At 65.8% G+C, this 56,710-nt stretch carries 52 protein-coding genes (2 of these 52 only partly in view); 26 read left to right on the top strand and 26 right to left on the bottom strand.

Going from position 1 to position 56,710, the window contains the following annotated elements:
* The 5 genes in view from ACZYSP_RS29055 to ACZYSP_RS29035 are tightly spaced (at most 36 nt apart) and all read right to left on the bottom strand, a layout consistent with a single transcriptional unit that may run on beyond the window.
* Positions 1-372, bottom strand: partial view of a Bug family tripartite tricarboxylate transporter substrate binding protein gene (locus ACZYSP_RS29055; protein WP_093053207.1) — the beginning only. 630 nt of this gene lie to the left of the window's left edge; the window shows 372 of its 1,002 coding nt (coding positions 1-372); its start codon is at positions 370-372; its stop codon lies beyond the left edge, outside the window.
* A gap of 5 nt (positions 373-377) precedes the next feature.
* Positions 378-1,358 carry a Bug family tripartite tricarboxylate transporter substrate binding protein gene (locus ACZYSP_RS29050; RefSeq protein WP_177192881.1) on the bottom strand — a complete coding sequence of 327 codons (981 nt, stop codon included), beginning with the start codon at positions 1,356-1,358 and terminating at the stop codon, positions 378-380.
* 36 nt (positions 1,359-1,394) lie between these two features.
* Positions 1,395-2,681 carry a gallate dioxygenase gene (locus ACZYSP_RS29045; protein ID WP_093081622.1) on the bottom strand — a complete coding sequence of 429 codons (1,287 nt, stop codon included), beginning with the start codon at positions 2,679-2,681 and terminating at the stop codon, positions 1,395-1,397.
* A gap of 15 nt (positions 2,682-2,696) precedes the next feature.
* The gene (gene ligK / locus ACZYSP_RS29040) at positions 2,697-3,398 is read right to left on the bottom strand and encodes a 4-carboxy-4-hydroxy-2-oxoadipate aldolase/oxaloacetate decarboxylase (RefSeq protein ID WP_177142347.1); all 702 of its coding nucleotides are present in this window, start codon (positions 3,396-3,398) and stop codon (positions 2,697-2,699) included.
* Positions 3,399-3,400: 2 nt separating this feature from the next.
* Positions 3,401-4,429 (bottom strand): amidohydrolase family protein, encoded by a 1,029-nt coding sequence (locus ACZYSP_RS29035; RefSeq protein WP_093081617.1) that lies wholly within the window; start codon positions 4,427-4,429, stop codon positions 3,401-3,403.
* Between the two features lie 170 nt (positions 4,430-4,599).
* Between ACZYSP_RS29035 and ACZYSP_RS29030 the strand changes: the two genes are divergently transcribed.
* Positions 4,600-5,892 (top strand): LysR family transcriptional regulator, encoded by a 1,293-nt coding sequence (locus ACZYSP_RS29030; protein ID WP_093081614.1) that lies wholly within the window; start codon positions 4,600-4,602, stop codon positions 5,890-5,892.
* 18 nt (positions 5,893-5,910) lie between these two features.
* Here ACZYSP_RS29030 and ACZYSP_RS29025 read toward each other — a convergent pair whose 3' ends face one another.
* From ACZYSP_RS29025 to ACZYSP_RS28990, 8 genes are all read right to left on the bottom strand, one after another.
* Positions 5,911-6,468: a hypothetical protein gene (locus ACZYSP_RS29025; RefSeq protein ID WP_093081612.1), complete on the bottom strand. Its 558-nt coding sequence runs from the start codon at positions 6,466-6,468 to the stop codon at positions 5,911-5,913.
* A gap of 13 nt (positions 6,469-6,481) precedes the next feature.
* Positions 6,482-7,249: a DUF899 domain-containing protein gene (locus ACZYSP_RS29020; RefSeq protein WP_093081609.1), complete on the bottom strand. Its 768-nt coding sequence runs from the start codon at positions 7,247-7,249 to the stop codon at positions 6,482-6,484.
* Between the two features lies 1 nt (position 7,250).
* On the bottom strand, positions 7,251-7,937 hold the full coding sequence (locus ACZYSP_RS29015; RefSeq protein WP_093081607.1) for a Vgb family protein: 687 nt from the start codon (positions 7,935-7,937) through the stop codon (positions 7,251-7,253).
* A gap of 46 nt (positions 7,938-7,983) precedes the next feature.
* Positions 7,984-9,204, bottom strand: coding sequence for a helix-turn-helix domain-containing protein (locus ACZYSP_RS29010; protein WP_093081605.1), 1,221 nt, complete (start codon positions 9,202-9,204; stop codon positions 7,984-7,986).
* A 20-nt stretch (positions 9,205-9,224) separates the two neighbouring features.
* A complete protein-coding gene (locus ACZYSP_RS29005) occupies positions 9,225-10,058 on the bottom strand; it encodes an alpha/beta hydrolase (RefSeq protein ID WP_093052709.1) in 834 nt (277 codons plus the stop codon).
* Between the two features lie 83 nt (positions 10,059-10,141).
* Positions 10,142-11,782 (bottom strand): methyl-accepting chemotaxis protein, encoded by a 1,641-nt coding sequence (locus ACZYSP_RS29000; protein ID WP_093081603.1) that lies wholly within the window; start codon positions 11,780-11,782, stop codon positions 10,142-10,144.
* Between the two features lie 106 nt (positions 11,783-11,888).
* The gene (gene kdsA / locus ACZYSP_RS28995) at positions 11,889-12,734 is read right to left on the bottom strand and encodes a 3-deoxy-8-phosphooctulonate synthase (RefSeq protein WP_093052704.1); all 846 of its coding nucleotides are present in this window, start codon (positions 12,732-12,734) and stop codon (positions 11,889-11,891) included.
* A gap of 63 nt (positions 12,735-12,797) precedes the next feature.
* Positions 12,798-13,754: a S1C family serine protease gene (locus ACZYSP_RS28990; RefSeq protein WP_093081601.1), complete on the bottom strand. Its 957-nt coding sequence runs from the start codon at positions 13,752-13,754 to the stop codon at positions 12,798-12,800.
* Positions 13,755-13,955: 201 nt separating this feature from the next.
* Between ACZYSP_RS28990 and ACZYSP_RS28985 the strand changes: the two genes are divergently transcribed.
* Positions 13,956-14,144: a hypothetical protein gene (locus ACZYSP_RS28985; protein WP_093052698.1), complete on the top strand. Its 189-nt coding sequence runs from the start codon at positions 13,956-13,958 to the stop codon at positions 14,142-14,144.
* Positions 14,145-14,156: 12 nt separating this feature from the next.
* Here ACZYSP_RS28985 and ACZYSP_RS28980 read toward each other — a convergent pair whose 3' ends face one another.
* Positions 14,157-15,836, bottom strand: coding sequence for an alpha/beta fold hydrolase (locus tag ACZYSP_RS28980; protein WP_093081598.1), 1,680 nt, complete (start codon positions 15,834-15,836; stop codon positions 14,157-14,159).
* Between the two features lie 219 nt (positions 15,837-16,055).
* Between ACZYSP_RS28980 and ACZYSP_RS28975 the strand changes: the two genes are divergently transcribed.
* A complete protein-coding gene (locus ACZYSP_RS28975; protein ID WP_093052692.1) occupies positions 16,056-16,322 on the top strand; it encodes a hypothetical protein in 267 nt (88 codons plus the stop codon).
* Positions 16,323-16,357: 35 nt separating this feature from the next.
* On the opposite strand, the gene ACZYSP_RS28970 is transcribed toward ACZYSP_RS28975, so the two are convergent.
* Complete coding sequence (locus ACZYSP_RS28970; RefSeq protein ID WP_093052689.1) at positions 16,358-16,564, bottom strand: hypothetical protein; 207 nt, start codon at positions 16,562-16,564, stop codon at positions 16,358-16,360.
* A gap of 292 nt (positions 16,565-16,856) precedes the next feature.
* Between ACZYSP_RS28970 and ACZYSP_RS28965 the strand changes: the two genes are divergently transcribed.
* The 5 genes from ACZYSP_RS28965 to ACZYSP_RS28945 all read left to right on the top strand — a co-directional run bounded on the left by ACZYSP_RS28965 (position 16,857) and on the right by ACZYSP_RS28945 (position 30,135).
* A complete protein-coding gene (locus tag ACZYSP_RS28965; protein ID WP_489017927.1) occupies positions 16,857-25,916 on the top strand; it encodes a beta strand repeat-containing protein in 9,060 nt (3,019 codons plus the stop codon).
* Positions 25,917-25,925: 9 nt separating this feature from the next.
* Entirely contained in the window at positions 25,926-26,708 is a 783-nt protein-coding gene (locus ACZYSP_RS28960) for a hypothetical protein (protein ID WP_093080253.1), read from the top strand.
* 73 nt (positions 26,709-26,781) lie between these two features.
* Positions 26,782-27,501, top strand: coding sequence for a hypothetical protein (locus ACZYSP_RS28955; protein ID WP_256216935.1), 720 nt, complete (start codon positions 26,782-26,784; stop codon positions 27,499-27,501).
* A gap of 76 nt (positions 27,502-27,577) precedes the next feature.
* The gene (locus ACZYSP_RS28950; RefSeq protein ID WP_093080459.1) at positions 27,578-29,281 is read left to right on the top strand and encodes a ShlB/FhaC/HecB family hemolysin secretion/activation protein; all 1,704 of its coding nucleotides are present in this window, start codon (positions 27,578-27,580) and stop codon (positions 29,279-29,281) included.
* Positions 29,282-29,322: 41 nt separating this feature from the next.
* Positions 29,323-30,135, top strand: a complete 813-nt coding sequence (locus ACZYSP_RS28945) for a hypothetical protein (RefSeq protein ID WP_093080255.1) — start codon at positions 29,323-29,325, stop codon at positions 30,133-30,135.
* Positions 30,136-30,180: 45 nt separating this feature from the next.
* Here the strand turns inward: ACZYSP_RS28945 and ACZYSP_RS28940 are convergent, their stop codons facing one another.
* Together ACZYSP_RS28940 and alkB are read right to left on the bottom strand one after the other, a co-directional pair.
* On the bottom strand, positions 30,181-32,013 hold the full coding sequence (locus ACZYSP_RS28940; RefSeq protein WP_093080258.1) for an ABC transporter ATP-binding protein: 1,833 nt from the start codon (positions 32,011-32,013) through the stop codon (positions 30,181-30,183).
* 5 nt (positions 32,014-32,018) lie between these two features.
* The gene (gene alkB, locus ACZYSP_RS28935) at positions 32,019-32,711 is read right to left on the bottom strand and encodes a DNA oxidative demethylase AlkB (protein ID WP_093080260.1); all 693 of its coding nucleotides are present in this window, start codon (positions 32,709-32,711) and stop codon (positions 32,019-32,021) included.
* Between the two features lie 170 nt (positions 32,712-32,881).
* Here alkB and ACZYSP_RS28930 point away from each other — a divergent pair, with 170 nt between their 5' ends.
* From ACZYSP_RS28930 to ACZYSP_RS28920, 3 genes are all read left to right on the top strand, one after another.
* Positions 32,882-33,112 (top strand): hypothetical protein, encoded by a 231-nt coding sequence (locus ACZYSP_RS28930; RefSeq protein ID WP_093080462.1) that lies wholly within the window; start codon positions 32,882-32,884, stop codon positions 33,110-33,112.
* Between the two features lie 95 nt (positions 33,113-33,207).
* The gene (locus ACZYSP_RS28925; RefSeq protein ID WP_093080263.1) at positions 33,208-34,836 is read left to right on the top strand and encodes a phospholipase D family protein; all 1,629 of its coding nucleotides are present in this window, start codon (positions 33,208-33,210) and stop codon (positions 34,834-34,836) included.
* Positions 34,837-34,956: 120 nt separating this feature from the next.
* Positions 34,957-36,864, top strand: a complete 1,908-nt coding sequence (locus tag ACZYSP_RS28920) for a hypothetical protein (RefSeq protein ID WP_093080265.1) — start codon at positions 34,957-34,959, stop codon at positions 36,862-36,864.
* Positions 36,865-36,952: 88 nt separating this feature from the next.
* On the opposite strand, the gene ACZYSP_RS28915 is transcribed toward ACZYSP_RS28920, so the two are convergent.
* From ACZYSP_RS28915 to ACZYSP_RS28900, 4 genes are all read right to left on the bottom strand, one after another.
* Entirely contained in the window at positions 36,953-37,465 is a 513-nt protein-coding gene (locus ACZYSP_RS28915; protein ID WP_093080268.1) for a murein hydrolase activator EnvC family protein, read from the bottom strand.
* Positions 37,466-37,608: 143 nt separating this feature from the next.
* Complete coding sequence (locus ACZYSP_RS28910; protein ID WP_093052660.1) at positions 37,609-38,091, bottom strand: CreA family protein; 483 nt, start codon at positions 38,089-38,091, stop codon at positions 37,609-37,611.
* 17 nt (positions 38,092-38,108) lie between these two features.
* Positions 38,109-38,660, bottom strand: a complete 552-nt coding sequence (locus ACZYSP_RS28905; RefSeq protein WP_093052657.1) for an NUDIX hydrolase — start codon at positions 38,658-38,660, stop codon at positions 38,109-38,111.
* Positions 38,661-38,677: 17 nt separating this feature from the next.
* Positions 38,678-39,379: a fumarylacetoacetate hydrolase family protein gene (locus ACZYSP_RS28900; protein WP_093080270.1), complete on the bottom strand. Its 702-nt coding sequence runs from the start codon at positions 39,377-39,379 to the stop codon at positions 38,678-38,680.
* Between the two features lie 127 nt (positions 39,380-39,506).
* Here ACZYSP_RS28900 and ACZYSP_RS28895 point away from each other — a divergent pair, with 127 nt between their 5' ends.
* The 3 genes from ACZYSP_RS28895 to pgeF are packed head-to-tail and all read left to right on the top strand — an operon-like array spanning position 39,507 to position 41,859.
* A complete protein-coding gene (locus tag ACZYSP_RS28895; RefSeq protein ID WP_093052649.1) occupies positions 39,507-40,433 on the top strand; it encodes a tetratricopeptide repeat protein in 927 nt (308 codons plus the stop codon).
* A gap of 23 nt (positions 40,434-40,456) precedes the next feature.
* Positions 40,457-41,095 carry a maleylacetoacetate isomerase gene (gene maiA / locus ACZYSP_RS28890; RefSeq protein WP_093080273.1) on the top strand — a complete coding sequence of 213 codons (639 nt, stop codon included), beginning with the start codon at positions 40,457-40,459 and terminating at the stop codon, positions 41,093-41,095.
* A 5-nt stretch (positions 41,096-41,100) separates the two neighbouring features.
* Entirely contained in the window at positions 41,101-41,859 is a 759-nt protein-coding gene (gene pgeF / locus ACZYSP_RS28885; RefSeq protein WP_489017920.1) for a peptidoglycan editing factor PgeF, read from the top strand.
* Here the strand turns inward: pgeF and ACZYSP_RS28880 are convergent.
* Positions 41,791-42,114 (bottom strand): hypothetical protein, encoded by a 324-nt coding sequence (locus tag ACZYSP_RS28880; protein WP_093080278.1) that lies wholly within the window; start codon positions 42,112-42,114, stop codon positions 41,791-41,793. The genes pgeF and ACZYSP_RS28880 overlap by 69 nt on opposite strands.
* 113 nt (positions 42,115-42,227) lie before the next feature.
* Here ACZYSP_RS28880 and phaC point away from each other — a divergent pair, with 113 nt between their 5' ends.
* Together phaC and ACZYSP_RS28870 are read left to right on the top strand one after the other, a co-directional pair.
* The gene (gene phaC / locus ACZYSP_RS28875; RefSeq protein WP_093053196.1) at positions 42,228-43,991 is read left to right on the top strand and encodes a class I poly(R)-hydroxyalkanoic acid synthase; all 1,764 of its coding nucleotides are present in this window, start codon (positions 42,228-42,230) and stop codon (positions 43,989-43,991) included.
* Positions 43,992-44,040: 49 nt separating this feature from the next.
* A complete protein-coding gene (locus ACZYSP_RS28870) occupies positions 44,041-45,219 on the top strand; it encodes an acetyl-CoA C-acetyltransferase (RefSeq protein ID WP_093052636.1) in 1,179 nt (392 codons plus the stop codon).
* A 149-nt stretch (positions 45,220-45,368) separates the two neighbouring features.
* Here ACZYSP_RS28870 and ACZYSP_RS28865 read toward each other — a convergent pair whose 3' ends face one another.
* Positions 45,369-46,007, bottom strand: coding sequence for a glutathione S-transferase family protein (locus ACZYSP_RS28865; RefSeq protein WP_093080281.1), 639 nt, complete (start codon positions 46,005-46,007; stop codon positions 45,369-45,371).
* A 28-nt stretch (positions 46,008-46,035) separates the two neighbouring features.
* On the opposite strand from ACZYSP_RS28865, the gene yghU reads away from it, so the two are divergent.
* Genes yghU through ACZYSP_RS28850 form a run of 3 tightly spaced genes read left to right on the top strand, consistent with a single transcriptional unit; the run spans position 46,036 to position 47,935 of the window.
* Positions 46,036-46,914 (top strand): glutathione-dependent disulfide-bond oxidoreductase, encoded by an 879-nt coding sequence (gene yghU / locus ACZYSP_RS28860; protein WP_093052630.1) that lies wholly within the window; start codon positions 46,036-46,038, stop codon positions 46,912-46,914.
* 17 nt (positions 46,915-46,931) lie between these two features.
* The gene (locus ACZYSP_RS28855) at positions 46,932-47,522 is read left to right on the top strand and encodes an NADPH-dependent FMN reductase (RefSeq protein ID WP_093080283.1); all 591 of its coding nucleotides are present in this window, start codon (positions 46,932-46,934) and stop codon (positions 47,520-47,522) included.
* Positions 47,522-47,935 carry a hypothetical protein gene (locus tag ACZYSP_RS28850; RefSeq protein WP_093080286.1) on the top strand — a complete coding sequence of 138 codons (414 nt, stop codon included), beginning with the start codon at positions 47,522-47,524 and terminating at the stop codon, positions 47,933-47,935. Before ACZYSP_RS28855 ends, ACZYSP_RS28850 begins: the two co-directional genes overlap by 1 nt.
* A gap of 464 nt (positions 47,936-48,399) precedes the next feature.
* Here the strand turns inward: ACZYSP_RS28850 and ACZYSP_RS28845 are convergent, their stop codons facing one another.
* Positions 48,400-49,302: a LysR family transcriptional regulator gene (locus ACZYSP_RS28845; protein ID WP_489017915.1), complete on the bottom strand. Its 903-nt coding sequence runs from the start codon at positions 49,300-49,302 to the stop codon at positions 48,400-48,402.
* Positions 49,303-49,425: 123 nt separating this feature from the next.
* On the opposite strand from ACZYSP_RS28845, the gene ACZYSP_RS28840 reads away from it, so the two are divergent.
* Genes ACZYSP_RS28840 through ACZYSP_RS28820 form a run of 5 tightly spaced genes read left to right on the top strand, consistent with a single transcriptional unit; the run spans position 49,426 to position 54,417 of the window.
* Positions 49,426-50,409 carry a tripartite tricarboxylate transporter substrate binding protein gene (locus ACZYSP_RS28840; RefSeq protein ID WP_489017913.1) on the top strand — a complete coding sequence of 328 codons (984 nt, stop codon included), beginning with the start codon at positions 49,426-49,428 and terminating at the stop codon, positions 50,407-50,409.
* Positions 50,410-50,421: 12 nt separating this feature from the next.
* Positions 50,422-51,318 carry an HTD2 family dehydratase gene (locus tag ACZYSP_RS28835; RefSeq protein WP_093080464.1) on the top strand — a complete coding sequence of 299 codons (897 nt, stop codon included), beginning with the start codon at positions 50,422-50,424 and terminating at the stop codon, positions 51,316-51,318.
* Positions 51,319-51,333: 15 nt separating this feature from the next.
* Positions 51,334-52,515 carry a CaiB/BaiF CoA transferase family protein gene (locus ACZYSP_RS28830; protein ID WP_093080294.1) on the top strand — a complete coding sequence of 394 codons (1,182 nt, stop codon included), beginning with the start codon at positions 51,334-51,336 and terminating at the stop codon, positions 52,513-52,515.
* Positions 52,512-53,366 carry an HpcH/HpaI aldolase/citrate lyase family protein gene (locus ACZYSP_RS28825; protein WP_093052615.1) on the top strand — a complete coding sequence of 285 codons (855 nt, stop codon included), beginning with the start codon at positions 52,512-52,514 and terminating at the stop codon, positions 53,364-53,366. The genes ACZYSP_RS28830 and ACZYSP_RS28825 overlap by 4 nt, the downstream gene beginning before the upstream one ends.
* Positions 53,367-53,397: 31 nt before the next feature.
* Entirely contained in the window at positions 53,398-54,417 is a 1,020-nt protein-coding gene (locus tag ACZYSP_RS28820; protein ID WP_093080297.1) for a tripartite tricarboxylate transporter substrate binding protein BugD, read from the top strand.
* 4 nt (positions 54,418-54,421) lie between these two features.
* On the opposite strand, the gene ACZYSP_RS28815 is transcribed toward ACZYSP_RS28820, so the two are convergent.
* The gene (locus ACZYSP_RS28815; protein ID WP_093080299.1) at positions 54,422-54,943 is read right to left on the bottom strand and encodes a CinA family protein; all 522 of its coding nucleotides are present in this window, start codon (positions 54,941-54,943) and stop codon (positions 54,422-54,424) included.
* The gene (locus ACZYSP_RS28810) at positions 54,940-55,587 is read right to left on the bottom strand and encodes a DJ-1/PfpI family protein (RefSeq protein ID WP_093080302.1); all 648 of its coding nucleotides are present in this window, start codon (positions 55,585-55,587) and stop codon (positions 54,940-54,942) included. Before ACZYSP_RS28810 ends, ACZYSP_RS28815 begins: the two co-directional genes overlap by 4 nt.
* A 204-nt stretch (positions 55,588-55,791) precedes the next feature.
* Here ACZYSP_RS28810 and phbB point away from each other — a divergent pair, with 204 nt between their 5' ends.
* Positions 55,792-56,529, top strand: a complete 738-nt coding sequence (gene phbB, locus ACZYSP_RS28805) for an acetoacetyl-CoA reductase (protein WP_093052606.1) — start codon at positions 55,792-55,794, stop codon at positions 56,527-56,529.
* A gap of 126 nt (positions 56,530-56,655) precedes the next feature.
* Positions 56,656-56,710, top strand: the start of a protein-coding gene (locus ACZYSP_RS28800) for a dicarboxylate/amino acid:cation symporter (RefSeq protein ID WP_093080304.1). It continues 1,289 nt past the right edge of the window; only the first 55 of its 1,344 coding nucleotides appear in the window; the start codon lies at positions 56,656-56,658; the stop codon falls past the right edge of the window.

The following is a 56,710-nucleotide window of genomic DNA, read 5'->3' as shown; positions in this document are numbered from 1 at the left end:
GGGCGCAAAGCTGCGCACGGGGTCGTAGTCGAGCTTGGGGTACAGCGATGGGTTGATGGCCAGCGTGCCGATGTGCCCCATCAGCAGCGTGTAGCCGTCGGCAGGCGACTTGGCGACCTTGTCGGCACCGATGGAACCACCGGCGCCGGGGAGGTTGTCGACCACCACGGGCTGGTGCCACGCGCGGCCCAGCTCGATGCCGATGGCCCGCCCGAGCACGTCGGTGGAGCCGCCGGGCGGGAAGGGAATGACCATGCGGATCGGCTTGGACGGATAGGCCTGCTGCGCCATGGCGGCGCGGCTTGCCGGCAGCAGGGCGGCGGCTGCTGCCGCGAGGCAGGCGTGGCGACGGGTGATGCCTGTCGTGGTCATGGCGATCAATCAGGCTTGATGTTGGCTTCGCGGATCAGCTTGCCGTAGCGCGCCACGTCGGCCTTGAGCAGCTTGTCGAACTGCTCGGTCGGCCCCGGCAGCGGAACGCCGCCGGCCGCGGCGAGCTGGGAGCGCACCTCGGGCGAGTCGATGGCTTTCTGCACGGCGTCGTGCAGCTTGTCGACGATGGGCTTCGGCAGCCCGGCCGGCCCCACGAAGCCGTACCACACGCTGGCCTCGAACCCCGGGTAGCCTGACTCGGCAACGGTCGGCACGCCCGGCAGTACGGCGGAGCGTTCGGCGCTCATCACCGCCAGCACGCGCAGCTTGCCGGACTTGGCCAGCGGCAGTGCCTCGAGCGCATTGACCGCAACCACGTCCACATGGCCGCCGAGCACATCGGTGAGCGCCTGCGCGCCGCCCTTGTACGGCACATGCCGCAGTTGCAGGCCGGCGGTGTGCTGGAACAGTTCCATGGCCAGGTGCGGTGTCGATCCGTTGCCTGGCGTGGCGACGGTCACGCTGCCCGGCTTGGCCTTGGCCGCGGCGACCAGTTGGGGCAGCGTCTTGATGGCCGATTCTTCGCGCACCGTGAACACCACGGGCACCCGGCCGACCGAGGCCACCGGCGTCAGCTCGCGCTCCAGGTCGTAGGGCGCGGGCTGGAACAGCGACGGATTCACGGCCAGCGCGTTGGCGGCCAGCAGCAAGGTGTAGCCGTCGGGCGCGCTCGTGATGACGGATTTCACCGCGATGTTGGTGCCCGCGCCGGGCTTGTTCTCGACGATGACCGGCTGGCCCAGGATGGCCGACATCCGCAGGCCGACCGAGCGCGCAATGGCATCGACCGCGCCGCCGGCGCTGTAGCCCACGAGGATCTTCACGGGCTTCGACGGAAAGGCGTCGGCCGCGCTGGCAATGCCGAGCTGGCCGAATGCGGCCAGTGCGGCCACGCCGAGGGCGAGGCGTCGGAAAAGGGGCTTCATTTGTGTTGTCTCCAGAATCAAAAAATCAGGTGCGGCTCAGCGGCGGTCCCACGCCTGCGGCGCGGCGTCCTTGCCGGCCACCGAATACAGGGCGCCGGGCGCATTGCGGGTCTGCTGGAACTCTTCCAGCGATTGGCCGCGCATCGCGGCATAGATGTGCAGGTTCGACACGCCCACCACCGCGCCCAGCTTTTCCAGCATGAAGAAGATCACCCCGTACTGGATCAGGCCGCGCCAGTCGCGGCGGCGCACCATGTCGCGCTCCTTGTCTGTCAGCGCGGCAGCGTCGAACGCGGCCTCTTCGTCGGCAAGAAAGGCTGCGCGGTGCGCCGGGCGCGTCATGCCGTGCAGGAACTTGTTGAGGCGGTAGGCGCGCACGCTGGTCTCGAGCGTGAACGGATAGGTGCCCTGCAGCGCTTCCACGCCCGCCAGTTCCTTGTCGATGTGGCGGCGGTGCCGCTCGACTTCACCGGCGACGGGCGGGCTCGCCAGGTTCTCGTAGATGGCGGTGGCAATGCCCGTCATCGAGGGCAGGTAGTAGCTCTGGTGCGTCTTGCGCACGTTGGACGACAGGGCGCCGCGCATCACCAGCCACATGATGACTTCGGCGCCTTCCATGCCGCCGAGCGTCGCCAGTTCGGCCTGCGTCATCTCGGTGAGCCGCACCGGATCGTTCTCGATCAGGTCGAGAAACTGGGCATCCCAGGCGGTGTTGTTGAAGCCCGCGCGCTCGCCATGCACTTGGTGCGAGAGTCCGCCGGTGGCAACGATTGCCACCTTGATGTCGTCCGGGTAGCTCTCGATCGCGCGCCGCAGCGCCTGGCCGAGCTTGTAGCAGCGCCGTGCCGACGGCACCGGCGACTGCAGCACACCAACCTGAAGCGGCACCACCGGTATCGGCCATGCGGGCTCGTGCGGGCACAGCAGCGACATCGGCGAGAACACGCCGTGGTCCAGCGCCCGGTCCTGGAAGAAAGACATGTCGAACTCGTCGGCCACCAGCGAGCGGCCGATGTGCCGCGCCAGTGCCGGATGGCCAGCCAGAGCCGGCAGGTCGCGCGCGCCGCCGCCTTCGTCGGCCACTTCGTGTCGCTCGCCCACACCAAGCGAGAAGGCCGAGTAGTGGTCGAAGAAGAACGAGCTGACGTGGTCGTTGTAGATGAAGAAGAGCACGTCGGGCTTCTTGTCGGCCAGCCACTGCTGCACCGGCGCGAAGGCCTCGAAGATGGGCGCCCAGACCGGGTCCTGCTGCTTGTTCTTGTCGAAGGCGAAGCCGATGGTGGGCGTGTGCGAGCAGGCGACGGCGCCGATGATGCGAGCCACAGTGCGGTCCCTTACTCAGTCGATGTAGCGCAGGCCGGCCTTGGCGAGCGGCTCGCGCATGGCGTACATGTCCAGCCCCAGCTCGCCGGCCGCGAAGCGCGCGCGCTTGCCGGCCTCGTTGGCTTCGCGGGCCTCGGCGGCATCGGCTACGCGTGCGGCCAGCTGCGCCGGCACAACGACCACGCCGTCAACGTCGGCCACCACCACGTCACCCGGCTGCACCAGCGCGCCGGCGCACACCACCGGCACGTTGACCGAACCCAGCGTGGACTTGATCGTTCCCTTCGAATGGATGGCGCGGCTGAACACGGGGAAGTCCATAGCGATGAGGTCGCGCACGTCGCGCACGCCGCCGTCGATCACCAGGCCCTTGCAGCCGCGCGCCTTGAACGAGGTTGCGAGCAGGTCGCCGAAGAAGCCGTCGGTGCTGTCGGCGGTGCAGGCGGCCACGACCACGTCGCCGGGCTGTATCTGCTCGGCCGCGACGTGCAGCATCCAGTTGTCGCCGGGCTGCAGCAGCACCGTGATGGCGGTGCCGCAAATGCGCGCTTCAGGATGGATGGGGCGGATGCGCGGCGCCATCAGGCCCAGGCGGCCGAGTGCTTCGTGCACCGTGGATACGCCGAAGCGCGACAGCTTCTCGACGGCGGCCGCATCGGCGCGCACCACGTTGCGGTGCACGACGCCGAGTTCCTGGAGGAGGGGAGTGGTCGACATGTTCAAAGTCCTTTTTGCTTGAGTGCGCGGTCCAGCCGCGGGTACACGCGGCGCGCGTTGCCTTCGTAGATCTGGTGGCGCGCCTTGTCGTCGAGCATGGGCGTGGCATCGATGTAGCGGCGCGTGTCGTCGTAGAAGAAGCCGGTCTCGGGGTCGATGCCGCGCACCGCGCCGATCATTTCGCTGGCGAAGAGCACGTTGTCGACCGGGATCACGCGCGTGAGCAGGTCGATGCCGGGCTGGTGGTACACGCAGGTGTCGAAGAAGATGTTGTTCAGCAGGTGGTCTTTGAGCAGCGGCTTCTTCATCTCCTGCGCCAGGCCGCGAAAGCGCCCCCAGTGGTAGGGCACCGCGCCGCCGCCGTGCGGAATGACGAAGCGCAGCGTCGGAAAGTCGGTGAACAGGTCCGAGGTGAGGCACTGCATGAAGGCCGTGGTGTCGGCGTTCAGGTAGTGCGCGCCCGTGGTGTGGAAGCAGGCGTTGCAGCTCGTGCTCACGTGCACCATCGCGGGAATGTCCAGCTCCACCATCTTTTCGTAGAGCGGATACCAGTGCCGGTCGGACAGCGGCGGGCTGGTCCAGTGGCCGCCCGAGGGGTCGGGGTTGAGGTTGACGCCCACGAAGCCGTATTCGTTCACGCAGCGTTCCAGCTCGGGAATGCAGCTGGCCGGATCGACGCCCGGCGACTGCGGCAGCATGGCCGCGCCGATGAAGTGATCGGGAAAGAGCTGGCTCACGCGATGGCACAGCTCGTTGCAGATGGCCGCCCAGGTGGACGACACCTCGAAGTCGCCGATGTGATGCGCCATGAAGCTCGCGCGCGGGCTGAAGATGGTCAGGTCGCTGCCGCGCTCCTTCATCAGCCGCAGCTGGTTGCCCTCGATGGACTCGCGCAGTTCGTCGTCGCTGATCTTCAGCTCCGAGACTTTGGGCCTGGCCGACGGGTCCTTGATGCCGGCGATCTGCCGGTTGCGCCACGCCTCGAGGGCTTTGGGCGCGGTCGTGTAGTGGCCGTGACAGTCGATGATCATTCGCAACGCTCCGGAAGGTGTGCAGGGGGTGCTTCAAGCATGAAGAGAAGTCTGCGCGGCGGTTGCTTTGCGTGGGGTGAGTTAGCGTTGCGCTGCCATCATTCTTTTTTATCGATAAAGGGTTTACCCTTAGGCGTGAAAATGCATGATCGAGAGCGACGCCTCCACCCGTGAACAAAAAAAACGAGCATCACAAAGTTATTGCGCACGCCGACAGCGTGGCGCTCGGCATCAACCTGCGCCACCTGCGCGCGTTCTCGGCCGTGGCATCTGCCGGGAGCATTGCCGCGGCTGCCGAGGCGCTGTTCCGCGTGGCGTCGGCGGTGACGCGTTCGATCCTCGATCTGGAGGCCGCGCTCGGCAGGCCGCTGTTCGACCGGCGCTCGCGTGGCGTGGCGCTCAATGCATACGGAGAACTGGTGCTGGCGCGTGCCCTGCGCATCGAGCGCGAGTTCGAGGAGGCGCGAACGCAGCTGGCGGCGCGCGGCGGAATCGACAGCTCCGCCGATGTGCATTCGCTCTTCACTTCGATCCTGAATGGCCGACGCCTCGCCGTGATTGCGAGCCTTGCCGAGAAGCGCAACATGCCCGCCGTCGCGCGCGAGTTCGGCATCACGCAGCCGGCCATCAGCAGCGCATTGAAAGACCTGGAAAGCGGGCTCGGCGTCACGCTCTTCAACCGGAATGCGCGCGGGCTCACCGCGACGCCGGCGGGCGAGATCGTGGCCTTCTACTTCAAGCGCGTGCTGTCGGAGCTGCGGCACATCGGGCCAGACATCGCGGCCAGCGAAGGCACCTTGCAGGGCAGTGTGAACGTGGGTGCATTGCCGCTCGGGCGCACGCAGATCCTGCCGCTGGCGATTGCCTCATTGCTCGCGCGGCATCCGGGCCTGCACGTCACCACGGTCGAGAGTCCGTACGACGCGCTGGCCGCGTCGCTGCGCAGCGGCGACATCGACTTCATCCTCGGCGCGCTGCGCAGTGCAGGTGAAGCGAAAGACCTGCAGCAGGAGCCGCTGTTCGAAGACCGCATCTCGGTGATCGCCCGTGCCGGTCACCCGCTCGCGCGCGCGAAGCGCATCGACTTCAGGATGCTGCGCGAGGCGAGCTGGACGCTCTCTCGGCACGGCTCGCCATCGCGCGAGCTGCTGGAGCGCTTCTTCTCGGATGCGCGGCAGGCGCCGCCACTGCCTGCGGTCGAGACAGGCGACCTTGCCGTGCTGCGCGGCCTGCTGCTGGAAAGCGACATGCTGACCGCGATCTCGGCGCACCAGCTGCGCTACGAGATTCGCGACAGCAGCCTGGTGGTGCTGGACTTTCCGCTCGAGGAAACACGGCGCGAGATCGGTTTGACGCAGCGACTGGGGGCGTTTCCTTCACCGGGCGCGCGGGCCTTGATGGACGAGATCCGCAAGGTGGTGGCCGGGTCGCCGGATTTCCACGTGCCGAAAGGGCGGCAGTGATGCGGCCGGGCATCGCCTTCAGTGCGGCGCCGCAGGCGACTTCCGCCTGAAGTCGAAGCCGCGGCACACGCCGGTGGCGATCATGCCAGTAACGCCGAGCATCGCCGCTGTGTGAACGCCGACGGCCGCGAGCGCCAGCATCAGCGAGCCCGATGCGGTGATCTCGCGTGCTGCCGGTGCGTCGCCCATGCACAGCGGAATCAGCGCCGGCACCAGCATCAGCCCCGCGCCGTGCGCGGTGGACATCATGAAAGACCAGAGCGCCAGCCCGGCATGCCCGGCCGTCTTGCCCGAGCTGCGGCCCCACAGGTGATACGCGACGACGGCGACAAGCAGCCCACCCGCCAGCACCTGCAGCGCCATCCGATCCATCGACAGGCCCAGCGCTACAGCAGCGGCAACCAGTGCGACCGATGCGGCGTGCCCGACCGCGATCGGCACCAGGGCCCGCAGCGCCTGCGACCGGTCGCGTGAGCGCACGCCCCAGGCGGCTGCGAAGGCCCAGCCGGTGGCAGGGTTCAGCCCGTGAAGGGCGCCGACCCCCGCAACCGCCAGCCAGGGCCAGAGGCTTGCCATGATGCTTCGCGCTTCAGCCGTGTGCCGAGCAGCACGAATCGCCTGCCGTCTTTGCCTGCGGCTCGTAGCGGTCGTGGTGGCGCACCCACTCCATCTTGTAGGGCACCTCGCGCTCGTCGCGGCCCTTGGGCGTGAGGTCCATCATGTAGTAGGCGCCCATCATCACTTCCACGCCGCGACCGAAGGTCGAGTAGGTGTGGAACACCTCGCCCGCGTCGTCCTTGTAGAACACGCTGACGCCGGGCGCCTCTTCCTGGGGAAAGGGCTGCACGGCGTAGTTGTAGTAGACCTTGCCGGTGGCCTGCTCCTCGGGGGTGAAGCTGACGTGGAAGTCGTGGTTGAAGTCGCTGCCGTTCGCCGACACCCACTTGAACTGCCAGCCCATGCGCTCGCGAAAGCGCGCGATCTCGGCCAGCGGTGCGCGCGAGACGGCCACCATCGTGATGTCTCGATGCGCCAGATGCACGTTCATGCCGTCGGTGTGGTCGGCCATGAAAGAGCAGCTCTGGCAGCCTTGTTCCCACCCCGGGCCGAGCATGAAGTGCTGCACCATCAGCTGGCGGCGTCCCTCGAACAGCTCGGCGAGCGTGCGCTTGCCCTCGGGCGTGTCGAAGACGTAGTTCTTCTCGACGCGCTCCCATGGCAACGCACGGCGCTCGCGGGCAATCTGGTCGTGCAGGTGCATCAGCTCCTTCTCGCGCGCCAGCAGTGCCTTGCGCTCGGCGAGCCATTGGTCGCTGGACACGACGGGGTGGTTTGCTGCGTGATTGATTTCGGTCATGTCAATGCTCCGGTGAGTTGCGGGGACGGCGCACGGCGCGGACCTTGCCGCTCTTGCCGCCGCCGGCATAGAAAAGATCGGCGCCGTCGGACTCGAGTCCGCTGACGCCGATGCCATGCGGCATTTCGAGCCGCTCGAGCACGGCGCCGCTTTGCGGGTCGATGCGGCGGATGTCGCTTTCTTCGGCCTCCCAGGTGCCGTGCCACAGCTCGCCGTCGACCCAGGTCACGCCGGTGACGAAGCGGTTCGACTCGATGGTGCGCACGACGGCACCGGTCTCGGGGTTGATCTGGTGGATCTTGCGGTCGCGGTGCTGTCCCACCCACAGGCTGCCTTCGGCCCAGGTGAGGCCCGAGTCGTTGCCGTGGCCGGGCGAGGGGATCGACGCCAGCACCTTGCCCGTGGCCGGGTCGATCTTGTCGATGCGCGACTCGGCGATCTGGTAGAGGTATTTGCCGTCGAAGGCGGTGCCGGCGTCGCAGGCGGTGTCCAGCGTGCGCGTGGTCTCGCCGCTGGCGGGGTCGAAGGCCACCAGCCTGGCGCCGGTGGCGGCCCAGACGCGCTGGCCGTCGTAGGTCACGCCCGCCACCTGGGTGGCGTCGGCAAAGGGGCCGTACTCGCGCACGATCTCGGCCGGCCGCACGGTGGGCTGGGGTCTGCTCTTGCTCGTCTTGTTGTTGCTGCTCATCGTTGGCTCCTTGTGAAACGCCTCGGATCGGCGCCTGGAGACAACTCTATTCAAACGGCAGCGCAGCGGGGAGTAACAAGATCGTCGTGAATCCCGCCAGCGGCGGCGACAGCCAGCGGCGCGAGCGCGTCTGGCCGATGGAGCGCACCCGGCCTTCGGCCTCCAGCTCGACCAGCGCGCGCTGCACGGTGCGTTGGCTGGCCCCGAGCGCCAGCGCCAGGGCCGAGGTCGACCAAGCCGCGCCGTCGGAAAGCAGCGCCACCAGCGAGGCCTGGTCGCCGTCGATGGGCGGCGCCAGCAGGGCGACGGTGCGTTCGCCGTGCGGCTTGAGCACGAAGCCGCGCGGCGTGGCCTCGATGCTCGCCAGGGTGGTGACGAGTGCGCGCAGGCGGCCGATCTCGACACGCAGGCGCGCCCGATGCGTTTCGTCGGGATGGCGGGTGCGGAATGCGCTTGCGATCAATGCTTCGCGATCGACATCGCCGGGCCACGCCTCGGCCAGCGAGCGCGCGAGCGTGAACAGGATCGGACGGCGCGCCAGCGGCTGCCACGCGTCGCCCGCGCCCAGGCCCCGGCGGCAGGCATCGACCACCAGTGCGTCGGAGGCCAGGAGCGCCGCGACTTCATCGAGGCGCAGCGTCTGCTCGCCGCCCGCGAAGATGCGCCGCGCAGCGGGGCGCTCGAAGGCAGCGCGCGCCTCCGCCACCTCGGCCAGCAGCGCCGGTACGCGCGCACGCACGGCCGCTTCGTGCGCACGGGCCAGCGCTGCCTGCGCCGGGCCGATGCGCAGCGAGCGCAGCGCCAGCTCGGTCGCGGTCAGCTCGGCCACCGCCGCCAGCGACGGCGGCAGGCCGCGCGCATCGAGGCGCTCCAGCGCGGCCGCGGCTTCGGCGAGACGCCCCAGCAGCAGGAGCCGGCGCGCCGCGATCAGCCGCGCCTGCAGCGCGTTGGCGTGATCGTCGTGCGCCTCCAGCGTGGCTGCCGCAGCCGTCAGCGTGCGCGGCGAGCCGCCAAGGTCGCGCATCGCCAGCGCCACCTCGGCCTCGGCCACGATGCAGCGGGCGCGCGACAGCACTTCATGCGCGCCGAAGTCGCGCGCGGCGCGCCGCAGGAGTTCGCGTGCGCGCGGGTGCTCGCCGAGCTGGGCCATGGCGATGCCGCGCAAGGCCAGCGCAGGTGGGTCGTCGCGCAGGGCGACCCGCTTGAGGGCACCTAGCGCATCGCCAGCGGCCAGGGCGCGGGCGGAGGCGGCGATCAGGGAGTCCATGGCATCGACCAGCCAGCGGGCTATGCCGCCTTCGGCTCGGGAATGACCGCCGTCAACGCAAAGTCGACGAGATAGAGCCAGGTCTCTTCCAGGCCCATGATGCTGTGATGGTTCGACGCGGGAACCGTCTGCACGCTGACCGGGGTGGGCCATGCGGCGATGAGTTTTTGCGAGCGCTCGGGCAGCACGACGTCGTCGTGCTCGGCCAGCAGCACCTGGGTTTTCGCGGCGACCTCCTTGCAGTGCTCCAGCGAGTTGAACTGGTGCCGCAGCAGCAGCGACAGCGGCACGAGCGGGAAGCGCTTCTTCGCTACTTCCAGCATCGAGTCGTAGGGGGTGACGAGTTGCAGGCTCTCGAAGTCTTGTCGCGCCACGAGCTGGATGGCTACGCCAGTCCCCAGGCTGCGGCCGACCACGTGCAGGCGTGCATGCGGAAAGGCGCGGCGCAAATGGTTGGCGAACTGGCTCGCGTCTTCGACGGATGCGATCTCGGAAGGGCGCCCCTGCGAGTCGGCCACCCCGCGGTAGTTGAGCGCGGCAAAGCCGAAGCCTTCGGGCAGCCAGTGGAGCATCTGCGCGGTGGCGCGCACGTCTTCGCCGCGGCCGGCGAAGTAGACGAACAGGTCCCGCAGCGAGTCTTCGCCCTGGGGGTGATAGACATACCCGCGGACCATGCCGCCCGGCACGGTGTGGGAGTACGTGGAGAAGTCGTCCGACAGATGGACGACGGGCAGTTTGCGGGCGTTGAAGAGGATGTGCCCCTGGCGCGTGGCAAGCAGGGTCCAGTACGCCGCGATGCTGCCAATGGCGGCAGCCGAGGCCGACAGGGCAATGCGGGAGACTTTGGATGACAAGGTAGGCTCCGGAGGAAAGACTGATACGTGGCGCCTAGTTTCGCCTCATTCCTCCGTGCAGGGCCTTTGTCGGCTTCTTCCGCCTAGTGGGACGCGATCAGCTCCTGGTAGGCGCGTGGCGCGTTGGGTGCGTAGGTGCTCAACGACGTGGTCGCGGATGCCGCAGCAGTGTGCTGCCGCTCCAGCTTGAACCTGCCGACGATCCGCGACAGGCTCCCTGCCTGTTCCTGCAGCGACTGGGCTGCGGCCGAGGCCTCTTCGACCAGCGCCGCGTTCTGCTGCGTCGCCTGGTCCATCTGCGTGACGGCCTGGTTGATCTGCTCGATGCCCGAGGTCTGCTCCTGGCTTGCCGCGCTGATCTCGCCCATGATATCCGTCACGCGCTTCACGCTGCCGACGATCTCTTCCATGGTGCGGCCGGCATCGGCCACCTGCCGGCTGCCTTCCTCGACCTTGTCGACGGAGTCGCCGATCAGCGTCTTGATTTCCTTGGCCGCCGCGGCCGAGCGCTGCGCCAGGCTGCGCACTTCGGATGCCACCACAGCGAAGCCACGCCCCTGGTCGCCCGCGCGCGCTGCCTCGACGGCCGCGTTGAGCGCGAGGATGTTGGTCTGGAACGCGATGCCGTCGATCACGCTGATGATGTCCACGATCTTCTTCGACGACGCATTGATCGACCCCATCGTCTCCACCACCTGGAACACGACGCTGCCGCCCTTGACTGCCACTTCAGAGGCGGAGGTGGCCAGCTGATTGGCCTGGCGTGCGTTGTCCGCGTTCTGCTTCACGGTGGAGGTCAGCTCCTCGAGGGAGGCCGCCGTCTGCTCCAGCGAGCTGGCCTGCTCTTCGGTGCGCGACGACAGGTCCTGGTTGCCTGTGGCAATCTGCGAGCTGGCCGTGGATACGTTCATCACCACGCCATGCACCTGCGTCAGCGAACCCTGCAAGGCGGTGCGCATCTGGTCGAGAGCGCGCAGCAGGTGGCCGGTTTCGTCCTTGGCATAGCTTGGCTGGACTGCACCAGTGAGGTCCATCTCGGCGATCGACTGCGCGATGGTTTCGGCGCTGCGCAGCGGGCGCGTGATGCTGCGTGCCAGCAGCCAGGCCAGCAGGGTGCCGAGCACCAGGCTCACGGCGGAACACACGATCAGCAGCGTGCTGGTCTGTGCGCGCAGATTGTTGGCGCGGGCGGCGGCGGCATCGAGCTGCTCGCGCTGCATGTCCACCACTTGCTGCACGCCCGCGATGTAGCTGACCGATGTGGGCTGGAACTGGGAGTCGAAGATGCGGTTGGCGCCTTCGAGGTCGCCCTTCAGCTTGAACTTGCTGACTTCCTCGCGCGAGGCGAGGTAGGCCTTTCGCAGGTTGCCGACCTTCTCGAGCAGCTCACGCTCCTCGGGCTTGGCCAGCTTGCCTTCGATGAACTTCTGCAGCTCGTTGGTGTCCTTGATCGACTTGGCCGTGGCCGGCGCGAAGTAGTCGATCAGGCTGGCGTCGCTGCTCTTGGCAATGGCCGCCGCCCGCTGCACGCCCGACGTGGTGTGGCGCAGCCAGTCGGAGCCGGCGCGCTCGGTCTTGACGTTGTCCTCGATCATGGCGTCGATCTCCTGGCTGAGCTGCTGCAGCTTCCACACCGCGGCGACGCTGGTGGCGAGAAAGAGCGCCAGGATGGCGCCCAGCACGATGGCCAGGCGCTTGCCAATTGAAACGTTGCTCAGAAACATATTCGGACTCCGGAATCCAGGGGAATGGCTGGATATCGGCAGTCCAAATGAAAACTTTAGTAAATGGCCCACGGATGGAGCCGCGCCGGGCCCTCGGGCCCCTGCTTCAGATCTTCAGGGGAGCGAACGACTTGACCAGATCGTCCAGCGCCTTGATCTGCGTCAGGAACGGTTCCAGCTTGTCCAGCGGCAGTGCGCTCGGGCCGTCGCACTTGGCCTGCGCCGGATCAGGGTGGGCTTCGAGGAAGAGGCCCGCCAGGCCGACGGCCATGCCGGCGCGTGCCAGGTCGGCCACCTGCTCGCGGCGGCCGCCCGATGCGGCAGCGCCGGCTTCGCGCTGCTGCAGCGCATGGGTCACGTCGAAGATGATGGGCAGGTTCTGCGTCACCTTCTTCATGACGCCGAAGCCCAGCATGTCGACCACGAGGTTGTCGTAGCCGAAGCAGGTGCCGCGGTCGCACAGGATGAGCTTGTCGTTGCCCGCTTCCTTGAACTTCTCGACGATGTTGAGCATCTGCGAGGGGCTGAGGAACTGCGGCTTCTTGATGTTGATGATGCGGCCCGTCTTGGCCAGCGCCACGACGAGGTCGGTCTGGCGCGCGAGAAAGGCGGGCAGCTGGAGCACGTCGACCACCTCCGCGACCGGGGCCGCCTGCGCGGTTTCGTGCACGTCGGTCAGCACGGGCACGCCGAAGGCGTCTTTCACGGCCTGCAGGATCTTCAGGCCTTCGTCCAGGCCGGGACCGCGGTAGGAGTGGATGGAGGAGCGGTTGGCCTTGTCGAAGCTGCCCTTGAAGACGTAGGGAATGCCCAGTTTCTGCGTGACGCGCACGTACTCCTCGGCGCTGCGCAGGGCCAGGTCCTTCGATTCGAGAACGTTGACGCCGCCGAAGAGGACGAAGGGGGCTTCGTTGCTGGCGTTGACTTGAGGGGTGATGGTGACGGTGGACAAGGTTTTCTCCTGGACAGGTGCTTCACTGCAGCCGCCTATTGTCGTTGCGCCGGCAGGAGGGGGTCAGCCTGCGGGCGTTACCGTCAGGTAAAACGGCGTGAGCGTCCCGGCCACGGGCCGCAACAGCTTGAGCAGCAACGGGCGTCCATACCCTTCGCCCGCCAGCCGCTTGAGCAGGTCGGACAGCTGGGCCAGTGGCACTCCGTCGCAGCCAATAAGGATGTCGCCGCTGCGTAGCCCGTCGCGCGCGGCGGCCGAGCCGGCCACCACCTCGACCACGCGCACCCCGGTGGCCACGGGCCATTCGTTCTCGCGCACCCAACGCCTGGGCAATGCCACGGCCGCGCATTGCACGCCCAGCTTGCCGCGGCGCACCGCGCCATGACGCATCAGCTCGCCGGCCACCCAGCGCGCGGTGTCGATGGCCACCGCGAAGCTCAGGCCTTGCGCCGAAGGGATCACCGCCGTGTTCACGCCGATGACCTGCGCCGCGCTGTCCAGCAGCGGGCCGCCCGAGTTGCCGGGGTTGAGGGCCACGTCGGTCTGGATCACGTCCTCGATCATCCGGCCGCCCCGCGCGGGCAGGCTGCGGCCCAGCGCGCTCACGATGCCGGCGGTCACGGTGAAGTCGAAGCCCAGCGGATTGCCGACCGCCACGGCCAGCTGGCCGGGTTGCAGGGCGGCCGAACTGCCCAGCGGCAGGAAGGTGCTCGGGTGCGACTCGATGCGCAACACCGCGATATCGGTCGAGGCGTCCAGCCCGACCAGGCGCGCGACGCTTTCGGTGCCGTCTGCGAATGCGGCGCGCAGCTCGCTCGCGCCCTCGACCACGTGGGCATTGGTGAGCGTGAAGCCATCGGGCGTGAACAGGAAGCCGGAGCCGCTGCCCTGGCCGCCCGCGCCGCCGCGCTGTGCCTGCTTTCGGACCTTGATGTGGGCGACCGCCGCGCTGGCGGTGTGCGCCACCTGCGTGACGGTGGCCGAGTAGGAGTCAAGAATGAATTCGTCGCGCGCGCCCATGGAGCACCTCTTTTCAGTCGCCAGATCCCAGAGGAAATGGCGGCATGCCGGAGGTTTTCAACCCGGGCACGGGAAGCCGGCAGGGCCATCGTTTCAGTGCCCAGCGTTCATGAAGCCTTCAGCAGAGGCTCAGCGATTCTTCAGCAGCCGCCCGGACACTGGGGCTCCCAAGAACTACACCGACAGCACGGGGAACACAGCTTGAAGCACCTCATTCTTCTGCTTGCAGTCGCCAGCCTTGCGGCCGGCTGCGGCCACGACAACCACCGCCGCAATCGTGACCGCGACCACAACGGCATTCCTGACCGCTATGAACGCAACCGCGACAGTGATGGCGACGGCGTGCCCGATCGCTATGACCGCCGGCCGGACAACCCGCGCAAGTACTGATCGCCTCGTCGCTCAGGGCGCCTTCGGCCGCGACGACGGTTCCCACGAGTCGGGCGTGGTCGCCACCAGCGACTTGAAGTCCTTCCACGGCCGCGCGCCCGGGATGGTGCGCCCGCCGACGATCAGCGACTTCGCGAACACCACCATGCGCTCGCGCAGATAGGCCTGGTCGGATGCGGGCCAGGTCTCGATCGAGTGCGGCCCGCGCGCCAGCACGATCTCTTTCAAGCCGCGGATGCGGTTGTAGGCGGCCACGGTGCCTTCGAGCGTTTCCGCGCGGTCCCACAGGCCCTTGCCGAAGAAGGCGGCGGGCCAGCGGTCCATGCCCGCGAGCGTGGAGGAGTTCGGATAGAACACGATGTGGTGATCGGCCGCCATGCCGCCCAGGAACAGGTTGCGGTCGGCCAGGTCGGGCGAGTCGCCCACATAGCCCGCGCCGCTGGCGAACGACGACAGCAATATCGCACCGCGAATGTTCCGCAGGCCCTTGGGCGGCGTGCAGTTGGGCTCGGGCATGTCGAAGCTGCACTGGGCCACGTAGTTTCTCGTCATGGCCCAGGCGGTGGACATCGAGCCGCGCGAGTAGCCGCCGAGCACCAGCGGGATCTCGCTCGATGGCATGCCTGCGAGCAGCTTGCCCCGGGTGGCTTCGCCTTCGAGCACTTCGCCCTGGGGCGTGAGGATGCGCAGCCCGCGCCCGGTTTCCAGCGCCGTGAGCGCGCGGAACACGTCTTCCCCTTGCTCCAGCGTGTTGGTGTCGCTGAAACCGCCCGACAAGCCTTCGCCGCGCCGGTCGTAGGCCAGCACGTCGAAGCCGGCCTGGTTGAGCGCATACAGGTTCTCGCGCCACCAGCGCTGGCCCATGGTCTCGGTGGTCGCGTTGGGAAAGTTGATGGGAATGGTCTTGCCGGTCTTCTCGTCGATGCGGTACGACGCCTCGTCGGGGTGCTGGATGGCCGTGAGCTGCCCGCCGCCGCCCGGCGCCATGATGACCAGCGCGCGCACTTTCTTGCCCTTGCCGCCGTCCACGCCCGCGCCTTCGATGTACCAGCCGCGCAGCTTGATGTCGCCGGTCATCTTCAGGTCGATGCGCTCGAAGGTGTCGCGCGGCGCGGTGAACTCGACCATGTAGGTGCGGGCGTCGGCCCTGGCGATGCCTTCGCGGTACGGCGCCTTGGCGAAGAAGGCGGGCCGGCGGATCTGCTTCAGGTCGACCTGGCCGTCCGGATCGATCTTGCCGGAGGGGTCGACCACGCCTGTCGATCGCGTGGCACGCTCCTTGTTGGGCGGCAGCCAGCGCTGCATCTGCGCGTCGATGCGCTTGAAGCACGCCGGGTCTTCCTTGCAGGCGCGCCAGCGGGCCTTGAGCTTGTCGTCGGTGAACTCTGCGATGTGATAGTCGCCGCCCGCATAGCCGGAAGGCGTGGGGTTGGCCGTCATCAGCACCGGCACGCAGACCTTGGTGCCCTTGCTGTTCTTCTGGTCCTGCGGCAGCAGGTAGCCGCCCATCATGGCGTTGCGGTCGGTGCCGACCCAGGCGGTGCAGTCGGTGGGCGGCGGCGTGCTGGCGGTTGCCAGGCGCTGGGCTTCCGTGGGGCCGCTGCATGCTCCCAACAAAAGCAGTGCGGCAGCGAGGCCGGATGCGGCTGCGCGGCGGCGGAGCCGGGCAGGGCGCGTGATCGTTTCGGTCATCGAATCGGGTGCTCCGGAAAGGCTCCGGGAACAGGAAATCTGGAAGCTGCGATCTTCGCCGGATTGGCGCTGCGCAATGGAAGCCGAAGCCGTTTCCGGATACAAGTTCTCTCCTTGTTGTCTGTAGGACATTTCCTGCGCGCGCATGCGAATTTTTCTACTCTTTGCCGTTGCTGCATGCGCGTCCAATCGCCGCCCCTTCACAAGGAGACAAGAGAGATGAATTTCGAAGGCATCTATTGCTTCGACACCGCGAGCGTGCGATTTGCCTTCTACCCCGAAGGCCCCGGCGGCCCCCGTGTCGTCGCGCAGATTTCCGAGGAAACCCTGCACGACGAATTCGGCGCGCGCGAAGTCGGCGACAGCCTGCTGGAGACATGCAGGCAGCATTTTCACGTCATAGAGCCCGTGGCCGTCGCGCGCTACCAAGCCGAGCCGCATCGGTCCATCACGCTCACGATCGACGACTTCGCGCTGCACGCCTGAGCCGCCAAGGCTTGAAGGCGCCGTGAGCGATTCAATCAACCGTGCCCGGCAGGCGCGCGGTGCCGAATCTCGCTTTGCAGCGCACGCTGGCCGGCCGAGAGCGCCAGTTCATAGCTCTCCACAGCGTCATACGCCTTGCGCAGCACGCGCGGGTGCGTGCCCTTGTCATCGGTTTCGAGCAGCTGCCAGACAAAGGCGCCCGGCAACGGTTCTTCGATGGTGAGTTCGATGGGGTGTGTCATGGGTTTCACCATGGCGCGGCGGGAGAGTCTTGTCTGTAGGTCGGCGGCGACGGCTGCTGCGCGAAGGCGGGGCAAACGCCGGGCATCCGGGCGCAATTTCACCGGCATGCGGTGGCGGCGCAGCCAAGTAATTCATATGCATTACATCGCCCGAAAAACCTTCGACGTAATCTTACAAAGCGTGACTAAATACCTTGCTGAGATGTAACGCTATCCCATAATCGCGCCCCTGCAACGCGTGTCTAGACACAAATGTGTTGCGGATTAACAAAGATTTGAGGGAGCGCTAAACATGAATCGGCACTTGCACCGCGTTGTTTTCAATGCGGCCAGAGGTATGCGTATGGTGGTCCAGGAGACGGCCACCAGTACCGGCAAGGGTGCGAGCAAGGCGACGACCGCAGCGGGCGCCATGGCCATCGCCGGCGTGCTGATGGCAACGTCGGCACATGCACAGATCGTCGGCGCGCCCAATGTGCCGGGCAATCTTCGCCCGACGGTGCTGCTGGCGCCCAACGGCGTGCCGCTGGTCAACATCCAGACTCCTTCGGCCGCAGGCGTTTCGCGCAACGTCTACAACCAGTTCAATGTGGGCGCGAACGGCGCCATCCTGAATAACAGCCGGGTGAACGTGCAGACCCAACTGGGCGGGTTCGTTCAAGGCAATCCTTACCTCGCAACGGGGCCGGCGCGCATCATCCTGAACGAAATCAACGGCGGCTCGCCGAGCCAGCTTCGCGGCTACATCGAAGTGGGTGGCCAGCGTGCCGAAGTGATCATCGCGAACCCGGCCGGCATCAGCGTGGACGGAGGCGGCTTCATCAACGCCTCGCGGGCGACGCTCACCACCGGAACGCCGCAGTTCAACGCGATCGGGGGGCTCGACAGCTTCCTGGTTCGTGGCGGCACTGTCACCATTGACGGCGCGGGGCTCGATGCGAGCAAGACCGACTACGCGGCCATCCTGGCGCGTGCTGTGCAGGTCAATGCTGGTATCTGGGCGAGTGAGCTGAAGGTGGTGACTGGTGCGAACGAGATCAGCGCCGATCACAGCCAGGTCACGCCGACATCAGGCACTGGTGCTGCTCCGACCTTTGCGCTCGACGTTGCGGCGTTGGGTGGCATGTATGCGAACAAGATTTCGCTGATTGGGACAGAGGCTGGACTGGGTGTGCGCAACGCCGGGAGCATCGGCGCGAGCGCCGGCAATCTGGTCGTCACGGCGTCCGGTCGCCTGGAGAATACCGGCACGCTGGAGGGCCAGAGCGTGCAGCTTGCCAGCACCGGCAGCGACATCGTCAACCAGGGGACGATCCGCCAGACCAGCATGGCGTCGCTCGCGCTTGCGGCCCCCACGATCAGCAACACCAATGATGGGTGGATCGGCAGCGAGCCTGTGCCTGCTTCGACAGCCGGTACTGGCAGCGGCAGCACCGGTGCAGGTGCCACGCCAAGCTCGGGCTCAAGTGGCTCGACGGGCACCACCGCATCGACCGGCAGCACGACAACCGCTGGCACTTCAACACCAGCAGCAGCACCGATTGAACCGGGCAGCCTCACAGCCGCAGGTGCTATCCGCAACGATGGCGGCAAGGTTTACGCAGGTGGCCCGATCACGGTGCAGACAGCGAACCTGGTCAACAACGGGGGAGCCCTGAGCGTCACGAGCATGTCGCTCAACCAGCCGAGCTTCCAGAATACAGGGGGCACGCTGAACATCTCGGGCGCTTTCACGGCCAATCTCGGCACCTTCAACAACAGCACGGGCACCCTGCACGCCGGCAGCCTGGATATCACGACCACGGGTGACCTGAACAACCAGGACGGCATGCTGACCAGCGACAGCAATGCAAACCTCGCGGTCGGTGGCAACGCCGACAACACACGAGGCACGATCTCCGCCACCGGCGCACTGACAGCCAGCGTTGTCGGCGCGATCCAGAACACCTCGGGCACGTTGACCTCGAACCAGAGTCTCAGTGTCTCGGGCCAATCCTTGAACAACAGCCAAGGGACCATTTCTTCGGCCAGCGGCAATGCCCAGCTCACCGTCGGGCAGCAACTCCTGAACACCGATGGCCATATCGCCAGCGGCGGAACTCTTACGATGCAGACCGGCAGCCTCGACGGCAGCAAGGGCAATCTTCAAAGTACCGGCGACATGAACGTCACGGCCACGCAGGCCCTGACCTCCACCGGCACCAACGTCGCAGGCGGCAACGCCACGCTCAAGGGTGCTTCCGTCGACCTCTCCGGCAGCCAGACCGGCGCATCCGACATCATGATCACGGCCACCCAAGGCAACGTGACCACCAGTGGCGCCACTGTCGCTACGCCCGGTACGCTCGCCATCACCGCCAACGCGCAGCCCGGCCAGACGCTGCTCAACAGCGCCGGCCAGCTCAACGCCGCTCGGTTGAAGATCGATGCCTCGAACATCGCCAACACCAACGGCGGCGAGATCGTCCAGACCGGCACTGGCGCGACCATCCTCGCCGTCAGCGGCAGCATCGACAACTCGAACAGCCACATTGCCACGAACGGCCAGGACCTGACACTCCAGGCAGCGTCCATCACGAACACAAACGGCAAGATTGATCATGCCGGCACCGGCACCCTGACCATCGCGGGCGGCAGCTTCAACGGCGCGAATGGCAAGATCACCGGCAACGGTGCATTGGCCGTCAATCTCACGGGCATGTTCAATCAGGACGGCGGCACGGCTTACGCCCAACAGATCAATCTGTTGGCCGGCTCCCTGAGCAACCAGAACAGTGGCAGCATCGTGCAGGCAGGCACAGGCACCACGACCCTCAACGTCGGTGGAGCCCTGGTCAACAACGGCGGAACCGTCGCGAGCAATGGCGTTATCACCGCCAACGCGGGCTCCATGGCCAACCAGGGCGGCAAGTTCCAGGCAGCGGGCAGTTCCGACCTGAATCTCACCGTCACCGGTCTGCTCGACAACTCCGCGGCGGGCCAGATTCTGGCGGGCAGCAATGCCACCATTCAGGCAGGCAGTCTCAAGAACGACGCTGGCAACCTGACGGCCGTCGGCAACCTCAATGCAACCGTCTCGGGTGCAGCCACGAACGTAGGCGGTACGCTGGCCGCCAACGGCAACACCACGGTCACCGCCGCCAGTCTGGACAACAGTGCGGGAACGGCCGCAGCCGTCAATGGCAATCTGGCTGTCACGACCACGGGCACCACGACCAACACTGGCGGCACCTTGCAAGCCGGTGGCACGACTACGTTGAACAATGGTGGCCTGAGCAGCGCCGGCGGCAAGGTCTTCGGCAACAGCCTGTCCATCGACACGCATGGCAATGCCCTGGACAACAGCGCCAAGGGAACGATAGCTGCGACCACCACTGTCGACGTGAAGTCCGGTGCGCTGAACAACGACGCCGGCCTCGTGCAAAGTGGTGGCACCATGGTCATCGACACGAATGGCCAGGCACTCACCAACGCCAACGCATCGGGCTACACCAACGGCCAAGGCGGCATCACAAGTGCCGACATGCTGACACTCAGTGCAGGCGCTGTGAACAGCAGCGCGGGCTTCATCGGCGCCAAGGGGGCCTTCACGGCCAACACACAGGGCTTCTCGAACACCGCTGGCGGAAAGATCATCGGACAGGCCGCGGTCACGATCAACACGAACGGCGTGACCTACGACAACAGCGGCGGCCAGACCCAGGCGGTCGGCGCCCTGACGGTCAATGCCGGCAATATCCAGAACGTAGGCGGCCTGTTTCGCTCCAGCGACACCACGACGCTGAGCGCCGCCACTGTCAACAACGCCAACACCGGCGGGACGGATCAGGGTATCGAGGGCACGAACGTCGCAATCAGCGCCACCAACCTTGGGAATCAGACGGGCGCCGTGCGCGCCGCGCAGACCCTCGCGGTGACCGGTGGCGGCACCGTGGACAACTCCGCTGGCGGGCTCTTGTCGGCGGGCGATACCCTCAAGATCGTTGATCCGAACGCAGCCAATCCGAGCGCCAAGACGCTCAACGTCGTGAACACCGGGGGTACGCTCACAGCCAGCAACGGCCTCCAGATCGATGCCGCGAAATTCAGCAACGACGGCAGCTTCACATCCGGCCGCGACATGGCCATCGCGCTGACGCAGGACATCGTCAACAACCGCGATGTCAGCGTGAGCGGCAATCTCACCTATGGCACGACCGGCCACCTGACCAACAATGCCAAGCTGCTCGCAGGTCAGACGCTCACGGTCAATGGCAATGTGGTCGACAACACCGCCACGGGCGAGATGTCGGGCACAAACACCATCGTCAATGCGGGCACGCTGAACAACCGCGGCCTAGTCGACAGCCAGGGCAACACGCAGGTCAATACGGGCACGTTGAACAACATCGGCACAGGCCGCATCTACGGCAACGCCGTCTCGATCAGCGCCGGCACCCTCGTCAACGACACCGAGACCGTTGGTGGCACGACGACCGCCGCGACCATCGCTTCGCGCGGTGACCTGGACATCGGCGTAGGCAACCTCACGAACCGCGAGCATGCGCTGATCTTCAGCAGCGGCAACATGGCCATCGGTGGCGCGCTCGACGCGAACCGCAAGGCCACAGGCCAGGGCGGCACGCTGGACAATCTGAGCGCAGACATCCAGTCGCTGGGCAACATGTCCATCTCGATGGCGCAGGTCAACAACCGCGACGTGCATATTCAGTTGGGCACGCCCACCTCGGTCTCGAGCGTATTGGTCGGCGTGGCACCGGTCACGCTCGTCGGTAGCGGCATCGGCCGGACAACCCAATACACGCTCGACGAAGTCAACCTCGATCCGGTCAACGGTTTCGTCTACCGCAAGGACACGGGCGAACTCGTAGGCATCGGCGGCTACGGTGTCTGGACCAACAACATCACCACGGTCACGGACACCGCGATCAACGCCGATCCGGCGCATCTGATCGCGGGCGGAAACATGACGGTCAACGGTCGGCTATACAACCAGGACAGCCAGGTGCTCGCGGGGGGAACGATCACCGCTAACGACTACCAGTCCAGCCAGCTCACCGGCTCGGTCACTGTGTCGGGCCTGGCGAGCGTGGTGAACAACCAGGGGCAGGTGCAGGCCGTCAACGTTCCTTTGGTGGTCCCTCCACGTAGCATCGCACTGGGCGCCTACAAGTACCAACCGAATCTCAATGCAACCACGGGCTACAACGCCGGCACCGCGACCAAAGGGTCCGGCAATGCGACCGGTGGCGGGGCCAGTGGTGCAAGCGGCGGTTCAGGCTCGGGAACCATCGTGGAGGTTGCGGCCAACGTGGGCACGGTCATCGGCACGGGCGGCTCCGGGGCTGGTGCATCTGTCGGCACCAGTGCCGGAAGTACCCGGACCGTCCCGACGGTGGTGCGCACCAGCACGCCAAACCTGAACGTGCCGCAGGCGAGCCTGTTCCGGACGCAGGCTGGCGGCAACTACCTGATCGAGACCGACCCACGGTTTGCGAACTATCGGAACTGGCTCAGCAGCGACTATCTGCTCAACAGCTTCGGGCTTGATCCGAACAACACCCTCAAGCGCCTGGGCGACGGTTTCTATGAACAGAAACTCATCCGCGAGCAAGTCGCTCAGCTGACGGGCTACCGGTATCTGGACGGGTTCAACAACGACGAAGATCAGTACACCGCCCTGATGAATGCGGGCGTGACCTTTGCGAAGGAGTACGGACTTCGTCCAGGAGTTGCACTGACTGCCGCGCAGATGGCACAACTCACCAGCGATATTGTCTGGCTGGTCGAGCAGACCGTCACTTTGCCCGACGGAACGACACAGCAGGTGCTCGTGCCGCAGGTGTACGTGCGGGTGCTGCCGGGAGACATCGACGGTTCGGGGGCGCTGCTCTCTGCCAACGCCGTGAACATCACCGGCAAAGGCAACGATCTCTTGAACACCGGCACCATCGCAGGCCGCAAGTCGGTGACCATCGATGCCAACACCGTCAACAACCTGGGTGGCCGAATCAGCGGGGGCACCGTCGCGATCACCGCGGCCGGGGACATCAACAACATCGGTGGAACGATGGATGCCCGCGACCGGCTGACACTCGAAGCGGCACGCGACATCAACGTTCGGACCACGACGTCCGCCGGGACTCCGGGCAATCAGATCATCGACCGCGTGGCCGGCCTTTATGTGACCAACCCTCGCGGAGTTCTGACGGCCAGCGCGGGCAACGATATCAATCTCGTTGGAGCAATCATTTCCAACGCGGGTACCGGCAAGACCTCGTTCACTGCCGGCAACGACATCAATCTGGGCACGGTCACGACCGCAACGACCGTGACAGCCATCGGCAAGAATGTCTCTGGTATTGCGGTCAATACTGCGGAAGTTGGCACTCGTCTGAGCGGCGCGGGAGATGTGTCGCTCGACGCGCGGCACGACGTGACAGCCCGCGCGGCAACAGTCAGCGCGGGCGGCGAACTGAATGTGCACGCCGGCAACGACATCCTGATCGAATCTGGGCGCGAGACATCGGCTCTTGCCTTCACGGCAATCTCGAATCGGCGCTCGGGGTTGAGCTCCACACGCACCACCACGAATGGCCTCCTGCAGACGGATGCGACCGTGGCCAGCACCTTCAGCGGAAACACCGTCAAGCTGGATGGTGGGCGCGACGTGAACATCGTCGGTAGCGACATCACTGCTCCTGGCGACATTACCGTGAAGGCGGGGCGCAACGTCAACATCGTTTCCTCCGTGGATACCCGACAGGCCGACGTCGAGCAAACCCGCGAGAAGAAGATGAGCGGCCTGGGCGCCGTGGTCAACCTGGGCGTGGCGACGGCCTTCTCGGGAGCCTCCATGCCGGGCGTTGACGGCAAGGGAAATCTTTCCACTTCCGGGGCCAATCAAGCCAGCCTCTATGCGAGCACAGAACGAGCCAGCAACATCAAGAGCACGGGCGGCAACGTTAACGTCACGGGCAAGGAACAGGTCAACGTCTACGCGAGCAACCTGAGTGCTGCCGGCGATCTGAACGTGAATGGCGGCAGCGTGACCGTGATGAGTGGCCTGAATCAGACCAGCGCCGGTACGGGCTCACAGACGCGAACCCAGTCGATAGCGCCCAATCAAATGCCGCACTCGCTTGCGAGCGGATTGAACACCCGCAGCAATGTCACGAACCGTGTAGACCAAACCAGTCTGGCTTCAGCCACTTTGGAGGGGCGCAACGTCAACATCACGGCCAATACGGGCGACCTGAACCTCATTGCTCCGACGATCAACGCAGGGCAAGGTGTGACGTTGAGTGCCCCGGAGGGCAATCTCAACTTCGGCATAGTCAACACGACCACCGAGGTCAGCCAGTCCCGGGGGCAACGCAGCTTGGCGTACCAGCGAACGGCTGACACCGGTGCACATGTCGAAGCGGCCAACTACACCCAGATCAACAGTCCGAATCTGAGCGTCGACGCCAAACAGATCAACGTGCAGGTCGGTCAGAACGCGACCCCCGTATCGGGCCCGAATGGTCAACCGTCGATGTATCTGCCGCAGCAAAGCCTGCAGCAAGCCCTTGCGCAGGTGATCGGAAGCAATCAGCCGGGGACCGAATGGGTCAAGCAGTTGAGCAATGACCGCTCGCTGGACGGCAAGATCAATTGGGAAGGCGTGCCAGTCGCGCAGCGCCAGTGGGCCGAGCATCAGGGCGGCTTGACACAGACGGGCGCGGCCGTGGTGACGGTTGTTGCTTCGGTGTTGTCTTGGGGCTACGGCGCTGAACTTGTCGGCGCGGCGCAAGGCTCAGCAGCCGGAGCGGCGGCCAATGCCGGCCTGTCCGCGTTGGCCAGCAACGCGGCGGTGAGCTTGATCAATAACAACGGGGATATTGGTGCCACATTACGCGAGTTGGGCTCCAGCCGCACGATCAAGGACATCCTGGCGGCCATGGCCACGGCGGGAGCCGTGCAAGGATTGAATATCGGTCTGGGAATACAGGGCTGGAATGCTTCTGGTGCAGCGGCAGGCACTGCGACATGGTCACAGGTTCTTGCGCGCAACCTGCTCAATGGTGCAACCGCGGGAATCGTCGGTGCGGCGATCAACGGCACCAGCGTGGAGGACGCAATCAAGAACGGCCTGCTCAACGGCCTCTTGAACACTGCGGCGTCAGGAAGTGCACAGTGGATTGGTGGAAATGTGCAAGGCTTCTCCAACGCTGTGGCTCACGCGATCGCGGGTTGTCTGGTGGGGGCAGGCAGAGCAGGCGCGGGATACGGTGGCAGCGCGGGTGATGGTTGCTCGGCAGGGGCCATCGGTGCGACGGTCGGTCACTTGACGGGGCAGTTCTACAACCCGACGGATAACCCTGACCTCGCAGCCCAGACCATTCAGTTCGGACAACTGATGGCTGGTATTGCAGGCGCACTGGTAGGGGGCAACCAAGCAAGCGCAGACATCGCTGCTGCGGCCGGCGGCAATGCGGTGGAAAACAATCAACTCGGACAGGTGGCGAGAGCTGTCGGAACAACGTGCGCCAAGTTCCCCCGCTTGTGTATCGGTACGGTGGGCGCCGCGGCTATCCAAGCTCAAATGTCCGCGCGGGTATCCGAGCTTCAGGCCGCAAATCCTGGCCTTAGCGTTGACGGCGCACTGACGGTGGCGCAATCCGAAATCGTTGCGCGCGCTGTTGTCACGGGAGTGATCAGCGCATGGGATGCATTCGTGGGCAATGCCCCTTCTGCGGCTGATTACGGAACAGGGGGGTACGGAGCCGGAGGCTTGCCCAACTATGGATTATCAAATACGGGAAATACAACAACACTTCCCGACTATGGAAATAATACCGGCGGCAACCAGACGATCAATCTCGACTCCACCGGTCACGTGATTGGTGGAGGCTACGGCGCAGGAGATATTCCGTATTACGGCGGCCCAACCATCACACCCAACGATGGACTTATCGGCGCAACGCTTGCGTTGGCGCAAGCCAAAAATATTTGGAACTTGCGGCCGACAGATCGAGGTATTTTGATCGAAGCCAATCTCGCACAAACCGAGTACAAGGATTGGTTCAATATCGGACAGCTGAACAACGGAAAATTTCCGTTGGTTGATTTTCAAAATGGCAATACGTTGGTCAGCTTAAAATCTGTAGACACAAGAGGGGCAACTTGGGTCGAGCGCATGGAACAACACATCTATGAACTCGGCTCAAATGGGGCAACGGTTAATGGAAATCCTGCGAATATGGTTCTCGATATACGCGTTCAACCAGGAGGCGCTTCAGCGGCACAGTCCCTGATTCAATATGGCAGGCAAAACAATGTCACTGTCATTATTAAAGAATATCAGTAAAGGCTTCAAATGGAAAAGCTAAGCATCATTTTTAAGCTGCGACATGTCGCCTCCGTCGAGTCCTTTAAGGGGAAAGGGCTGATTCGAGAGGCTCAAGACGCCACAGTGAAGGATGTGGAGGTGTTCCGTATTATTGCGGCCAAATTGAGGGAACTCAAAATCCCGGATCGTTTTACTACTGCCTCCGGCCTGAGCGACTCTCGGCAGGTGGAAGCGGAAATAGCATCAACGGGAAAATGGAGTCATACCCTAAAGACCGAAAGTCTTGCATTTCGCTTCGGCCACGTCAGCTCGATGGAGCATAGTTTTGTTCTCATCGAGGAATTGACCAATGGTGCTGCAGCAACTTCTTGGGATGACTGGGTGCAGCCTTTCTTAGGGTTTGGAGAGTTTGTGCAAGCGTGGATTTCCGATGTGGAATATGATTTTTGGCAAAATGCATCAGATCCGCTGCAATATCAAGCCGCCGAAAGGACGTACTCTCATCTAAAGCTGATCTCCAACAACTTGCCTCCCCCATTGGAGCAGAAGATCATTGATATCAGCAAAAATCCTGGTCGCTGGTCACTAAGGCAAGGGTATGTTGAGGCGATAGGAAGCACGATGTGGCTTGGGGACGCTTTCTGGGAACGTGTCGGCGAGGATCGGAGAAATCGTGTGAAGGCATCAAAGAGCTTGAATTTCTCTCTTCTCGAAAATGGAATCGTTCGATTGCAGGCGGCGAAAGATTGCTTCAATGATGAGGAGTCAAAAAGGCTTCAAGAAGAATTAAGAGCCATTCTGTACGAATGACTTAATTAAGAAAGCTACCTGGCAAAGCTTGCAGCTTGCTGGGGATGCACTCTACCTTTTGATTAAATTCTCTATGCGCATCAGCTTCTTTGCTTCTCTTCTTGCGTTCAGCGCGTTGGTCGGCTGTGCCCGATCTCCCGTCGCACCTGCGCAGCCGGAGCCGGTGACACGCATCATGGTGATCCCCGTAGCTCCAATCGCCAAGATGTACACCGAGAACAAGAGCATCCCGCTCGGCGTCTTGTGGCAGTCACTGGCCGACCGCATCAAGAGCTCGGACTTCGACAAGCGCATGGAAGCAGTGCGTAAAGACATGGGGCCCAAGCTGACGGCTGCGCTGGTGCGTGAACTGACCGCTCAGGGTTATGACGTGCAGGCGCTCGAAGGGGTTGTGAGACCTGCGGACTCGCCGGACAGCATCGACTATTCGCGCTTGCCGACGAACGATCCCGTCTTGCACATCTATCTCAACGAGGTCGGCATGTATTCCGCTCGTTTCTCGCTGGACTACGTCCCGCGCGTCAACCTGAGCGCTTTCCTCTTGCACCCATCGAGCGGGGATGAGATTTATGGCGAGGACATTCGCTATGGCGCTGACGCGGATGGAAGCACGTCGGGCAGCATTCCGGCAGACCCTCGTCATCACTGGTCGAGTTTCAACGAACTGTATGACCGTCCGCAGCAGGTTGCGCAGAGCTACGACGTCGCGGTCGATGCTTTGGCAGCAAAGATCGCTGCAAACATTAGAGAAAAAACTACGCCGGTGCCCAAGGCCGCGGTCACCGTCCGTTGACTACGTGAGTCTTGGCCATCAACTTGGTCAAGTAGAGAGGGAGTTTGATTTGAAGCGCAACACGTTGGCTGCTGTCATGGCGGCCGGTCCACTGCTAGCCTTGGCCCAGCAGTCTCCTACCACGCCGCAACCCTTCGTCGAACAGCAGCGCCAACAAGAGCGCGAGCGTGCGCTGCGCGAGCAGAACGAGCGCACCGTCGACCAGCGCCCGCAGGCCGCTCCGCCAGCGCCGGTGCAACGCATCCCTGAGACCGAGTCTCCATGCTTCCGCATTGACCGCGTGCTGTTGCTTGGTGAACAGTCCGAATCCTTCCAATGGGCCGTTGCCGATCTGTCAGGCCCCGAGGGCAATAATTCGCCAGTTGGCCGCTGCCTCGGTACGACTGGTGTCAATGTGGTCCTCGCGCGCGCGCAGCAAGCCGTCATCGCACGCGGTTTCGTCACCACCCGCGTTCTCGCTGCGCCGCAGGATCTCTCTGCTGGCACGCTGACCCTCTCGCTGGTGCCCGGCCGCATTGCAGCCATTCGGACAACGCCCGACTCTTCGTCCACGCTGCTCGGCAACTCCGCCTTGCTGGCCACAGCCATTCCCGCACGCCCCGGCGATCTGCTGAACCTGCGCGACATCGAGCAAGGCCTGGAGAACCTCAAGCGCGCCCCCACCGCCGAAGCCGACATCCAGATCGAGCCCTCGACTGCCCCCAACGCCAAACCCGGCGACAGCGACCTCGTCGTCAAGTACGTCCAATCCAAGAAGTGGCGTATTGCACTGAGCCTCGACGACAGCGGCACCGAAGCCACAGGCCGCTACCAGGCCGGCGCCACCCTGTCGCTGGACAATCCCTTCGGCCTGAACGACCTGTTCTACGTCAGCGCCAACCACAACATCAACAACCGCGTCTTCGGCGACCCGGCCAAGGGCACCGAAGGCCAGACCGTTCACTACTCGCTGCCTTACGGCTACTGGCTCCTGGGCTTCACCGCCTCCAATAGCCAGTACCACCAGAGCGTGGCCGGCCTGAATCAGGACTACGTCTACGCCGGCAAGTCAAACAACGCCGAGGTCAAGCTCTCGCGCCTGCTCTACCGCGACCAGAGCCGCAAGACGACGGTGGCGGTCAAGGGCTGGCGCCGCGAGTCGCGCAACTTCGTGGACGACACCGAGGTCGAGGTGCAGCACCGCGTGGTCGGTGGCTGGGAGTTCAGCCTGAACCACAAGGAGTTCATCGGCGAGGCGACGCTCGAAGGCACGCTGGCCTACAAGCGCGGCACCGGTGGCTTCGGTTCGCGCGCTGCGCCGGAAGAAGAGTTCGGTGAGGGCACTTCGCGTCTGAAGCTGTACACGGCCGATGTCACTCTCAACGCGCCGTTCAAGCTCGGCGAGCAGAAGATGCGCTACTCCGGCCTGATCCGCGCCCAGTGGAACCGCACGCCGTTGACGCCGCAAGACCGCTTCGCTATCGGCGGGCGCTACACGGTGCGCGGCTTCGATGGCGAGACGAGCCTGATGGGCGAACGCGGCTGGCTCATCCGCAACGACATCGGGTGGGCCATGGGGCAGAGCGGGGCGGAGCTGTATGCAGGCATGGACTACGGCCATGTTGGCGGACGGTCGACGATTGATCTTCTGGGCCGCAGCCTTGCCGGCGCAGTCATCGGCGTGCGCGGCCAGTGGAGCAAGCTGAGCTACGACTTCTTCGTCGGTGCGCCGATCAGCAAGCCCGAGGGATATCGCACTGCGAAGGTGACGCTCGGCTTCAATCTGAACGCAAGTTTTTAACTAGGGGAATTTCAGTGAGAGCAACGAAGGAAGAGGCGCGCGTGAAAGTTGTTGCCACGCGATTCGCAGGGCTGGGCATTGCGCTCCTGTTGTCCGCATGCGTGACTCAACCACCGCTCAACGCGAGCCAGCCAGGCGAAGCGGCCGCCTCGGCGCCCGCCCTGAGCAGCTATGCGGCGCCCGATGGCATCGTGCCTGTGGGCAAAACGCAGGTGCGTTTGCGTGGCAAGTCCTATCCCGAAGACTTCGAGCCGTTGCGAGTGGTGCGCCGCGATCACACGGGCAATGCCGTTGCCGCGCAGGTGGCGCTTCGCGTCGGTGTCTCGGCCATCGTGGGGAGACCTGTGATCGGTACGGTGCAGGGCTTCTCCAAGGATGATCTGGTCGGTGACCCGGTTCCGGAACTCGTGGGCCAACCATGGGCCACCAACCCGGGCTTGAAGGATTTGCCTGAAGTGCTCGGTGAGGTCGCCACCCGCGTGTATGCAGCCCGGGCGTGGGCTGAATTGGAGCGCGGCCGTCGCGAAAGCGGATGGACGCGTGAAGACATGGAGTCTGCGGCGCAGTTGCCGGCCGAGGCCGATGCACCGATCAATCCTGGCGTGTGGCGACTGGTCTATGAGAATCTGTCGGGCACCGACGAGTTGTATCGCCTGCAGTTCAGCGCCGGGCTGGCCTTGGCGAGCCTGCGGTTCGGCCTTCCGCCAATTCCAGCCAATTGCTCCTATCGTTCCGAGCCGGCAGATTGGGCCGCCTGGCGGGCCGACAATTGGCAGCGCATTCGCGAGGAACGCGCCAAGGCTTTGGCGCAGTGTGTCGATACGCTTGTGCAAACCAAAGCAAGGCTGTGGTGACGGACGCTTCTTCGCACTCCTGCGAGTTTTCGAGGTGTGCTCCGTTTAGTGGGCGGTAGCCGTTGTCATCCGCCGCAGCAGCGGCTGCCTCGCCAACACCTCCTCGCACGGCCCATGGTCAATTGCACGTCCAGCCTCCATCAGCACCACAGTGTCGAACCGCTCGAGCAAACTCAGCCGGTGGACCGACGCGATCAGGCAGGCATCCGGAAACGCATCGGCAATGCGCCCGAGCACGCGGGCTTCTGTGCTGGCATCAAGCGCACTGGTCGGCTCGTCGAGCAGCAGCAGCGAGCTGCCTTGCGCCGCGAGCACGCCGCGCGCAAGGCACAGCCGCTGTCTCTGCCCGCCTGAAAGATTGAAGCCTCGCTCCGACACGGCGGTGTCGAGGTCGCCGTGGTTCGCCTTCAGCACTTCGTCAAAAGTGCTTGTGTGCAGCGCGGCCTGCAGGAGCGTGTCGTCGCGCGGTTGGCCGAAGGCGAGGTTCTCGCGCACGCTGGCTTCGAACAGTTCTGTTTCCTGCGGGATCAGCGTGGCGAGCCGGCGCAGTTGTGCCCAATCGACGGGCTGACCGTCGAGCAGCAGCGTGCCGCTGTCGGGCGGATAGAGCCCGGCCAGCACGCGCAGCAGGGTGCTCTTGCCGCCTCCGCTCGGGCCGACGAGGGCGACGCGTTCGCCGCGGCGCAGTGTCAGCGCCACGTTGTGCAGGCCACTCCGCACGGGCTCGGCAACCCCGGGTTCTTCTTCGGCCGAAGCGCCGCGTGGCGCATAGCGCCATTGCAGCGCCTGGATGCTCAACTGCCGCCACGGCGCATCGGCCTCTATCCGCTCTCGCTCGGGCACCTGCTCGGGCGGCGTGGCCATCGCTTCGTTTCCCGATGGCGCCTGCCAGATCGGCTCGGCGCTGCTGTAGTCCGTGTGCATGCGCGCGAAGAAGCTGAAGTTGGCTGCGACCGAAGTCACGACGCCGGCGGCCTGCTGCGCGTATTGATAAATCATGAACACCGCACCCAGCATCACGGCCTGTCCGGGCGCGCGCGCCTGCCACACATAGATGACCACCAGCCCCCAGGTCAGCGCCAGCCCCATGAGGTCGACGGCGAACCACTTGCCTTCGTTGAGAACCACGGTGCGCTTCAGCGGCAGCGAGATCGCGGCCATGCGTCGCCGCAACAGCAGCCGCGAAGCACCCTGCAGGCGCAGGCCGATCACGGTCGAGGCATTGCCCAGGAAGTCGAGCAGCACAGCCACATAGCGCCGGTCGGCATCGTTCTCGGCGCGCGCGAGCTTCATCAGCGCGCGGTCGATGCGCACGATGACGAGGCCGATCAGCACATACCCCGCGAGCGCTGTCACGCCACTGGTGCGCGACAGCAGCGCCAGCGCGACCAGCGGGCCGACGAAGTTGACGGCGTTGGTGAGCCAGATGAACTGGTTTTGCGCGAAGTCCGACAGCGCGCGGCCGGCTTGATGCACGCGGTGTTGCAGCTCGCCGGAGTGGTGGTCATCGTGCCAGGCGAGAGGTGCGGCTGCGATGCGTGCGTACAGCTGGTCGGCGAGTGTCTCGCGCACCTTCACGCCGACGTTGCGTTCGAGAATGCGGCCCGGGCCGTGCAGCACCCATGCGCCAACGGCCACCCCGACCAGTGCCGCGATCCAGTGGCCGGCTGTGTTCAGCTCGCCGCGCTGCAGTGCGTTGATGGCCTGCCCCGCGAGGTACGGCAGCGTGAGGCGGATCAGCTGCGAAGCTGCAAGCAGCGCAGTGGCCGCCAGCAGCTGTCCGCGCGCGCCTTCCGCAAAGTGCCACAGGGCGGCATAGAGCTCGCGGATGGCGTTGCCGGGGCCGGTCTTCTTGTTCGTCTTGTCGCTGGCCTGCATGCGTGTCAGCCCGCCTTGCGGAATGTGAGGTTGATGCGCGTCGCGCCCAGCAATGGGTGCGGCTCGTCTTTCAGGGGCAGCACGCCGTGGTAGCGCAGCCGGTCTTCGCCACCCCAGGCCACGACGTCGCCGTGCACCAGCGGTACGCGCACCGTCTTGTCGCTGCGCGCATGCCCGCCGAACAGAAAGACGGCGGGCATGCCGAGCGACACCGAGACGATGGGCGCGCCGTAGTCGTGCTCGTCCTTGTCCTGGTGCAGCGACAGCCGCGCGCCCGGCGCGTAACGGTTGATCAGGCAGGCATCGGGTGCGAAGCCGTCGAAGCCGGCCGTCGAGGCTGCCTCGCGCGCCAGTCGCGTGAACGGCTCGGGCATGGCGGGCCAGGGCTTGCCGCTATCGGGGTCGGTGGCGCTGTAGCGGTAGCCGCGCCGGTCGCTGGTCCAGCCGAGCGCACCGCAGTTGGTCAGCGCGACGGACATGGTGAAGCCGCCCGGTGTGACGAGGTGGCGGAAGGGCGCGCGTTCCGCCAGCGTTTCGATGGCCGGCAGGAGCGCGTCGGCGAAGGGCAGGGCGAAACCGGGCAGCACGAAGGCGCCGGGGCCGAGCCGTTCAAGCGCCTCGCGCGGCGGGTCGTCGAACAGTGAAAGGGTGGGGGATCCGCCGCTACGGGAGTTTCGGGAGCTCGTCGTTGAGTTCATGCCCCTCGATCTTTGCCGAAAAGCCGCCTCGGCCCCAATTCGCCGGAGCTCCCATGTTCGGGTGATGTCGTTTGGCGGTGTTGCACTTAGCCTCGGCTCCCCAGTCATAAGTAGTGCTTAGGGTTTCAATTCTTGAAACTGCGCAATAAAAGGAATACGGTGTGCTCATCATGGACAGCGCTCGACTTCCCCTCAGCGTTCCAGAAGGCTGGACGGGTTGGTTCGAACTCATGCGCACGCCGAGCGGCACCTATGCCGGCATTTGCGAGTTGAGTCTGCGCGGCATTCCGCGCTGCGCCCTGGTGATTACCCAGCAGCTGACATGGGACGCGGCGATCGAGCGGGCAACGCTGCGGGCGGACCATTTCGTCAGGCAATGGGGGCCGGCGCGCGAGCATTGAACTGAACGCGTGCGGCGGCACAGCAAGGTCGGCAGGCGCGTGGTAGAAACCGCGAGCCTTTCGATCCACGCTCCAACCCACGCCTCGTCGTTCCAATGCCGAACTCTCCTTGTCGGGCTGCTGACAGACCGCGCGCCCGGTGGCTGTCGTGGCTGCTGCTCGGCATCGTCGCGCTGTGCATGGCCGGCTGCGCCGGACTGCCCGTCGACGTGCAGCGCAAACCCTCCGTCGCAATCAATGACGGCTCGGATACCACGCTCGGCCGCCTTGTGAAGGCGGCTTCTCCGCCCGGCGAGCCGCTGAGCGGGTTCAGGCTGCTGCCGATGCCGCAGTTCTCGCTGCACGCGCGCATCGAGCTTGCGCGTCGCGCGCAGCGCTCCATCGACGTGCAGTACTACCTCGTGCAGAACGACGAGACCGGCCGCTACCTGCTGCGCGCCCTGCGCGACGCGGCCGACCGCGGCGTGCGCGTGCGGCTGCTGGTGGACGACCTTTACACCGCCGGCGCCGACCCGCTCTTCGCCAGCTTCGCCTCGCATCCGAACGTCGAGGTGCGGCTCTTCAACCCGTTCCCCGCGGGGCGCGACCGCTTCGGCACGCGCTGGGCCTGGTCGATCCTCGACTTCGACCGCGTGCACCGCCGCATGCACAACAAGCTCTACGTGGTGGACAACACCATTGGCGTGATGGGCGGGCGCAACATGGCCAACGAGTACTTCCTGCGCGACGGGGGCTCGAACTTCATCGACATCGACACGCTGGTGGCCGGCGCCGTGGTGCCCAAGCTGTCGTCGCTGTTCGACATGTACTGGAACAGCCCTTATGTGTACCCCATCGAGTCGCTGGTGCCGCCCACCGGCGAAACCCCGCGGCAGCTGCGCGAGCGCTTCGACCGGCTGACCTCCGGCCCCGACCAGCTGCACCCCGAAGAGCCCGACTCCACCGACCTGCTGGGCAACAATCCGCTGGCCAAGGACCTGGACGCGGGCGCGCTGAAGCTGGTGTGGGCCCGCGCCGAGGCATACGCCGACCCGCCTGCCAAGGCGCTCGGGCCGACCGAAGAAGCGCGTGGCCTGCCCGCCGACGAGTCGAAGGACAGCGTGCTCTACAACGTGCGGCGCTACGTGCGCGGCGCCGAGAACGAGGTCATGCAGACCACGCCCTACCTGATTCCGGGCCGCGGCGGCATGGAGACGATCCGCCTCGTGCGCGGCAACGGCGTGCCCTACACCATCGTCACCAATTCGCTGGCGGCCACCGATGAGTCGCTGGTGCACATCGGCTACCGCCGCTACCGCCCCGAAATGCTGCGCCTGGGCGTGGAGCTGTACGAGCTGAGCCCCAAGCGGGTGGAGCAGACCAAACGCTTCGGCATGTACGGCTCGGCCAGCGGGCGGCTGCATGGCAAGTCGGCGGTGGTCGATCGCAAGATCGTGTTCATCGGCTCGATGAACTTCGACCCGCGCTCGATGCTGCACAACACCGAGGTCGGCATCTTCATCTTCAGCCCGCAGATTGCGCAGCAGCTCACCAGCCTGATCGGTTTTCTCCGGCTGGACGGCGCCTACCAGCTGCAACTGGGGCCGACGGGCGCCATCGAGTGGGTGAGCCCGGCCTCGGGGGACGCGGCCGACACCATCCTGCACCAGGAGCCCGAAACGGACTTCTGGTCGCGCTGGAAGCTGGAACTGCTGGCGCCGCTGGTACCCGAGAGCCTGCTCTAGCCAGCATCGGCCCGCATCCTCAAAACAGAGGATGGTGAGGAAGGGAGGGGCACAGAAGAATCGCAACGCTCGTGTTACGAGTTGATTCTTTTGTTTGCCCTTTCACCTGAAAAACCATCCATGAAAACAAACTTCGCGACCGCCGAGGCTTCCAGCCCGCTTTTCTTCAAGACGACGCGTTCCGCATGCGCAGTGGCGCTCCTGATCTCGCTCGCAGCCTGCGGCGGGGGTGGGGGCGGCGGTGGCGGCGGGTTCGCCGGCTTCCCGGCCGCGGGCGGCGGCAACCCGCCGGCCAGCGATCCGCCGGCCGCATCCACGCCGGTTACGTTTTCGGGCACCGCAGCCTCCGGCCTGCCTCTGGTGGGTACCGTCACCGTCAAGGACGCCAAGGGCGTTACCAAGACCGTGGCACTGGTCGACGGCAACTACAACATCGACGTGAGCGGCATGACGGCGCCTTTCGTCTTTCGCGCCGAAGGCACGGTGGGCGGCGAGCGCACGGTGATCCATTCGGCCGCGACCGCCGCGGATGCCAACGGCACCATCAACATCACGCCGCTGACCGACCTCGTGGTGGCCAATATCGCCGGCCGGCTGGCCGAGCAGTATTTCGACGGCGGCGAGTTCGCCTCGCTCACGGCCGACGAACTCAAGGCCGAATCCGACGGCCTGAAGGCCAAGCTGCTGCCGGTGCTGCTGGCGCTGGGTGTGGATGCCAGCATCGACCTGTTGCGCACCGCCTTCACGCCGCTGTCGAGCGCGTTGGACAAGGCGCTCGACGTGCTGCGCGTGAGCGTGGACCCGGCCACCAACGTGGCAACCATCACCAACATCGTCACGCAGCAGCAGATTGCCGACGACCTGGCAGTGAAGGCTGCGGCCGAGACCTCCACGACGCCGCTGAGCGGCGACGGCATGGGCACGGCGGCGGACGACATCACGCTGATCCGCAAGGTGCTGTCGGACTTCGTGGGCAAGTTCGCGAACGGGCTGCCCGCGCCGGCCGAATTGCTGCCCCTCATGACCGACGGCAGCAATCCCGCCACCGGAACCTACGGCTTCCGGTCCTCCGACCTGAACGCGGCGCAGTTCGCCGGCGACGCGGCGTCGGACCCCAGCCTCGTGGGCGCGAGCTTCACGGACGTGGTCATCCAGCGGATCAACTACACCATCGACGCGAACAACACGAGCCCGCGCGCGTATGTCGAATTCACGCACAAGGACAAGAACGGCGTCGCCTTCAGCAACAACCAGGGCATGCAGATTGTCAAGGGCACTGACGGCACGTGGCGCCTGCGCGGCGACGGGCGCGTGCTGGACATCAACCCGCACATCCACTCCACCAAGGAGAAGGCGACGGGTTGCGTGAGCAGTTCGCTGCAGTTCGCGATTCAGGACACGAACACCGGCAACAGCGGCAACGTCGCCTCGGTTGTCGTTACCGGGCCGGGGCTGCCCGCGGGCGGCTTGCGCCACATGCGTCCTTCGGGCGGCGGCGATTGGCCGATCCAGGGCTCCCCCAACAACAACTATTACTACCTGACGTCGAACTGCAGCGGCCTGTCGACCGCCGGCCTGAGCGACAGCGCGATCGCGGCGATTTCCGCCACGCCCGAGTACACCTTCACGGCCTACGAAAGCGACGGCTCGACGGTGGCCAAGTTCAGTGGTTTCGACATCGTCTACAAGCATCGCTTCCATGGCCGGCCGATGACGCTGGCGGAGGCGGCAGCCGCAACTTACCCGGGCTTCTCGACCACGCCAGCCCTCGCGTCCTACGCAGGAGGCAGCGACTTCGCCGTCAGCGCCACGGACCTGAACCCCGGCTTCGCCGCGGAGTTCTTCCTGAATCTGGCGTCCGGCCCTTCTGCCGGTGCGCAGGACCGGGCCGACGTCGCGCCGTCGGCTGCGGGTACGGCTTCGAAGACTTTCAATCTGCCGGCGCAGGGTTCCGTCGTCTTCAGGAACATGTACGTCAGTACGTACGACGCCAACTGGCGCGAACTGGCGCTTCGCGACCAGAACTGAGGCCCCGGGGCACCCCTCAAAGCCGAAAGCCCCCGTGAGGGGGCTTTTTCATGGGCACGGCGCCAGCAGGCGGGCTGCTGCGCGGAGGCTACTGCTGCAGCCGTCCGCTGAGGTACGGCTCGGGGTCGACGGCCGTGCCGTTCTTGCGGATCTCGAAGCGCAGCTTCACGCGGTCGGCATTGCTGCGGCCCATTTCGGCGATCTTGTCGCCCTGGCGCACCACCGCGTTTTCCTTCACGAGGATGGTCTGCACGTGCGCGTAAGCGGTAAGGAAGGTCTCGTTGTGTTTCACGATGACCATGTTGCCGTAGGCCGGCAGTTCGCCGCCCACGTACACCACGCGGCCATCGGCCGAAGCGACGACCGGGTCGCCGAGGTTGCCGGCGATGTCGATGCCCTTGATGCGGTCGCCGTCGAAGCGGGCGATGGTTGCGCCGTTCGCGGGGCGGATGAACAGGGCTGCCGGGCGTTGCTGGACCGGTGGCGGCTTGACCGCCGGGGCCGGCCACGGGGTGTTGAGGTCGACCGTGGAGCAGGCCGCGAGGCTCGCGGCAAGCAACGCTGCGGCGCCGGTACGTAAAACAAAAGTCTGAAGGTGCATGGCGCTCTGTTGGAACGGGTTCGTTGCGGAGGGTTCCTGCGGTCTGGCTCGCCGGGCGGGCCAAGCGGCAGATGCTAGCAAACTCATGCGTCGGCGCTCGAAGAGCAACCCGGCGCGAAGTGGCCATTGAAGGCCGGCCGAGGCTATTTCAGCGGGATCGGCGTACCGCGGTCGATGGGCACCGCCGTCACGCTGTTCTTGGGCGAACCGTCGATCAGCAGGTCGGAGTAGGTGAGGTAGACCAGCGTGTTGCGCTTTGCATCGACCATGCGCACCACACGCAGGCGCTTGAAGAGTACCGACAGCCGTTCGCTGTAGACCTCTTCGCGCTTGGGCAGCGGCTGCGTGATGCTCACGGGGCCGACCTGGCGGCAGGCAATGGAGGCCTCCGACTTGTCCTCGGCCACGCCGAAGGCACCGGCCAGCCCGCCGGTCTTGGCGCGCGAGACATAGCAGGTAACGCCAGTGACCTTGGGGTCGTCGTAGGCCTCGATCACGATCTTGTGGTCGGGCCCGATGAGCTTGAATGCGGTGTCGACGTCGCCCACCGTCTCCGCGTGTGCCGTCGCGGCCAGGATGAACCCGAAGCCGAGCGCGGCGCGAAGCAGGGTGGAGCGAAGCGTCATGGGTGTGTGCGGTTTTTTCAAACGATGTCGATCGTGTGGACGCGGTCGAAGCTGCCTCGCCGCCGGTCCTCGAAGTAGTGCTCGAGCGTTTCGCGCACGGTGCGAAAGGCGATCTCGTCCCAGGGAATTTCTTCTTCGGTGAAGAGCTTCGCCTCGATGGTCTCGTGGCCCGGATCGAACTTGTCGTCGAGCAGGCGGGCGCGATAGAACAGGTGCACCTGGCCCACGCGCACCACGCTGATGACGGAGAACAGCCCCTCCATCACGTAGTTGGCACCGGCCTCTTCGTCGGTCTCGCGAGCCGCGCCCTGGGCGGTGGTTTCCTCGAGTTCCATGAAGCCGGCCGGCAGCGTCCACTTGCCCCAGCGCGGCTCGATGTTGCGCTTGCACAGCAACACCTTGTCGCCCAGGACCGGAATGGTGCCGACCACGTTCAACGGGTTCTCGTAGTGGATGGTGTGGCAGGCCGGGCAGACGGCGCGCTGCTTGGTGTCGCCGTCGTCCGGCACGCGGTAGACCACCGCGGTGCCACAGTTCTTGCAGTGCTTGATGGGTACGCGCAGGAGCATGAAACCGGCCGCCGTCTTCAGACGACCTTGACGGTCAACGTCGGCAGGCCCGCGACTTCGCCCACGAGCGTGTCGCCTGCCACCACGGCGGCCACGCCTTCGGGCGTGCCCGTGAAGATCAGGTCGCCGGGCTGCAGCTCCCACGCGGCTGACAGGTGCTCGATGGTTTCGGCTACGTTCCAGATCAGCTTGCTCACGTTGCTGCGCTGGCGGTCGGTGCCGTTCACCTGCAGCGAGATCTCGGCCTTTTCGGCGTCGCCGGCCTGCGCCACGGGCACGATCGGCCCGATGGGCGCGCTCTGCTCGAAGCTCTTGCCGATGTCCCAGGGGCGGCCCTGTTTCTTCATGTCGTTCTGCAGGTCGCGGCGCGTCATGTCGAGGCCGACCGCGTAGCCGTAGATGTGCTTGTGCGCATCGGCGGCCGCAATGTTCTTGCCGCCGGTGCCGATGGCAACCACGAGTTCGATCTCGTGGTGCAGGTTCTTCGTGAGCGTGGGGTAGGCCATGGTGCCGGTCTGGCCCGCATCGACCGCCACCAGCGCATCGGCCGGCTTCATGAAGAAGAAGGGCGGCTCGCGGCCGGTGAAGCCCATTTCCTTGGCGTGATCTTCGTAGTTGCGGCCCACGCAGTAGATGCGGTGCACCGGAAAGCGGGCGGGCTGGCCGGCCACCGACACCGAAACGGTGGCGGGCGGGGCGAAGACAAACTCGGAAGCCATTTCGACGTGTCCTTTTTCAGCGAAACCTAAGCGGGAGACCGGCAGTGTGCCAGAGGCGGGAGGCTCACAATAGGCGCCTGTCTTGTCTTATCTCCCCCGTGCCTTCCCGCATCCGTTCATTTCGACCATGCCCATCCGAATCGGCAAAGCCGGCAAAGCCAACGCCCTCAACGAACTCGGCCGCCAGCGCGACGAGGAGGGCGACCAGGACGGCGCGCTGCAAGCCTATGCCCAGGCCAGCGCCGTGCATCCGTACTGGTCGGCCCCCTGGTACAACGCCGGCCTCATCCACAAGTACCGCGGCGACTGGGCCGCCTCGCTGCAGGCCAACGCCCGGGCCGTGCAATGCGAGCCGCGCAACGAAGGCGCGATATGGAACCTGGGCATCGCCGCCACGGCGTTGGGCGACTGGGCGACGGCGCGCAGCGCCTGGCGGCAGTACGGCATCGAGGTGGCGGACGGCGAAGGCCCGGTCGATCTTTTCATCGGACTCACGCCCATTCGCGTGCACGGCGACGAGGCCAGCGAAGTGGTGTGGGCCGACCGCATCGATCCGGCTCGCGCCATCCTGCGCAACGTGCCCACGCCGGACTGCGGCCACCGCTACGGCGACCTCGTGCTGCACGACGGCGCGGCCAACGGCTACCGCCTGCGCGGCGACCGCGAGGTGCCGGTGTTCGACGCGCTCGAACTGATTGCGCCGTCGGACTATTCGACCTACGAGGCCACCGTCGAGGACGCGACCAGGGAAGACATCGACGCGCTCGTCCAGCGCTTCGAGGCCGCCGGCGCCAGCGCCGAGAACTGGACCACCAGCATGCAGATGCTCTGCCGCGCCTGCTCCGAAGGCCGCCCCTTCGGCGAGGGCCAGCACAACCACGCGGCCGGCGAGGAGCCGGGCACGCTGGGGCCATGGCGCATCGGCATCGCCGCGCGCGAGGAGGCGGCCGCGCGCCGCATCCTCGACGAATGGCGCAACGCCATCTCCACCACATCACCCAAGGCCACGCTGCACGACTTCCGCTGCGTGCTTGCGGCCACGCCCCGCTCCTGAGGGAGCGCTATGCTTGAGAAATCATGAAGCTGCATAACTATTTCCGCTCCTCCGCCTCGTTCCGCGTGCGCATCGCCCTCAACCTGAAGGGCCTCGATTTCGATTACGTTCCCGTGCACATCGCGCGCGGCGACCATCGCACCGGTCCTTATTCCGCCATCTCGGCCGACAGGCTGGTGCCGCTGCTCGAAGACGAGGGCGAGCGCTTCTCGCAATCGATGGCCATCATGGAATACCTCGACGAAGTGCACCCCGAGCCGGCGCTGCTGCCGAGCGACCCGGTGGGCCGCGCCCACGTGCGCGCACTGTCGCAGTCGATCGCCTGCGAGATCCACCCGCTCAACAACCTGCGCGTGCTCAAGTACCTGGTGAAAGACCTGAAGCTCGACGACGAGGCCAAGAACGCCTGGTACCGCCACTGGGTGCGCGACGGCATGCTGGCCTTCGAACGCCAGCTTGCGCAGTACCCCGCCGGCATCTACTGCTGGGGCAACACGCCCACCATGGCCGACTGCTGCCTGGTCCCGCAGATCTTCAACGGCCGCCGCTTCGACTGCGACTTCAGCGGCCTGCCGCGCACCATGGCCGCCTTCGAGGCCTGCATGGAGCTCGACGCCTTCCAGCGCGCGCAGCCCTCGCAGGCGCCCGACGCGGAGGCCTGAGCCTCATGAACGAGCGCTGGCTCGTGCCCGACTGGCCTGCGCCGCCGAACGTGCGGGCCGTGTGCACCACGCGTGACGGCGGGGTTTCGCGGGGGCGCTATGAGAGCCTGAATCTCGGTGATCACGTGGGCGATGAACTCGCGCTCGTGGCAGAGAACCGGAACCGTTTGCGCATGGCCATCGGCGCGCGCCCCGTATTCCTGCAGCAGGTGCACGGCACTGGCGTCGTCGCACTCGATGCCGCACAGGACGTGGTACGCGACGGTACTGCTGCCGATGCCTGCACGGCTACGGCGGCCGGTCTGGCCTGCACGATCATGGTGGCCGACTGCCTACCCGTGCTCTTCACCGATGAAGAAGGCCGCCGCGCGGCGGCTGCGCACGCCGGGTGGCGCGGGCTTGCGGGCGGGGTGCTCGAACAGACCGCCAAGGCTTTCAAGGTGGATGGCGCGGCCCGGGTCATTGCCTGGCTGGGCCCCTGCATCGGCCCCAAGGCGTTCGAGGTCGGCCCGGAGGTCAAGGCAGTCTTTGAAGCGCATGCGCCCGAAGCGGCATCCTGCTTCAGGCCTGCGCCGGCGACCGGCAAATGGCTGGCCGACCTGCCCGCATTGGCACGCCAGCGGCTGCGCGCGGTGGGCATCGAAGCCGTTCACGGCAACGACGGCAGCGACGGCTGGTGCACCGTCGGCAACCCGTCACGGTTCTTTTCGCACCGGCGCGACGGCGTCAGCGGCCGCTTCGCTGCCCTGGTCTGGAAGGTCTGAGCCCGCGCCTTGCGATGCGGCCTCTTCGGCCGCGGCACGCCGGGCGGCTTCCTGCGCTTCGACCTCGCGCTGTTTGATCGCGCGGCGCCGCGCAGGCGTGCCCATCAGGTAAACCACCAGTGCCACCGGCGCCAATCCGTACAAAAGAAATGTGAAGATGGCGCCCAGCACCGTGCCGTTGGTGTTGGTGGCTTCGGCCACCGCCATCATCACGGCGACATACAACCAACCGATGACGATCAGATGGATAAACACGAGAAGTTTCAGTTGGTAAGCAAAGGGGGCGGCGTTGTGAGTGCCTTGTGAATGCAGGATACTCAAAACACGCAAGCCATCCGTATCGTTTCAGGCGAGGACCAGGAGACATGATGAAGCAACAAGCCACGGGGGCCGATGCGTTCGCGCCCTTTCAGCAGGCACTTTCAGAGGGATGGAGCAAGGCGCTGGAGTCGTTCCAGCAGTCCGTCGCACAGGGCACCGTACCGGGGGCTTCGGCCTTCAACGTCGGCGGGACGCCGCTATGGCAATTGCCGCAGGGCGCAAAGATGCCCGAGCTGCCCAAGTTCTCCATCGACCCCGAAAAACTCCAGTCCATCCAGCAGCAGTACCTGGCGGAAGCCACAGAACTCTGGCGCCAGGGCTTCGCCGCCAAGCCTGAAGGCGACAAGCGCTTTGCCGGCGATGCCTGGGGCAACAACCCGCTGTCGGCCTTCTCGGCGGCCGTCTACCTGCTCAACGGCCGCACCATGCTCGGCATGGCAGAGGCCATCGACGCCGACGAAAAGACCAAGGCGCGCATGCGCTTCGCAGTCGAGCAATGGATGGCCGCCTCGGCGCCCAGCAACTCGCTGGCCTTCAATGCCGAAGCGCAGAAGAAGGCCATCGACACGCAGGGCGAGAGCATTGCAAAGGGCATCCAGAACCTGCTGCACGACGTGAAGCAGGGCCACCTCAGCATGACCGACGAGAGCGCCTTCGAAGTTGGGCGCAACGTGGCCACCACCGAAGGCGCCGTGGTGTTCGAGAACGAGTTCTTCCAGCTGCTCGAATACAAGCCGCTCACGCCCAAGGTGTACGAGCGGCCGTTCCTGCTGGTGCCGCCGTGCATCAACAAGTTCTACATCCTCGACCTGCAGCCCGAGAACTCGCTGATCCGCTATGCGAACGACCAGGGCCATCGCGTGTTCGTGGTGAGCTGGCGCAACCCTGATGAATCGATGGACAAGGCCACCTGGGACGACTACATCGAGAACGCCGCCATCAAGGCGATCCACACGGTGCAGGAGATCAGCGGCAGCAAGCAGATCAACACGCTCGGCTTCTGCGTGGGCGGCACCATCCTGAGCACCGCGCTCGCGGTGCTTGCGGCGCGCGGCGAGAAGCCGGCCGCGTCGGTCACGCTGCTGACCACCTTCCTCGACTTCAGCGACACCGGCATCCTCGACATCTTCGTGGACGAGACGATGGTGGCGTACCGCGAAATGCAGCTCGGCAAGGGTGGCCTGCTTCCGGGCGGCGACCTGGCCTCGACCTTCAGCTTCCTGCGGCCCAACGATCTTGTGTGGAACTACGTGGTCGGCAACTACCTCAAGGGCGAGACGCCGCCCCCCTTCGACCTGCTGTACTGGAACAGCGACGCCACCAACCTGCCGGGTCCGTTCTACGCCTGGTACCTGCGCAACACGTACCACGAGAACAAGCTCGCCAAGCCGAATGCACTCACCGTATGTGGCGAGAAGATCGACCTGGGCAACATCGACATTCCGGCCTACATCTACGGCTCGCGCGAGGACCACATCGTGCCCATTGGCGGCGCGTATGCCTCCACGCAACTGCTGCCGGGCAAGAAGCGCTTCGTCATGGGCGCGTCGGGCCACATCGCCGGCGTGATCAACCCGCCGGTCAAGAACAAGCGCAGCCATTGGATCCGCGACGACGGCAAGTTCCCGAAGACGCAGGCCGAATGGCTTGTCGGCGCGCAGGAGCATCCCGGCAGCTGGTGGACCGACTGGGCACAATGGCTCAAGGGGCACGCGGGCAAACAGGTCCCCGCGCCCAAGGCGTACGGCAACGGCAAGGCTTACAAAGCCATCGAACCGGCGCCGGGACGCTACGTCAAGGCTCGCGCCTGACCTTCGCTTCGCTACACCTCGATTTCAAATCACTTCAACGGAGAACCTCATGGAAGACATCGTCATCGTTTCGGCAGCACGCACGGCGGTCGGCAAGTTCGGCGGCTCGCTCGCCGGCATCTCGGCCACGGAGCTGGGTGCGATCGTGATCAAGGAAGTGATTGCACGCGCCAACCTCACGGCCGAGCAGGTCGGCGAGGCCATCATGGGCCAGGTGCTCGCGGCCGGCGCGGGCCAGAACCCCGCGCGCCAGGCATGGCTCAAGAGCGGCGGCGCCAAGGAAACCCCCGCGCTCACCATCAACGCCGTGTGCGGCTCGGGCCTGAAGGCAGTGATGCTGGCGGCGCAGGCCGTTGCCACGGGCGACAGCGAAATCGTCATTGCCGGCGGCCAGGAAAACATGAGCGCCGCGCCGCACGTGCTGCCCAACTCGCGCAACGGCCAGCGCATGGGCGACTGGAAGCTGGTCGACACCATGATCGTGGACGGCCTGTGGGACGTCTACAACCAGTACCACATGGGCATCACCGCCGAGAACGTGGCCAAGAAGTTCGGCATCGACCGTGCCGCACAAGACGAACTGGCACTCGGCAGCCAGACCAAGGCCGCCGCCGCGCAGGACGCTGGCAAGTTCAAGGACGAGATCGTCGGCGTGAGCATTCCGCAGAAGAAGGGCGACCCCATCGTCTTCAACCAGGACGAGTTCATCAACCGCAAGACCAGCGCCGAAGGCCTGGCCGGCCTGCGCCCCGCCTTCGACAAGGCTGGCGGCGTGACGGCGGGCAATGCCTCGGGCCTGAACGACGGCGCAGCAGCCGTGATGGTGATGACGGCCAAGAAGGCCGCCGCCCTCGGCCTGAAGCCGCTGGGCCGCATCGCCAGCTACGCCACCGCCGGCCTCGACCCCGCCATCATGGGCATGGGCCCGGTGCCCGCATCGACCAAGGCGCTGCAGCGCGCCGGCTGGAAGGCCGCCGACCTCGACCTGCTCGAGATCAACGAAGCCTTCGCAGCACAGGCCTGTGCCGTGAACCGCGAAATGGGCTGGGACGTGAACAAGGTGAACGTCAACGGCGGCGCCATCGCCATCGGCCACCCGATCGGCGCGTCGGGCTGTCGCATCCTGGTGACGCTGCTGCACGAAATGCAGCGCCAGAACGCCAAGAAGGGCATTGCCTCGCTGTGCATCGGCGGCGGCATGGGCGTTGCGCTGACCATCGAGCGCTGAGAAGGCGCGAATAAACCTGCTGCGCACCCCGATCTCGCATCTGCGGTCCTCACCGTACCTGGGTACGGCTCCGGTCCTCGACGCGACCTCAGGGCGCTCGCGACGGTTTCTTCACACCTTCTCTGCCGACGGGCCCCACGGCCCGTCGCTCAGCGCGACATCGACGGCCGCTGCGCCATCGCCGCGCGCCAGCGCAGCAACTCGGGGTGCTGTTCCCCGGGCTTGACCCGCACCACGCGGGCGAAGTCCACCGCCACCACGGCGGTGATGTCGGCAATGCTGAACTGGTCGGCGGCGATGAAGTCGCGACCGGCCAGCCGCTCATTCAGCGTCTCGAAGAACTGATGCACCCGTGCCAATCCGCGCTGCGCCAGTTCGGGAATCTGGGCGTAGTTCACCGGCCCGGGCAGCGCCCGATCGGCCATGGCCGGCGAGCCGTTGCGCAGCGTCTCGGCAATGGCCAGCAGGCCTTCGAATTCGATGCGCCAGTTCCAGCTGGCGATCTCGGCTTTTTCCTTTGGCGTGCTGCCCATCAGCGGCGGCTGCGGGTAACGGGCCTCCAGCCAGGCAGCGATGGCGGCGTTATCGGTCAGCAGCAGACCGTCATCGTCATCGGTGCGTAGTGCCGGCACGGTGCATTGCGGGTTGATCGCGCGGTAGGCATCGCCCATTTGCTCACCACGGGCGAGGTCTACCTGCACGGTCTCATGGGCAATGCCCTTCTCGGCAAGCAGGATGCGCGCGCGCCGCGGGCTGGGTGCGGTAGCGCAGTCGTAGAGAATGATCATCGTCCGTCCAACTCCTGGAACTCATCGCATGAATGGCACGACAGCCTACACGCCGCCCACCGTCTGGTCCTGGAACAAGGAAAGCGGCGGCCGCTTCGCGAACATCAATCGCCCGATCGCGGGTGCCACCCATGAGAAGGACCTGCCGGTGGGGAAGCATCCGCTGCAACTCTATTCGCTGGCCACGCCCAACGGCGTGAAGGTCACGGTGATGCTGGAAGAACTGCTGGCGCTGGGCCATACCGGCGCTGAATACGACGCCTGGCTGATCCGCATCAGCGATGGCGACCAGTTCGGCAGCGGCTTCGTGGCGGTGAACCCGAACTCCAAGATTCCCGCGCTGATGGACCGCAGCGGCGACACGCCCATTCGCGTGTTCGAGTCGGGTGCGATCCTGCAGTACCTGGCCGAGAAGTTTGGCGGCGCCTTCCTGCCGACCGAGCGCGCGGCCCGCGCCGAATGCCTGTCGTGGCTGTTCTGGCAGATGGGCAGCGCGCCATACCTCGGCGGCGGCTTCGGGCACTTCTATGCCTACGCGCCCACGAAGATCGAATACGCGATCGACCGCTTCGCCATGGAGACCAAGCGCCAGCTCGACGTGCTCGACCGCCGGCTGGCCGAGAGCCGCTACCTGGCGGGCAACGACTACACCATCGCCGACATGGCTGTCTGGCCCTGGTACGGCGCGCTCGCCAAGGGGCAGCTCTACGAATCGGGCGAGTTCCTGCAGGTGAGCGAGTACAAGAACGTGCTGCGCTGGGCCGATGAAATCGCGAAGCGTCCGGCAGTGCAGCGCGGCCGCATGGTCAATCGCGCATGGGGCCAGCCGAACAGCCAGCTGCACGAGCGCCACGACGCCAGCGACTTCGAGACCCGCACCCAGGACAAGCTCGAAACGCCAACCTGAGCGCAGGAGCAACAACGATGAGCGACAAGATCCTGGTCTTCTACGGCTCGTACCGCTCCGATCGCATGGGCGTGCGCCTGGCGGACTACATCGTCGCCGGGCTTCGCGCGCGTGGCGACGATGCGGAGCTGATCGACGCGAAGGCTGTCGACCTGCCCATGCTCGACCGCATGTACAAGGAATACCCGAAGGGCACCGCGCCCGCGGCCATGGAAGCCCTGGCCGAAAAGATCCGCACGGCAGACGCCTTCGTCTTCGTCACCGGCGAATACAACTGGGGCCCGCAACCCGGCTTGAAGAACCTGACCGACCACTTCCTCGAAGAGTGGTTCTGGCGGCCCGCGGCCGTCGCGAGCTATTCGGCAGGGCGCTTCTCCGGCGTGCGCTCGGGCACGGTGTGGCATTCGATCCTGTCGGAGATGGGCATGGTCGTGGTGTCGAGCACGCTCGCGGTCGGGCCGATCTCGCAGACGCTGGATGCAGCAGGCAAGCCGACGGGGCCTGCGGGCGAATCGCTGGAGCGCTCGTTCGGCCGGTTCGCGGACGACCTGGCGTGGTGGACCGAGGCCGCGCGGGCGCAGCGGGCGCGCAAGGCGCCGCCGTACTAATGTTCATGAGCGTGCGCTGGCAACTCGTTGCCGTTCTTGCATTTCTGCTGTCGGGTTGCGTTTCCTTCCCGACGCGGTATGCCACGCTCCAATGCAGTTGCCGCGCAGATACGGTGCCGGTGCACCGGATTTCATTGAATGTACCAACCGGGACCTGGGCGATCTCGGGCCATAGCGGCTTCCTCTACGGGGAAGTCGCGTGGTTGTCGATCCGGTTGCCCGAAAAGCCAATCGTCCCTGCGCGCTACGAAGCTGGGCAGATTGTTGTCATCGATGAGAGTCCATATCCCTCAGTCACCGTGTTGGTCACGGGCGGCGATGTGCGGGTCGATCCGCAGCAAAGGGAAGTGACGGTCTCGCTTCAGACCGCCGCCGGCGCGTTTTGGGCGAACGGGGTCTACCCCCTTCGCTAGCGGATTTCTGCGGAACCGTCCGTGGCTGGCGCTCGCCCCCGGACCATCTTGTTCACCGCTGAAATTTTGGGCAAAGTGTGGAATCTCATTATAAAACAACAGCTTGCATACCTTTTACAAGGCTCCGCATGAGTTACCCCCAAAGTTGTGCACAGAAAATGGGGACGACATCAGACTTTTCGCAATCGCGTGCAAGTTGCTGATTCAATGACGTTTTCTGCCCACCGGAAATCGCGAAAAAGTTCTCTTCGCAGCCACTTTCGGGCCCATGTGGGCTGTTTTGCCCGCCAAGGTTGTTCACCGCCCAAATTTTGAGCAAACTAAGGAATACCCTTGTAAAACAATGACTTAAATCTGTTTTACAAGGCTCCTCATGAGTTACCCCCAAAGTTGTCCACGGAAAATGGGGACTGGATCGACTTGTTCAGCAAACGCATGCAAGTCGATGTTTTTGGGCACCGCGCTCAGTTCTCTTCGGCCAGTTGCCCGGCGTAGTGCCGGCACAAGGTTTCGACCAGCGCCTGCGCATAAATGGGCAGTGCCGCCCGGTCTCGCACCAGCAGATACCGCTCCCGCACGCACCACGCATCGCTGAGGTCGATCAGCGCGAGCTGCATGCTTTCCTGGTTGCGCCGCGCAGCCGATTCCGGCACCACGCCGATGCCCACGCCGCTGCCGATCATCCGGCACATGGCGTCGAAGCTGCCGAGCTGGATGCGCAGCTTCTGCCGCTTGTCGGTGATCTGCGCCAGGAAGGTCTGCAGCGTGCTGCCCTGCTGCATGCCGATGGCGTCTTCGTCGAGCGTCTCGGCGAATGAAATCTTCCGGCGCCTGGCGAAGCGGTGCTTGCGCGAGGTGACGAGCACCAGCCGGTCGGTGCTGAAGTGGATGGCCTCCAGCCCCAGCGTGTCGACGCGGCCGGCGACGATGCCGATGTCGGCGCGGCCGTCGAGCACGCCGCGCGGGATCTGAGCATTCGGTTTTTCCTGAAGGTCGACGTTGATGCGCGGGTTGTGCGCCAGGAAGCCCGGCAGGATCTCGGGCAGGAAGTCGGTCACCGCCGTGGTGTTGGCGAACACGCGCAGATGGCCGCGCAGGCCGCCGCCGTATTCGAGCAAATCGTCGCGCAGTTGCTCCGTTTGATGCAGCACGAGGCGAGCGTGATGCAGGAAGGCTTCTCCCGGAGGCAGCAGCCGTACGCCGCGGGCCTCGCGCTGCAGCAACTGCAGGCCGGCCTGCGTTTCCAGCGCCTTGATGCGCGCGCTGGCGGCAGCCAGCGACAGGTGCTGGCGCTCGGCGGCCCGCGTGAGGTTGCCGAGTTCGGCCGTGGCCACGAACAGCCGCAGGTCGGTGAGGTCGAAAAGCATCGAGCGATGCTAGACCCTCCCAGGCCCCAAGCCTTCGGAATTCCAGAAGGCTGGGTTCCGAAATCGCAGATTGCGCGCAGGGGGAGGGCGAACGACCATGCGGCCATGGAGACACAACACATCATGAGATTTCGCGCCTTCGCACTGCTGGCGTTCGCAGCCGCCGCCGCGGCACTGGTCCAGGCCGGCCCGGCACGCGCCGAGGCTTATCCCTCGCGCCCCGTCACGCTGGTGGTGCCGCAAGCCGCCGGCGGCACCAACGACATCGTCGGTCGCCTCGTGGGCCAGAAGCTCGGCGAAGTAATGAACAACGCCAGCGTGGTGGTCGACAACCGGCCCGGCGCTGGCGGCAACATCGGCACGCAGCTGGTGGCCAAGGGGCCGAAGGACGGGTACACGCTGCTCATGACCATCAGCAGCAGCCAGGCCATCAACCCGGCGCTGTACAAGAACCCGGGCTTCGACCCGGTGAAAGACTTCAAGCCCGTCGGCCTCGTCGGCGCGGTGCCCAATGTGCTGCTGGTCAACCCCACGTTCCCGGCGAAGAACTTCGCCGAGTTCCTGAAGCTCGCGCGGCAGAAGGGCGCCAACTACCAGTACGCCTCGGCCGGCAACGGCACGCTCAACCACCTGCTGGGCGAAATGCTCAACAGCATGGCGGGCATCTCGCTGCAGCACGTGCCGTACAAGGGTGTCGCACCAGCGCTCAACGACGTGCTGGGCGGGCAACTGCCGATCGTGTTCGCGAGCCTGCCTTCGGCTCTTTCGCACATCAAGGCCGGCAAGCTGCGCGCGCTGGCTGTGAGCGGCGACAAGCGCTCGGCCGTGCTGCCCGACGTGCCCACCATCGCCGAGGAGGTGCCCGGCTACAACGGCACGCTGTGGATCGGCCTGTTTGCGCCCGCGGGCGTGCCGGCCGATGTGCTGGCGACATTGCAGGACGCCACGCGCAAGGCGCTGGCCTCGAAGGACCTGCGCGACAAGCTCGACCAGCAGGGCGTCGAAATTGCAGCGCCCACCACGCCCGATCAATTTTCGAAACTGCTGCAGGACGACCTCGCCAAGTGGGCGCGCATCGTCAAGGCCTCCGGTGCCGCAGTCGATTGAATGAAGCAAGACATGCCCAACGAAACTCCCACGACACCCTCCGTGATCGACAGCGAAGCACTGGCGAAGCTGCAAGCCTGGCAAGGCCGCAGCGAGACGCTGGCCGACGACATCACCGCCGCGCCCGTGCGCGCTCTCTCCGCCACGCTCGATCGCGACGATGCCCTGCCCGAAGCCGGCACGCGCCTGCCCGAGCTGTGGCATTGGCTCTACTTCCTGCCGCACCACCGCCAGTCCGAAATCGGCGAAGACGGCCACGCTAGGCGAGGCGGCTTCCTGCCGCCCGTGCCGTTGCCGCGCCGCATGTGGGCCGGGGGGCGGCTTGCCTGGGAGCCCGGCAACCCGCTGCAGGTCGGCGACAGGATCGAGCGCACCTCGACCATCGCATCGGTCACGCACAAGGCGGGCCGTACCGGCGAACTGGTCTTCGTGCTCGTGCGCCACGAGGTGCGCAACGAGCGCGGCCTCGCGCTGACCGAGGAGCACGACATCGTCTACCGCGCCGCCGCGCAGCCAGGTGAAGCGGGCCCGCCACCCACGCCCGCGCCGAAGGACGCCGCCTTCAGCCGCGACATCGTGCCCGACGACGTGCTGCTGTTCCGTTATTCAGCGCTCACCTTCAACGGTCACCGCATCCACTACGACCGCCGCTACGTGACGCAGGTCGAGGGCTATCCGGGCCTGATCGTGCACGGCCCGCTGATAGCGACGCTGCTGGTCGATCTGCTGCGCCGCAACGTGCCGGGCGCGCAGCTCGCGCGCTTCGAGTTTCGCGCGGTGCGCCCGACTTTCGACATCGCGCCGTTCCGCGTGCACGGCAAGCCCGGTGCCGACGGAAAGACATTCAGCCTTTGGGGCGAAGACGCCGACGGCTGGCTCACGATGCAGGCCACGGCCGTGCTGGCCTGAGGGGAGAACCGACACATGACAAGACCCCTGGACGGCATCACCGTCATCTCGCTCGAGCACGCGATTGCCGCGCCGTTCTGCACCCGCCAGCTGGCCGACCTCGGCGCGCGCGTCATCAAGGTGGAGCGCCCCGAGGTGGGCGACTTCGCGCGGGCCTACGACGCCCGCGTGCACGGCGAGGCCTCGCACTTCGTGTGGGTGAACCGCTCGAAGGAAAGCCTCACGCTGGACCTGAAGCAACCCGCCGCGCTCGCCGTGCTGCAGGAGCTGGTGGCCGATGCCGACGTGCTGGTGCAGAACCTCGCGCCCGGCGCCGCCGCGCGCATGGGGCTCGGTGCGCAGGTGCTGCAGGCGAAGCACCCGCGGCTCATCGTCTGCGACATCTCGGGCTACGGCGAAGACGGACCGTACCGCGACAAGAAGGCCTACGACCTGCTGATCCAGAGCGAGGCGGGCTTTCTGTCGGTCACGGGCACGCCGGACGATCCGTGCAAGTCGGGCAATTCCATCGCAGACATTGCGGCGGGCATGTACGCATACACCGGCATCCTCGCGGCGCTGCTCCAGCGCGGCAAGACCGGCAAGGGCTCGCACATCGATGTGTCGATGCTCGAATCGCTCGCGGAGTGGATGGGCTACCCGATGTACTACGCCTACGAAGGCGCGCCGCCGCCGCCGCGCAGCGCCGCTTCGCACGCGACCATTTATCCCTACGGGCCGTTCCCCGCCGGCGATGGCGGCACCGTGATGCTGGGCCTGCAGAACGAGCGCGAGTGGCGCACCTTCTGCGAGAAGGTGCTGCTGCAGGCAGGGCTTGCGACCGACGCCCGCTTCGACAGCAACGCACGGCGCAATGAAAACCGCGAGGCCCTGCGCGCGATCATCGTCGAGACCTTCGGCGCGTTGAGCACGGCACAGGTGCTGGAGCGGCTCGACACGGCGCAGATCGCCAACGCCCGCATGAACGACATGGCTGGCCTGTGGGCGCATCCGCAGTTGCAGGCGCGCGAGCGCTGGCGGCAGGTGGGTTCGCCAGCGGGCGAGATTCCGGCCTTGCTGCCGGCTGGTCGGCAGAGTGCGTTCGACTACCGCATGGACCCGATTCCGGCGGTCGGTGAGCACACCGAGGCGATCCTGCGCGGCCTCGGGCGCAGCGAGGCGGACATTGCGGCGCTGCGCGAGGCGAGGGCGGTGTGAGCGCGCTCGCCCTGGCACGCGCCTTTCTCTTCGTGCCTGCCGACCGGCCCGAGCGCCATGCGCGCGCGCTGGCCACCGGGGCGGGCGGCGTGATCGTCGATCTGGAGGATGCGGTGGCGCCCGAACGCAAGGCGGCGGCGCGCGAGGCGCTCGCCACCTCGTTCGCCGCGCTGCCCGTCGCCGACCGGCAACGCCTGCTGGTGCGCGTCAATGCCGCCGGCACACCGTGGCATGACGATGACTGCGCGCAAGTCGGCGCGCTGGTGGCACAAGGCCTGATTGCGGGCGTCGTGCTGCCCAAGGCGGAGCGAGCGGCCGACCTGTCCCGGTTGGCCGGGGCCGTCGGTCCGCAGGGCGTGCTGGTGCCGCTGATCGAATCGGCCGCGGGCCTGGCGGCAGTCGATGAAATCGCGGCTGGCCTGCAGGTGCTGCGGCTCGCGTTCGGCAATCTCGATTTCCAGGCCGATATCGGCTTGGCCTGCGACGCGGACGAAGCCGAACTCGTGCCAGTGCGCCTCGCATTGCTGCTCGCCTCGCGCCGCGCCAACCTTCCCGCGCCCATCGACGGCGTGACGCCCGACTGGCGCGACGCCCAGCGGCTGGCCGCCGACACCGCACGCGCCCGGCGCGGCGGCTTCGGCGCCAAGCTGTGCATTCACCCCGATCAGGTTGCGCCGGTGCATGCCGCGCTGGGCCCCAGCGCTGATGAACTGGCGTGGGCCCGTCGCGTGGTCGACGCCATTCGAGCATCGGGCGGCGGCGTGGTCAGCCTCGACGGGCGGATGGTCGACGCGCCCGTGGTGCGCCTGGCCGAACGCCTGCTGGCGCTCGAAGACCAGCCGGCGCCCTGACAGAACACCCATAACCATAGGAGACAAAGAAGTGACAGCAACAAAGACGACGAAAACGAAGACCTGGAAATTCAAGACCCTGCTCGCGGCCTCGGCCGGCGCCTGCCTGTTCGCCCTGCAATCGCCCGCCATCGCGCAAGCCGCGTGGCCCGACAAGCCCATCACCATGGTCGTGCCGTACTCCGCCGGCGGCCCGACCGACGTGGTGGCGCGCATGCTGGCCATTCCCATGGGCAAGTCGCTGGGCCAGACCGTGATCGTCGAGAACACCGTGGGCGCGGGCGGCACCATCGCACCCACGCGGGTGGCCAGGGCGGCGCCCAACGGCTACACCATCCTCATCCACCACATGGGCATGGCCACCGCGCCCGCGCTCTACAAGAAGCTCAACTACGACCCGCTGAAAGACTTCGAGTACATCGGCCAGGTGCTGGACGTGCCGATGACGCTGCTGTCGCGCAAGGACTTCCCGGCCAACAACTACCAGGAACTGCTGGCCTACGTGAAGGCCAACAAGGACAAGGTCACGCTGGCCAACGCGGGCGTGGGCGCGGTGTCGCAGCTGTGCGGCCTGCTGTTCATGAACCAGATCGGCGTGCAGCTGACGACCGTGCCGTACAAGGGCGCCGGCCCGGCGCTCAACGATCTCATGGGCGGGCAGGTCGACCTGCTGTGCGACCAGACCACGCAGACCGCGCCGGTCATCAAGGACGGCAACCGCGTGAAGGTGTTCGGCGTGACCACGCCGCAGCGCCTGTCGAGCATGCCCAACATCCCGACGCTGGACGAGCAGGGCCTCAAGGGCTTCGACGTGCGGGTGTGGCACGGCATGTATGCGCCCAAGGGCACGCCACCCGCCGTGATCGAGAAGCTCAACGTTGCCTTGCGCGCCGCGCTGCAGGACGACATGGTCAAGCACCGGCTTGCCGAACTCAGCTCCGAAATCGTGCCGCTGGACAAGCAGACGCCGGAAAGCCTGCGCACGCACCTCGCGGCAGAGGTTGCGAAGTGGGGCAAGGTGATCCGCGCCGCGGGTGTCCAGGCGGATTGATTGTTCAGGCGGGCGGCGGCTCCGGCTGAGCCCGCAGCGTCTCGTCGAACAGCGCGAGCAGGTGCCGCGCGAACACGTCCATGTTCGCCCGCCGGTCGGTGTCGCCGGTTTCGATGGTGCGGCTCACCGTGACCGCGCCGACCACGGCGATGCACACGTGCCCCGGGGCATCGCCGTACGGGCTGCCTGACGGGCCGGCCGCGCCGCTTTCGGCGATGCCCCAGGTGGTGTGGTGGGTGTCGCGCATCCGGCCGGCGACGAGCAGGGCGTAGGGCTCGGTTTCGCCGCGCATGCCGGTCATGTCTTCCGCGGTCAGGCCCAGCAGCGCCCGGCCGGCGCGCCGCGAATAGACGACGGCGCCGCCGCGGAAGTAGGCCGATGCGCCCGGAATGGCGAGCAGCGCAGCCGACACGAGGCCGCCTGCGGAAGACTCGACGACCGAGACCGTCTGGCCCCGTGCGCGCAGCGTTTCGCCGATACGCGCGGCGAGCACCGGTAGCGGTTCGGGAAGCGAGGGTGCGGTCATGGCGCCTGGAAACGGGAGCCGGGCCGTTTCACGTACGCCGGCGCGCGCTCATGGCTCGCCGTGTCTCCGTAGATCGTGTCCGCCGGGTAGTACTCGGCCTGCAGCTGCACCCGGGCCGCGGCTTCCTCGCCCGCGGTGTGGGCGATGAAGGCCAGCATCAGGTCGGTACCGGCCGATACCCCGGCCGATGTCCAGACGTTGCCGTCACGCACGAAGCGCTGCTCGACCACCTTCACGTCGCCCAGCGCGCGCAGGCGGTCCAGCGATCCCCAGTGCGTGGTCGCGGTCTTGCCCGAGAGCAGCCCGGCCGCGTGCAGCACGAAAGCGCCGGTGCACACCGACATCAGCGTCTGGCAGCCCGGTGCCTGGTCGGCCAGGAAGCGCGTCATGGCGGGGTTGTCGACCTCGCGGCGCGTGCCCATGCCGCCGGGCACGAGCAGGCAGTCGAGAGGCGGGCAATCGGCAAAGGACACGTGCGGGTTGATGGACAGGCCCTTGGCGCAGACCACCGGTTCGCGCTTTTCGGCCACGATCAGGCAGTGCTCGGGACCGGCGGCCAGCTTGCTCCACATGGTGAGCATTTCCCAAGGGCCGACGAAGTCGAGTTCCTCGACGTCGGGGAAGACGATGATCCCGAAATTCATACTTTCGAACTCCTTGGGTGTTTCCGCTTGCACGGGCTTGCACAAGAACAGACAGTGCGAGGATAGAGGCTGGGCACGAAGGCCGCTCTTCGTGACAGCTGGTTGCAAGCTTGGCTCAGTGTTTTCCTCAGAGGACGCGGGCTTGAAACTCGCTAGAGTGAAGGCGGCCGTTCAGGCTTTTGCTACGTACACAAAGGAAATCTTATGAGCAAGAAAGTTGCATATGTCACCGGGGGCATGGGTGGCATCGGAACAGCCATCTGCCAGCGTCTGCACAAGGACGGGTTCACCGTGATCGCCGGTTGCGGCCCCACGCGCGACTACGCCAAGTGGCTGGCCGAACAGAAAGCCGAAGGCTTCGAGTTCCACGCGTCGGTCGGCAATGTCGGCGACTGGCAATCCACCGTCGAGGCCTTCTCTGCCGCCAAGGCAGCGCATGGTGCCATCGATGTGCTGGTCAACAACGCCGGCATCACGCGGGACCGCATGTTCCTGAAGATGACGCCCGAAGACTGGAGCGCGGTGATCGAGACCAACCTCAACAGCATGTTCAACGTCACCAAGCAGGTGGTGGGCGACATGGTTGAAAAGGGCTGGGGCCGCATCATCAACATCAGCTCGGTCAATGGCGCCAAGGGCCAGGCGGGCCAGACCAACTACTCGGCGGCCAAGGCCGGCATGCACGGCTTCACCATGGCGCTGGCGCAGGAGCTGGCCAACAAGGGCGTGACGGTCAACACCGTGAGCCCGGGTTACATCGGCACCGACATGGTCAAGGCCATCCGCCAGGAAGTGCTCGACAAGATCGTGGCCACCATCCCGGTCAAGCGCCTGGGCGAGCCGAGCGAAATCGCCTCGATCATCGCGTGGCTCGCCACCGACGAAGGCGGCTACAGCACCGGGGCCGACTTCTCGGTCAACGGCGGCCTGCACATGCATTAAGCATGCTGACCTGCACCTGATCGACAAAACCCGCTTCGGCGGGTTTTTTCATTTGATCGATGCGGGTTCCACGGATAGAAAGCCGCCAACACGCGTCCTACAGTGTCCAACCCTCCGGAGGCAAAAATGGAAAACACAACAAGCACACCCGCCAGAAAGCTCCCGCTCTACCGTTCGCTCT

The sequence above is a fragment of the Variovorax sp. F042 genome, from assembly GCF_057814215.1.
The sequence above is the reverse complement of the archived record's forward strand: the minus strand, read 5'-3'. Positions and strand labels throughout refer to the sequence as shown.

Bases quoted from the DNA above. Each gene is read 5' to 3' on its own strand.
- ACZYSP_RS29050 (WP_177192881.1), bottom strand. From the start codon at position 1,358: ATGAAGCCCCTTTTCCGACGCCTCGCCCTCGGCGTGGCCGCACTGGCC.
- ligK (WP_177142347.1), bottom strand. From the start codon at position 3,398: ATGTCGACCACTCCCCTCCTCCAGGAACTCGGCGTCGTGCACCGCAAC.
- ACZYSP_RS29035 (WP_093081617.1), bottom strand. From the start codon at position 4,429: ATGATCATCGACTGTCACGGCCACTACACGACCGCGCCCAAAGCCCTC.
- ACZYSP_RS29025 (WP_093081612.1), bottom strand. From the start codon at position 6,468: ATGGCAAGCCTCTGGCCCTGGCTGGCGGTTGCGGGGGTCGGCGCCCTT.
- ACZYSP_RS29020 (WP_093081609.1), bottom strand. From the start codon at position 7,249: ATGACCGAAATCAATCACGCAGCAAACCACCCCGTCGTGTCCAGCGAC.
- ACZYSP_RS29015 (WP_093081607.1), bottom strand. From the start codon at position 7,937: ATGAGCAGCAACAACAAGACGAGCAAGAGCAGACCCCAGCCCACCGTG.
- ACZYSP_RS29010 (WP_093081605.1), bottom strand. From the start codon at position 9,204: ATGGACTCCCTGATCGCCGCCTCCGCCCGCGCCCTGGCCGCTGGCGAT.
- ACZYSP_RS29000 (WP_093081603.1), bottom strand. From the start codon at position 11,782: ATGTTTCTGAGCAACGTTTCAATTGGCAAGCGCCTGGCCATCGTGCTG.
- ACZYSP_RS28990 (WP_093081601.1), bottom strand. From the start codon at position 13,754: ATGGGCGCGCGCGACGAATTCATTCTTGACTCCTACTCGGCCACCGTC.
- ACZYSP_RS28980 (WP_093081598.1), bottom strand. From the start codon at position 15,836: ATGACCGAAACGATCACGCGCCCTGCCCGGCTCCGCCGCCGCGCAGCC.
- ACZYSP_RS28975 (WP_093052692.1), top strand. From the start codon at position 16,056: ATGAATTTCGAAGGCATCTATTGCTTCGACACCGCGAGCGTGCGATTT.
- ACZYSP_RS28970 (WP_093052689.1), bottom strand. From the start codon at position 16,564: ATGACACACCCCATCGAACTCACCATCGAAGAACCGTTGCCGGGCGCC.
- ACZYSP_RS28965 (WP_489017927.1), top strand. From the start codon at position 16,857: ATGAATCGGCACTTGCACCGCGTTGTTTTCAATGCGGCCAGAGGTATG.
- ACZYSP_RS28960 (WP_093080253.1), top strand. From the start codon at position 25,926: ATGGAAAAGCTAAGCATCATTTTTAAGCTGCGACATGTCGCCTCCGTC.
- ACZYSP_RS28955 (WP_256216935.1), top strand. From the start codon at position 26,782: ATGCGCATCAGCTTCTTTGCTTCTCTTCTTGCGTTCAGCGCGTTGGTC.
- ACZYSP_RS28950 (WP_093080459.1), top strand. From the start codon at position 27,578: ATGGCGGCCGGTCCACTGCTAGCCTTGGCCCAGCAGTCTCCTACCACG.
- ACZYSP_RS28940 (WP_093080258.1), bottom strand. From the start codon at position 32,013: ATGCAGGCCAGCGACAAGACGAACAAGAAGACCGGCCCCGGCAACGCC.
- alkB (WP_093080260.1), bottom strand. From the start codon at position 32,711: ATGAACTCAACGACGAGCTCCCGAAACTCCCGTAGCGGCGGATCCCCC.
- ACZYSP_RS28930 (WP_093080462.1), top strand. From the start codon at position 32,882: ATGGACAGCGCTCGACTTCCCCTCAGCGTTCCAGAAGGCTGGACGGGT.
- ACZYSP_RS28925 (WP_093080263.1), top strand. From the start codon at position 33,208: ATGCCGAACTCTCCTTGTCGGGCTGCTGACAGACCGCGCGCCCGGTGG.
- ACZYSP_RS28920 (WP_093080265.1), top strand. From the start codon at position 34,957: ATGAAAACAAACTTCGCGACCGCCGAGGCTTCCAGCCCGCTTTTCTTC.
- ACZYSP_RS28915 (WP_093080268.1), bottom strand. From the start codon at position 37,465: ATGCACCTTCAGACTTTTGTTTTACGTACCGGCGCCGCAGCGTTGCTT.
- ACZYSP_RS28910 (WP_093052660.1), bottom strand. From the start codon at position 38,091: ATGACGCTTCGCTCCACCCTGCTTCGCGCCGCGCTCGGCTTCGGGTTC.
- ACZYSP_RS28905 (WP_093052657.1), bottom strand. From the start codon at position 38,660: ATGCTCCTGCGCGTACCCATCAAGCACTGCAAGAACTGTGGCACCGCG.
- ACZYSP_RS28900 (WP_093080270.1), bottom strand. From the start codon at position 39,379: ATGGCTTCCGAGTTTGTCTTCGCCCCGCCCGCCACCGTTTCGGTGTCG.
- ACZYSP_RS28895 (WP_093052649.1), top strand. From the start codon at position 39,507: ATGCCCATCCGAATCGGCAAAGCCGGCAAAGCCAACGCCCTCAACGAA.
- maiA (WP_093080273.1), top strand. From the start codon at position 40,457: ATGAAGCTGCATAACTATTTCCGCTCCTCCGCCTCGTTCCGCGTGCGC.
- pgeF (WP_489017920.1), top strand. From the start codon at position 41,101: ATGAACGAGCGCTGGCTCGTGCCCGACTGGCCTGCGCCGCCGAACGTG.
- phaC (WP_093053196.1), top strand. From the start codon at position 42,228: ATGAAGCAACAAGCCACGGGGGCCGATGCGTTCGCGCCCTTTCAGCAG.
- ACZYSP_RS28870 (WP_093052636.1), top strand. From the start codon at position 44,041: ATGGAAGACATCGTCATCGTTTCGGCAGCACGCACGGCGGTCGGCAAG.
- ACZYSP_RS28865 (WP_093080281.1), bottom strand. From the start codon at position 46,007: ATGATCATTCTCTACGACTGCGCTACCGCACCCAGCCCGCGGCGCGCG.
- yghU (WP_093052630.1), top strand. From the start codon at position 46,036: ATGAATGGCACGACAGCCTACACGCCGCCCACCGTCTGGTCCTGGAAC.
- ACZYSP_RS28855 (WP_093080283.1), top strand. From the start codon at position 46,932: ATGAGCGACAAGATCCTGGTCTTCTACGGCTCGTACCGCTCCGATCGC.
- ACZYSP_RS28850 (WP_093080286.1), top strand. From the start codon at position 47,522: ATGTTCATGAGCGTGCGCTGGCAACTCGTTGCCGTTCTTGCATTTCTG.
- ACZYSP_RS28845 (WP_489017915.1), bottom strand. From the start codon at position 49,302: ATGCTTTTCGACCTCACCGACCTGCGGCTGTTCGTGGCCACGGCCGAA.
- ACZYSP_RS28840 (WP_489017913.1), top strand. From the start codon at position 49,426: ATGAGATTTCGCGCCTTCGCACTGCTGGCGTTCGCAGCCGCCGCCGCG.
- ACZYSP_RS28835 (WP_093080464.1), top strand. From the start codon at position 50,422: ATGCCCAACGAAACTCCCACGACACCCTCCGTGATCGACAGCGAAGCA.
- ACZYSP_RS28830 (WP_093080294.1), top strand. From the start codon at position 51,334: ATGACAAGACCCCTGGACGGCATCACCGTCATCTCGCTCGAGCACGCG.
- ACZYSP_RS28815 (WP_093080299.1), bottom strand. From the start codon at position 54,943: ATGACCGCACCCTCGCTTCCCGAACCGCTACCGGTGCTCGCCGCGCGT.
- ACZYSP_RS28810 (WP_093080302.1), bottom strand. From the start codon at position 55,587: ATGAATTTCGGGATCATCGTCTTCCCCGACGTCGAGGAACTCGACTTC.
- phbB (WP_093052606.1), top strand. From the start codon at position 55,792: ATGAGCAAGAAAGTTGCATATGTCACCGGGGGCATGGGTGGCATCGGA.